This is a genomic window from Pontibacter sp. SGAir0037, assembly GCF_005491705.1.
GTDB lineage: Bacteria > Bacteroidota > Bacteroidia > Cytophagales > Hymenobacteraceae > Pontibacter.
In genome coordinates this window covers 3,804,759-3,862,429 of record NZ_CP028092.1, presented here as the reverse complement: position 1 = coordinate 3,862,429, position 57,671 = coordinate 3,804,759, and the positions used below count along the sequence as shown (strand labels likewise).

The following is a 57,671-nucleotide window of genomic DNA, read 5'->3' as shown; positions in this document are numbered from 1 at the left end:
ATAAGATAAAACAAAGGCTTGTAAAGTATATATGCCTTACAAGCCTTTGCCTTTAAATGAAAGAACTCTAAAATAAAGCTTCGGCCACTTTTCTAACAGAGCCAGAGCGCCCCATCGAATAGTAATGCAGGCAAGGCACACCAAACTCCATCAGCTCTTTCGATTGTTTGATAGCCCACTCAATACCTACCTGTGCTGCTGCTTTGTTATCGGCGCAGGCTTCTACCGCATCGGCTAAGTCGGCCGGAATATCGATGTGAAACACGCTCGGCAGAACGGTTAACTGGTTCTTGGTGGTTATTGGCTTCAGACCTGGTATAATGGGCACGTCAATCCCTTCCTCGCGGCACAGCTTCACAAAGTCTATGTATTTCTGGTTATCGAAAAACATTTGCGTAACAATGTAATTAGCGCCTAATTCTATTTTCTTTTTCAGCCAGCGTAAATCTGCTTTCAGGTTAGGTGCTTCGGAATGCTTTTCCGGATAACCGGCTACGCCAATGCAGAAGTTGGTGCCATTGGTATAAGCCTGCTCATCATCCAGGTAGCGGCCATTGTTCATGTCTACAACCTGCTCAATCAGTTGTGTTGCGTAATGATGGCCGCCTGGTTCCGGAACAAAACGGCTTTCGCTTTTCACGCAGTCTCCGCGCAGCACCAGCACATTGTCGATGCCCAGGAAGTGCAGATCTATCAATGCATTTTCTGTTTCTTCTTTATTAAAGCCCCCGCAGATAAGATGCGGCACTGTATCTACTTTATAGTAGTTCTGGATAGCCGCACATATACCCACTGTTCCTGGTCGTTTTCGTGTGGTAATCTTCTCCAGAAGGCCGTTTTCCCGCTGTTTATAAACATATTCTTCTCTGTGGTACGTCACATCTATAAACGGAGGGTTAAACTCCATTAGCGGATCAATGTGGTCGAACAGCGTTTTCATGTTTTCTCCTTTCAGAGGAGGCAGTATCTCAAAAGTGAAGAGGGTTTTGTCTCCGGCGTTCTTGAAATGATCAGTTACTTTCATCTGTTTTTTGGGTGAATGCTTCTTTTAGACTTTAGATGCTTTGGTTCGTCAGCGATTCTGTTGTTCATACATCAGTGAAATCTAAAATCTAACGTCTATTATCTAACATATAAAAATTAAACTGCCTGCTGTGCTACCAGCTTTGGCTCATAGTTAAGGTTTGGCGATAACCAACGTTCCAGGTCCGACTGTGCCATGCCTTTGCGCTGTGCAATATCGGCTACCTGGTCTTCGCCTATCTTTCCTAAGCCAAAGTAGCGGGACTCCGGGTGAGAGAAGTACAGACCACTTACCGAGGAGGCCGGGTACATGGCCAGGTTTTCAGTTAAGATAATGCCTGTCTGCTCTTCAGCCTTTAGCAGGTTAAACAGCGTAATTTTTTCGGTATGATCGGGGCAGCCGGGATAACCAGGCGCAGGACGAATACCTTGGTACTGCTCTTTTATCAGGTCCTCGTTGCGAAGCTGTTCATCTGGTGCATAGCCCCACAGTTCTCTGCGCACTTTGGCGTGCATCAGTTCTGCAAAGGCTTCTGCCAAACGGTCGGCCAGGGCTTTTACCATAATGGAGCGGTAGTCATCGTGGTCGGCTTCATACTGCTCTATCAGCTTTTCGATGCCGAAGCCTGCCGATACGGCAAAGCCTCCGATATAATCGGGAATGCCGGTTTCTTTAGGCGCTACAAAATCTGAGAAAGCCAGGTTCGGCACTTTATCGCCTTTCTTACCCTGCTGGCGCAGTGTATGGAACTCCGCCAGCACGCTTTCACGTGAATCGTCAGTATATACTTCTATGGTATCGTCTGCCTCCACATTGGCCGGATAGAAGCCAACTACGGCGCGTGCTTCCAATAGCTTCTCGTCTACGATCTGCTGCAGCATTTCCTGCGCATCGGCAAACAGCTTCCGTGCTTCCGTGCCATATTCCGGATCATCCAGAATTTTAGGGTACTGCCGCTTCAGCTCCCAGGTATGGAAAAAGGGCGTCCAGTCGATGTAAGGCACAATCTCAGACAGCGGGTAATTTTCGAAAACTTTGGTGCCGGTAAAATTTGGCCTGGTAACCTGCGTGGCCGCCCAGTCTACTTTATACTTGTTGGCACGGGCCTCTTCTATAGACGCAAAAGCACGGTCTTTGGCGCGTCCTAAATGGTCTTCGCGCAGTTGGGCATATTCTGCCTTTATCTCAGCTACATAGCTTGCGCTGTTGCTGCCGAGCAGGTTGCTCACAACCGTTACGCTTCGGGAGGCATCGTGCACGTGTACGACAGGTCCATTGTATTGCGGGGCAATTTTTACGGCCGTATGTACACGCGAGGTAGTAGCTCCACCAATGAGCAGCGGTACCTTCATGCCACGGCGCTCCATTTCCTGCGCTACATACACCATTTCATCCAGCGAAGGTGTAATCAGTCCGCTTAAACCAATCACATCTACCTGTTGTGCCTCTGCCTCTGCCAGAATCTTATCCAGCGGCACCATCACGCCCAGGTCTATAATCTCATAGTTGTTACAGGCCAGTACTACACCCACAATGTTTTTCCCGATGTCGTGCACATCACCCTTTACAGTAGCAAGTAAAATTTTGCCAGCCGACGACGATGTTCCCGCTTTCTCTGCTTCCATAAAAGGCATGAGGTAAGCCACGGCTTTTTTCATTACACGGGCACTTTTTACCACCTGTGGCAAAAACATTTTACCTGCGCCGAACAAGTCGCCTACCACCTGCATGCCAGCCATCAGAGGGCCCTCTATCACATCCAGGGTTTTAGAGGCCTGTTGCCGGGCTTCTTCGGTATCTTCGTCGATAAACTCTACAATGCCTTTTACCAAGGCATGCTTCAGTCGTTCTTCCACCGGAGCCTCGCGCCAGGCATTATCAGCCTGTGCTGCTCCTTTGCCTTTCCCTTTTATGGTATCAGCGTAGTTTACGAGACGTTCAGTAGAGTCTGGGCGTCGGTTAAAAATGACATCCTCAATCAGTTTGCGTAGTTCCAGCGGCACCTCTTCGTAAATACCCAGCATACCGGCATTCACAATACCCATGTCCATGCCTGCCTGCACGGCATAGTACAGGAACACAGTGTGCATCGCCTCGCGCACAGCATCGTTGCCTCGGAACGAGAAAGAAAGATTGCTTACCCCGCCGCTAATGAGGGCGTGCGGCAGGTTGGCTTTTATCCATTTTACCGTCTCGATATAGTCTACAGCATAGTTATTATGCTCTTCTATACCAGTGGCGATAGCTAATATATTCGGGTCGAAAATAATGTCCTGTGGCGGGAAACCTACCTCCTCTACCAGAATGCGGTAAGAGCGTTCGCAGATTTCAATTCTTCTGTCGAAGGTATCGGCCTGGCCTTGTTCATCAAAAGCCATCACCACCACCGCCGCACCATACTGGCGTACTTTGCGGGCCAGCTTCTTAAAGTTCTCTTCGCCTTCTTTTAAACTGATGGAATTCACGATAGACTTGCCCTGCACACATTTCAAGCCTGCCTCAATCACACTCCATTTAGAAGAGTCGATCATGATGGGGAGCTTGGCAATATCGGGTTCGGAAGCGATCAGGTTCAGGAAGTTGGTCATGGCCTGCTCTGAATCGAGCATCCCCTCATCCATGTTCACGTCGATAATCTGTGCACCTCCCTCTACCTGCTGCTGCGCTACCGACAGCGCCTCTTCGTACTTATCTTCTACTATAAGGCGGGCAAATTTGCGTGAACCAGTTACGTTGGTCCGCTCGCCCACATTAATGAACAACGTTTCCGGTGTAACAGTAAGTGGCTCTAAACCGCTGTAGCGTGGAAGAGGAGCTAAGTCTGTGGGTTTACGGGGCTTGTATTTTTTGGCCAGATCGGCAATTACCTTTACGTGCATAGGTGTTGTGCCGCAACAGCCACCCAATATGTTTACCAGCCCCTCCTTCAGGTATTCTTCTACGATCTCCCCCATTTGCTGGGCCGTTTCGTCGTACCCCCCGAAGGCATTCGGCAAACCGGCATTGGGATATGCACTAATGTACCTGTCAGAAATACGCGACAGTTCCTGAATGTGTGTTTTGAGCTGGCGGGCACCTAAGGCGCAGTTGAAACCAATGCTGATAATGGGCGCATGCGAAACAGAGTTCCAGAAAGCCTCTACCGTTTGCCCGGAGAGGGTGCGGCCACTGGCATCGGTAATGGTGCCGGAAATCATAATAGGCAGGTTTTTACCGCCATCGTCTACGAATTGCTGTATGGCATATAGCGCAGCTTTACAGTTTAAGGTGTCGAAAACTGTTTCTACCAGGAGCAGATCTGAGCCACCATCTACCAGGCCGCGCACCTGCTCGTAATACGCCTCTACCAGTTGGTCGAAGGTGATGGCACGGTATCCGGGATTGTTTACATCCGGTGAAAGAGAAGCTGTGCGGTTGGTTGGCCCAATGGCACCTGCCACAAAGCGTGGCTGCTTTGGCGTTCTGGCTGTAATCTGGTCTGCTGCCTCACGGGCTATTCGGGCCGATTCGTAGTTGAGCTCATATACAATGTGCTCCAGGTGGTAATCAGCCATCGCAATGGTGGTGCCGCTAAAGGTGTTGGTTTCTATAATGTCGGCACCAGCCTCCAGGTAATCTAAATGTATCTGTTTAATTACATCAGGGCGGGTGATCGATAACAAGTCATTGTTGCCTTTTAAGTCTCCCTGATGGTCTTTAAAGCGGTCGCCTCTGAAATCTTGCTCCTGCAGTTGATAGCGCTGAATCATGGTGCCCATGGCACCATCCAGCACAAGCACACGCTCTTTCAGCAGTTTATAAATAGGATGTGTCATGTTAGTGTCTTCTTCTCTTACGTCTTCGGCTTTCGCTTATCAAGAAGGACACCCAGGTGCAGAAGGGGATATCAATCTTATCTTCCCTGGATATGGTTACCAGGAGGGAGTTAGCACCAAGCTTTTATTCATGGTTGCTAAGACATCATCGGGCCCTGTCCCTCAGTCTTTCTTGATAAGAGATTGCAATTTAAGAAGATATAAGTAGTTTATGAAATTTTGTTATGTTTAATTATTATGCAGCCTGTTTATAAGCTGTAGGCGCGGGAGCCACCAGTTCGTTTGCATGCCCTGGCAGAGGTGTTTGCTGGGACAACAGCGGGTTAGCCGTCGGAAAAAGAAAAAGGGATGCAAGTGCATCCCTTTTTGATCTTACGCTGCCAGTGGCAGTTTATTTCTAATACTAAGCCTCAGCCTGTACTTTAGGAACTACAGAAACGAAAGAACGGTTCTTTTTTCCTTTTTTGAATTGTACAACACCGTCAGTTAAAGCGAACAGTGTATGGTCTTTGCCAATACCCACGTTCTGACCTGGGTGATGCGCAGTACCTCTTTGTCTTACAATGATGTTACCAGCGATGATATCCTGGCCACCATAAATCTTAACACCCAGTCGTTTAGAGTGCGACTCACGACCGTTGTTAGAACTACCAGCTCCTTTTTTGTGTGCCATTTTCTTACTATTTAATGCAGGCTGTTGCCAGACCTGAAAGTTTCAAACGATTAATTTCTTCTACTGCTTATCCAATGCTCTCGATCAGGATTTTTGTAAAATGCTGGCGGTGGCCATTCTTTTTACGGTATCCTTTTCTTCTCTTCTTTTTGAAAACAATTACTTTGTCACCTTTCACAGTGCTGGTCAGGATTTTACCTACCACCTTAACACCGCTCACGAAAGGAGCACCAACAGTAATAGTACCGTTGTCATCAGTAAGAAGAACATTGGCGAACTCAACGGCGTCACCTTCATTGCCGGAAAGCTTGTTAGCGTAGATGAACTTGCCGCTCTCTACCTTGGTCTGTTGACCTGCGATTTCTACAATTGCGTACATCAGCTTCAATGTATATTTTTAGATTTAGTCCGCAAAAGTACGGCGGTAATTCCAAAAATGCAAATCATTGTGCGTTAATTCTTTCTGTCGGCTCAGGCTTTAAAGCAGTGTGGTGTGGATAACTTTGTTGAAATCAATAGGGTAAAAATTTTAAGCCTTTAAAAAGTGGATTAATGAGTTATTTGCCAAGTGTTTGTGTGCTTGTTTTGTTTTCCACCTTATCCACATGTTTGTAAAGTCTATAGAAAAAGTATTGGGTGAGCAGGTCTAAAATTGTACTTAATGTCGTGCTTTATTGCCTGTAAATGTTTGTCGGCAGTCAGAATATTAAATTGCCTATATTAACTTGCAAAAACATAATTTTATTTAGATATGTTCATACGAATATATAGTTGTCCACAGATGTTGATAAAGCTGTTGATTTTGATATAATTATCAGTAAATCAATATGTTGAATATTTGTGTATAAATTGAACAACTTTAGGTCTCGATTTCAAGTTCATTTCCATATATTTGAACTCCTAATATTTTGCAGCACACCAAACAGGTGCAGCTTGGGCAATTATATAAGGAAGTTTTATAGCAAATTTTTGCTCTAATCCTTTAACAATTAATGCTTACGTACTTATGGAGCCAATACTGAAAGAGAATCCTAACCGCTTTGTTTTGTTCCCCATTCAAAACGATGAGGTGTGGCAGATGTACAAGAAAGCTGAAGCCAGCTTCTGGACAGCCGAAGAAATCGATCTTTCTCAGGACCTGAAAGATTGGGAAAACCTGAATGACGGCGAGCGTCATTTTATCAGTCATGTGCTTGCTTTCTTCGCTGCCTCTGATGGTATTGTGAACGAAAACCTGGCTGTTAACTTTATGAACGAGGTGCAGATACCGGAAGCCCGTTGCTTTTATGGTTTCCAGATCATGATGGAGAATATACATTCGGAAACCTATTCTCTGTTAATAGACACTTATGTGAAAAAGCAGTCTGAAAAAGACCACCTGTTTAATGCGCTGGAAACAGTGCCGGCTGTAGGCAGAAAAGGAGAGTGGGCGTTGCGTTGGATTGAAAGCGAAAACTTTGCAGAACGGCTGATTGCTTTTGCGGCGGTAGAAGGTATTTTCTTCTCAGGTTCTTTCTGCTCTATTTTCTGGCTGAAGAAACGTGGCCTGATGCCAGGCTTGACTTTCTCTAATGAGTTGATCAGCCGTGACGAAGGCTTACACTGCGACTTTGCCTGCCTATTGTATGGTATGCTGCAAAACAAGTTGCCGGAGGAGCGTGTGCAGGAGATCATTCGTGATGCGGTAAGTATTGAGCAGGAATTTGTAACAGACGCACTGCCTGTTGACCTGATTGGAATGAACGCGAAGTTAATGAGCCAGTATATTGAGTTTGTGGCTGACCGGCTGCTGGTAGCACTTGGCTGCCAGAAGATTTACAACTCTGCCAATCCGTTCGACTTCATGGAAATGATTTCCCTGCAAGGTAAAACCAACTTCTTTGAGAAGCGCGTGGGAGATTATCAGAAAGCCGGTGTAATGTCTGATAAAGACAAAAACGTTTTCTCCTTGGACGAAGACTTTTAGCCCTTCGCCATTTTAAGAATTTATAGCGGTAGACAAGGCAGCGGATGCCTTGTTTACCGCTCCATCTGAATAGCTGCCGGTGCTAAAGCTGTTGCTTTTACCACGTGCCGGCCAGAAACTATAGTGGCATAGATTGCCGGTCAGGGATGTTTCATTCCCACGCATGAAAACATGAAAGTATTTTGCTTTACCTATAAAGTTTAGTATTACAACGCTTTACGCCCTGTATTGCGTATTGTCGAGTGATACTTAAAGTACTCCCGAGTCAGCTTCTGCCCAGGCAGAGGTTTTTTAATACCTGTACCTATTTAATAACCCGGGGCCTTGAACCCCGCTAAATGTATACGTTATGTTAGTTGTAAAACGAGATGGCAGGCGCGAATCGGTTAAGTTCGATAAGATTACAGCACGCATCGAAAAGCTGTGCTATGGCCTGAATATGGATTTTGTGTCGCCTATAGAGGTGGCTAAAAAAGTAATAGATGGTATTTACGATGGTGTGACCACCGTAGAGTTGGACAACCTGGCTGCTGAAACGGCGGCATCGCTTACGACCAAACACCCTGACTATGCCGTTCTGGCTGCCCGTATAGCGATCTCCAACCTGCACAAGGTAACAAGCAAGTCGTTCTCAAATACCATGAAGCGCCTGTATACCTACCAGGATCCTAAAACAGGAGAGAATGCATCGCTTATCGCAAAAGATGTGTACGAGGTAATCCGCAAGCATGCTGCCACCCTCGATTCAACTATCATTTACGACCGCGACTATAACTATGATTACTTCGGCTATAAGACATTAGAGCGCTCTTACCTGCTTCGCCTCGACGGCAAGATTGTAGAGCGACCACAGCATATGTTGATGCGCGTGGCCGTGGGTATCCATAAGGACGACATCGAATCTGCCATCGAGACTTATAATCTCATGTCTGAGAAATGGTTTACACACGCCACCCCAACATTGTTTAATGCGGCTACACCTAAACCTCAGCTTTCTTCATGCTTCCTGCTGAGCATGCAGGATGATAGTATACCAGGCATTTACGATACGCTGAAGCAATGTGCGCAGATTTCACAAAGTGCCGGTGGTATTGGCCTGAGCATACACAACGTGCGTGCTACCGGTTCTTATATCAAAGGTACAAACGGTACTTCCAACGGTATCATTCCAATGCTGAAAGTGTTTAACGATACTGCCCGCTACGTAGACCAGGGTGGAGGCAAGCGTAAAGGTGCTTTTGCTATTTACCTGGAGCCGTGGCATGCCGATATCTTCGAATTCCTGGATCTGAAGAAGAACCACGGGAAAGAAGAAAACCGTGCCCGTGATTTATTCTATGCGCTTTGGACGCCAGACCTGTTTATGAAGCGTGTAGAAGAAAACGGGGAATGGAGCCTGTTCTGTCCGAACGAAGCACCTGGCCTGGGAGATTGCTGGGGAGCTGATTTTGAGCGCCTGTACGAGAAGTACGAGCGTGAAGGCCGTGCCCGTAAAACCATTAAAGCGCAGGACCTGTGGTTCCATATACTGGAGTCGCAGATAGAGACTGGTACGCCATACATGCTGTATAAAGATGCGGCTAACCGCAAGAGCAACCAGCAGAACCTAGGTACCATTAAAAGCTCTAACCTCTGCACCGAAATTATGGAGTATACCAGCAAAGACGAAGTTGCAGTGTGTAACTTGGCATCGCTGGCGCTGCCTCGCTATGTAAAAGAGGAGAATGGTACCAAAGTATTCGACCACCAGAAGCTGTTTGATGTAACTTACCATGTTACTAAAAACCTGAACAAGGTAATTGATATCAACTATTACCCTGTTCCGGAGGCTCGTAATTCTAACATGCGTCACCGTCCGATCGGATTAGGTGTGCAAGGCCTGGCCGATACTTTTATTGCGCTACGCATGCCGTTTGAGAGTGATGAAGCAAAAGGCTTGAACAAAGATATCTTCGAGACGATCTACTTTGCGGCTATGACAGCTTCTAAAGATCTGGCGAAGAAAGATGGTGCTTACGAAACGTTTAAAGGTTCTCCATTATCAGAAGGTAAGTTCCAGTTCGATCTGTGGAATATTACACCTGAGTCTGGTCGTTGGGATTGGGAAGAGCTGCGCCAGGAAGTGGTGAAGTATGGCGTGCGTAACTCACTTTTAGTTGCTCCTATGCCTACAGCTTCTACTGCCCAGATATTAGGTAATAACGAATCGTTTGAGCCTTATACTTCTAATATCTATGTGCGCCGTGTGCTTTCAGGTGAATTTATGGTGGTGAACAAGCACCTGCTGAAAGACCTGATCGGCCTGGGGATCTGGAACGATAAGATGAAGAACCAGATCATTGCGGCCAACGGCTCTGTTCAGGACATCCCGAATATCCCGCAGCACATCAAAGATCTGTATAAAACAGTGTGGGAAATCAGCCAGCGTACAGTTATCGATATGAGTGCCGACCGTGGTGCTTATATCTGCCAAAGCCAGTCGCTGAACCTGCATGTGATGAATGTGAATTTCGGTAAACTGACATCCATGCACTTCCACGCCTGGAAGAAAGGCTTGAAAACAGGCATGTACTACCTGCGCACCAAAGCAGCAGTAGATGCCATCAAGTTTACCGTAGAAAAACAGGCTGCCGAAACACTACAGCCTGTCTACAACAACCAGGACCAAAACCGCAGCGACATGGCGTGTAGCCTGGATAACCCGGACGCTTGCGAAGCTTGCGGATCGTAAGGCGGTTCTAATAAATATTAGTTTAGAGAAAGGGAGGGCTTAGGTCCTCCCTTTTTTGTTTCTTCCGCTGTTGTTTATGGCAAAGGCATAATAAAAAACCAGAAGCAAGCAAATAGACAATTACTATAGTAACGGCCTTATATTTAGCGCTACTGCCTTGCCTTACTCCATCTCCGGCATATAATCTACTACAAAAGCATCTTCCAGTACACCTAAGCGGCCCAATAGTTCGCCGAACTTCTGGTGCTCTGGGTGCGGGAGGTAAGCATCCCGGGAAGCAGCATCTTCGAAAGTGAGCATGTATACGTGGGTAAAACCGAGGTTCTTATTTTCAGGACTGTTGTTGATGCCGTGCTCGAAAGCTACAATGCCCGGGATTTTGTCTTTTAGCTCACCGAAAGCCTGAGTTACCTCAGCTATCTGTGTTGCAGTGGCATCAGGCTTATACTTGAAAACAACGATGTGGCGCATATGGTCTGTGTTAGAGGGTTGGCAGGCGGAGAACAATAGCGAGCAGCAAAGCATAAGGGCAAAGGCTCCCGAGGCTAGTATTTTCTTCATGATAGTAAGTTACTAAAGTATAACAACAACTACTAAATAATCTTCGGCCTATAAGGATTATCTATTTTGCTTAAACCAAACCCAAGAGCCACACAAAATTCTGTAAGTATACGGATGGATTTCCTTTTAAGTGCCTACGCAGTAAAATAGCTGCACTAACATGCTATTATAGTTAAAAATCATCGCCTCCGTCACCGCCTTGCTCACGTTCTTCTCTATTGTTCTTTTCATCGGTGTTCAGGCGGTAGGTAAAACCGAGAAATACGAAGCGTGTCTGGCGGTTATTGTGGCTGGTAAACTCAAAGCCAGGGCCATAGCTGCTGAAGTTAAACTGCCGGGTGTTAAAAACATCGGTTACACGAAGCGAGACAGTGCCTTTCTTCTGCAGTACATCCTTTTTCAGTCCTAAGTCTGCACTGTACATCTGCTCCATGCGCCCCTGTATGTCAGCCATGGGCGAACGGTAATTAGCCGAAACCTGTATAGCCAGATCGCTCCATACAGTTAAGGTAGAATTAAGCTTTGCGTTCCAGCTTAATTGGCTGTTGCTAACCTCTGTATCTCCTTGCGCATCGTTCAACTCTACTCTAAAACCTGAAACACTGCCATTTAAGCGCCACCACTTGTAAGGGTTGTGCGTGCCAATCAGTTCTATACCGTAAGACGAACTGCTGGCAAGGTTGATAAAGGTGGTGTAGGTAACACCCTCCTCAAAGGTACGGAAGCGCTGTACCTGGTCGTTGGTGCGTCGGTAGAATAAAGACGTATTAAACGACGAATTATCCCAGTAACGCAAATAGCCCAGCTCAAGGGAGTTGATGTACTCTGGCCGCAACAGCGGATTGCCAGAGCGTATGTTAGAAGGATCGGTATAGTCGATAAAAGGATTCAGGTTCCAGGCATTAGGCCGGTTGATGCGCCGGCTGTAGCTAAACTGCACCATGTTCTCCGGGTTAAACTCCTGTGTCAGGAACAAGCTGGGAAAGAGGCTGAAATAGCTGTTAGGAACCCGCTGCATTTGGGTACGCTGGTCGGAAACGGTATTGGTTTGCTCGGCTCGTACACCTACCTGAAAGCTAAGGCTGCTGATTTTATTGCTGTAGTTGGCATAAGCAGCATGAATGTGCTCGTCGTACACAAAATGATTGGAGGCATTCAGGTTGAGTTGAGGTGCCCTGGTTTCCGGATTAATGTTATAGAACATGTTATCGTTGTCGATGCGCTGGAAGCTGCTCCGGTAACCAGCCTCCAGGCGGCTGTTTTCGTTTATCGGGTGCACATAGTCTGTCTGTAGGAGCAGGCGGCTACGGCCATTAATAGCGGTTGTGTTCTGCAGCGTTGGGTCCAGGTCGATTGGCAGCCCATCGCGTATAGTGGTTTGTTGGGTAAAGTCGTCTATCTCATCTTCGTGGCGCGTAAAATAGGTAACATCGGCTGTCCATTCCTGTCCTTTCCGTTCGAAGGTGCGACGGTAGCCGAGGTTATACTCAAACACGTGGTCTACTTCTGTGCCAAAGGTATGGCGTGTGGTTAGGCTGTCAAGCTGCTGACCACTGTTAAGTGCTCTGTAGGTGATGCCGTTCAGGTTTTCTTCGTCGCCGGTGCGGTAAAGGGCAGAGGCAGAAACAGAATTGTGGGCATTGATAGCATATTCCGCCCCAAACCGGACATTGTGCGAGATGTCTTTTCCATTTCGGGTTGAAGATTGGTCCAGGTAGGAGGTGCGGTCGGTGCCAGGGTAATTGGTCCGGAAAGAGTTACTGTTACCCAGGCGGCTTCTTCTCCTGAAGTCGTAGCCAGCGTTAAAGTCCCATTTGTTGTAGTGGTAGTTCAGGTTAAGGGAAGTATTATAGTTCTCGTAGGTGCCTGCGTTTACAGAGGCCACACCGTTAAAGCCCGGAGCCCGGTCTTTTTTCAGAATAATATTGATGATGCCTGATGTGCCTTCCGGATCATATTTAGAAGAAGGGTTTGTGATAAGCTCTACACTTTCGATCATGCTGGCCGGAATCTGGTCGAGGCCTACTTCCGCAAGAGCCGTTCTTTTGCCATCCACTAGAACAGTAACGTTAGAACTTCCGCGCATACTTACATTGCCCTCGGTATCAACCGTAACAGAAGGTACATTTTGCAGCACTTCGGCTATACTGCCACTTTGAGCCGCTATGTCCTGCTGTACATTTACCACTTTTTTGTCGAGGTCAAACTCTACCAGTTGTCGCTCCGCCGTTACCACTACCTCGTTTAACCTGGTGTTCGCTCCCCGAAGCACGATAGAGCCCAGCGCCACCTGTAAGTTTTCAGCAGTAACAACAATGCCCGGAACAAAGCGCGTTGGGAAACCTACCATAGAGGCCCTTAAAATATACTGCCCCACCGGTACCCGTTGCAAGGTAAATTGTCCGTTTTCTTTAGAAGTTGCACCAGTTACTAAGCTGGAGTCGCGGGCTGAAAGCAATACTACATTGGCAAAGCCAACAGGGGCCGCTGATTCGCCATCCTGCAAAGTGCCGGTTACAGTACCGTTGCCGGCAGGTTGCTGGGCAAACAGGGCAAGCGGTAGCAGAAGAAAAAAAGAGGTAATGTGAAAAAACGTTTTGAATTTAATTTTCATAGTAAAAGTGTGTGCTATACTAGTTGTTGCTTTTATTCAGTAAAGGGCAAGGCAGTTGGAGGCGCTATGGTAAGCTGAAGCTACTGCGCAGGCCACGCTTTCCGCAGCACACACCCGTATAGCAATAAAAAGATGCAGCAGCGTGTGCTGTTTGTGAGAAGGCCTGTGCTCACCGGGATTTCCTGCAGGTGAAGAGGCCTGTGTAGTTTTGACCAGTAAATCCCTAAAAGGTTTAACGTGGGAGCTTTTATTTAGATATTAAATGGAGAGCCAGAGAGCGCAAAATATAAAACTTTAAAAGCGGCCGACCTGCCGTTGCCGGAATGATGGCTATAAATGGAGCTACACTACCTTCTAAAACTAATTTCCGGATTTTTAATTTAACAAAGTGAAGTCTTGTTATGCCTGTAGGCTTTTGCTCAGGAAATCCCATACCACTACCCCTGTAGCTACCGATATGTTAAGAGAATGCTTGGTGCCAAACTGTGGGATCTCCAGTACAAAGTCAGAAGCATTAATAACCTCCTGCTCTACGCCAAATACCTCGTTGCCCAATACAAAGGCATGCGGTTTGCCTGGTTCCGGCTTCAGGTCGTTAAGCATAACACTGTTTTCTGCCTGTTCAACAGAGGCAATGGTATACCCCTGCTCTTTCAGCCTCTTCACGAGCTCCAGAGTATCCGGTACATGCTCCCACTCAACCGATTCTGTGGCACCTAAAGCCGTTTTTTCAATGTCGCGGTGCGGAGGGGTGCCGGTAATGCCGCAGAGATAAACCTTTTCTACCATAAAGGCATCGGCGGTGCGGAATACCGAACCTACATTATTCAGGCTACGCACGTTGTCCAGTACCAAGACTAACGGTATTTTTTTCTTATTTTTGAAATCTTCAACCGAATCGCGGTTGAGTTCGTCCATCGAAAGTTTACGCATTTTAAAAAGATTAAAGACACAGGAAGCAAGACACAGGATCTTTTATCCGCCCATAAAAAAATATAGCTTTACCGGCGCACAAAGGTCAGGCAGATAAGTCAGAAATCAAACTTATTGTTGCGTGCTGTTTGTTTAACTCTTTCTGATGTGCAGGTTGATAGTATAGAGCAGGCAGTGGATTTATATCAGCTAACAAAAGCAATTAGCAAGCATAAGAATGACAAATAGCGGAGAAGGTGGCAAAATGGTGAAAATCCATTCATAATTAATAATTCAGAATTCATAATTACGCAGATAGTATGAAAGGAGAATCAGGCACAGTAACCCCACTTATGAAGCAGTACAACGCCATCAAGGCGAAGCATCCGGGGGCATTGCTGCTTTTCAGGGTAGGGGATTTTTACGAAACCTTTGGCGAGGATGCCATCAAGGCCAGTAAGATATTAGACATTGTACTGACAAAGCGTGGCAATGGTTCTGCCTCAGAAACAGCGCTGGCAGGCTTTCCGCATCACTCTTTAGATACGTATTTGCCTAAGTTAGTAAGGGCAGGAGAGCGTGTAGCCATCTGCGACCAACTCGAGGACCCCAAATCTGTTAAAGGCATTGTAAAGCGTGGGGTAACAGAGCTGGTAACGCCCGGAGTTTCCTTTAACGACCAGGTGCTGGAGAGGCGAAGCAATAATTACCTGGCTGCCGTGCATTTTGGGAAGCAGGAGGCAGGAATTTCTTTCCTCGATGTATCGACAGGTGAGTTTATAACCGCCCAAGGAGATCGTAACTATATCGGTAAGCTGCTGCAAAGTCTGGCGCCTGCGGAGGTGTTGTTTTGCAAGCGTGAGAAGGAAAACTTTTTTCAATACTACGGCCTCGACTATCGCTACTATGCTTTGGAAGAATGGGTTTTTAGCCTCGACTTTGCCTACGAATCGCTCACCCGCCACTTTGGTACCACCTCTTTAAAAGGCTTTGGGATAGAGGATATGAAGGAAAGTATCATCTCTGCCGGAGCCATTCTGCATTATCTTTCGGAAACTCACCATACCGAAATCAGCCATATAGCCAATATTGCGCGGCTGGAGGAAGATAAGTATGTTTGGCTCGACCGTTTTACGGTGCGTAATTTAGAGTTGCTTTACCCACAGCACCAGGAGGGAGTGCCGCTAATCAACGTACTGGACCAAACCATTACACCTATGGGGGCACGCCTGTTAAAAAAATGGGTAGTGTTGCCGCTCAAAGATGTGGCCCAGATCCGGCGTCGTTTAAACACAGTAGAAGCTCTTACACAACATCAGGAGCTCCTTAATGAGATTACACAGCACCTAAAGCAGATCAACGACCTGGAGCGCCTGATATCGAAAGTGGCAGTGCGCCGGGTAAATCCAAGAGAGTTGATACAACTGGCCAAAGCATTGGATGCTATCCAGCCTATCAAAGCCGTTTTAACAGCTAGCGGTATACCAGCGCTACAGAAGCTGTCAGATCAGCTGGCTTCCTGCGATGGCTTACGCGAAGAGATTAAGAATATACTGAAACCGGAGGCCCCGCTGCTGACCAACCAGGGCAACATGATTAACGATGGGGTGCATGAGGAGCTGGATGAATTGCGCAAAATTGCTTTCTCCGGTAAAGATTACCTGGCGCAATTGCAGCAGCGCGAGTCTCAAAATACAGGAATCAGCTCCCTGAAAATTGCTTACAACAAAGTATTTGGGTATTACCTGGAGGTAACGCATGCGCATAAAGACAAAGTGCCTGCTTCCTGGATTCGCAAGCAAACGCTGGTGAATGCCGAACGCTATATTACAGAAGAGCTCAAAACATATGAGGAAAAGATCCTGAATGCAGAAGATCGCATTTATGCTATTGAGCTAAGTCTTTTTAATGAGCTGGTAGTACATGCCTTAGATTATGTAGTGCAGGTGCAGCAAAATGCGAAAGTGGTGGGTATTATCGATTGCCTCAGCTCTTTTGCCACCATTGCTACAGCTAATAATTATGTGAAGCCGGAGGTAAGCGATGCACGGGTGCTGGACATTAAAAAGGGCCGCCATCCGGTTATTGAGAAGCAACTGCCGCTCGGAGAAAGTTATGTGCCGAACAATATCTTTTTAGATAATGAAGAGCAGCAGATCATCATTATTACGGGGCCGAACATGGCGGGTAAAAGTGCCTTGCTTCGGCAGACGGCTCTGATTGTACTGATGGCCCAGATTGGCTGCTTTGTACCTGCTGAGGCTGCCAGTATCGGCATCATCGATAAAATTTTTACCAGGGTTGGCGCTTCGGATAATCTTTCAAAAGGCGAATCTACATTTATGGTGGAGATGACAGAAACAGCCAGTATTCTGAACAACCTTTCTGACAGGAGCCTGGTGCTGATGGACGAAATCGGCCGTGGTACCAGTACCTACGATGGCATTTCAATTGCCTGGGCCATTGTAGAGCACCTGCACAACCACCCGAAGTGCAGGGCCAAAACTTTATTTGCCACCCACTACCACGAGCTGAACCAACTTGCCGAAGACTTGCCACGCGTGAGAAACTACAATGTGTCGGTGAAAGAAGCAGGAGGGAAAATCCTGTTTATGCGCAAGCTGGTTGAGGGGGGGAGTGAGCACAGCTTTGGTATACATGTGGCACAAATGGCGGGTATGCCTACTAGCGTAGTGCTGCGTGCAGATGAAATTATGCATCACCTGGAGAAGGAAAAGGTAAGTGAGCAGGCGCCACAGCAAAAAATGAAATCTGCTCCAAAGAATAATTTCCAGCTGAGTATGTTTGAGCCTGCTGATCCGCAGATGCAGCGGGCAAAGGACATGCTGGAAACTTTAGATATAAATACCTTAACGCCTGTAGAGGCTCTTTTAAAACTAAACGAGCTGAAATTGATGCTGAAAGACAAGAAACAGGAGGCGCTTTAACAGGCGCCTCTTTTGCTTTTATACTTTTGTGCAGAAGATTGTGCTGTAAATAGGCTTTTGATCGCTTAGGCAGCAATAGAAAACCATGCTGAAGTATGGCCCTATATAGCTTCTTTAAAAATTTTTGAAAATTTTCTCTCTGAAAATCAGTAGGAAAAGAAAAAGTAGTAGAAAATTTTTGGAGAGGGTATTGATATCTCAGATTTTGTCTATATCTTTGCATCACTAAATCACAACAACGGTTTAGGAAATGACTAAAAGCGGGAGTAGCTCAGTTGGTAGAGCGCGACCTTGCCAAGGTCGAGGTCGCGAGTTCGAACCTCGTCTCCCGCTCTGAGATTGCTGCAAAGACGTTGTGCTGAACAACGTCTTTGTTTTTTCAAATTACCCTTCGGAAAACGTTCCGATAGGCGCCGGGATGGTGGAACTGGTAGACACGCAAGACTTAAAATCTTGTGAGCGCAAGCTCGTGCGGGTTCGATTCCCGCTCCTGGTACAAGCAAAAAAGCCTCTTATAGTTCGTGAGAGGCTTTTTTTATGCTTAATACATATTAAAGTTCAAACCTTTATAGATTCCCAAAACCAGCTTGTGGAAGAAATGAACTTTTTATTCTCTTGCATATGCCAGGTTCTACTACCCATCGTTAAGCACTAGGTTTTTCTCTCGTACCACAACGATAAAATGTATATCTTCTGCTCCACTAAATTTGCTAGCTCTATTAAGTAAAAATTTAGGTAAACATAATCTAAATCATACAACTAAAAATGTACTACCTTGCGGCTAATTTATAATTGAAAAGTGTTTTGGCCACTCTTTGTAAAGCCTATTAGCTGCTTATATAATTCTTAAAATCTATAATAGCTTCAAGTTGAACTTGAGCAACAATACCTGGGCATGGTCTTTAGTAATCCCTTATTCTTATTTCTTTTTTTGCCGATTGTGCTAGCTATATATTATGTATCACCAGGCAAGGCAAAAAATGCGATTCTTTTTTTAGCTAGTTTGTTTTTTTACACTTGGGGAGAAGACAAAATTGTACTGGTAATGTTAGCATCAACCGTAATAAACTTTTTATGTGGTTTATTAATAGATAAAGGAAAGAGAGCAACAGGCTTAGCTATTTCAATAATTACTAGTTTACTTTTCTTATGGTTTTTCAAATACTTCAATTTTACATTTGATACCTTTAATTCACTGTTGATGCATGTAGGCGTTAAGAGTACCCTTTTTTATAACTTGCCTCATATTGCATTGCCCATTGGTATCAGCTTTTATACCTTCCAGACGCTTTCTTATACTATAGATGTTTATCGCAGAGATGTAGAAGCTAGTCATGATTTTATAGATTTTGCTACTTATGTTACCATGTTCCCTCAGCTCGTGGCAGGTCCAATTGTAAGATATGCCGATATCAACAGGCAGTTAAATGATAAAGATATTTCATTTGGTAACTTTTCTAGTGGGGTTGAACGGTTCATTATAGGCTTAGCGAAAAAGGTTCTTATTGCAAATACCTTCGCCTTAATAGCAGACAACACCTTCTCTCATGAAATATCAGATCTTTCCACAATACATGCCTGGGTAGGAATTATAGCCTATTCTTTTCAAATATTCTATGACTTTTCAGGTTACTCAGATATGGCTATAGGGTTAGGTAAAATGTTTGGGTTTGATTTTTTAGAGAATTTTAACTATCCCTACATTTCCTCCAGCATTCAGGAATTTTGGAGAAGATGGCATATTTCTCTATCAACATGGTTTAGAGACTACTTATATATTCCTTTAGGCGGTAATAGGGTGAGCAGGTATAGGGTATATTTTAATCTGCTTATTGTTTTCCTGACAACCGGCTTATGGCACGGAGCCAGTTGGAATTTTGTTATATGGGGCCTATTTCATGGAAGCTTTATTATCATTGAGAGGATTTGGTTTGGCGAAAAGCTAAAACTGCTATGGAAGCCATTTCAGCATCTGTATACTCTGTTGGTTGTGGTAGTAGGGTGGGTTTTCTTTAGAGCAGACAGTCTTGAAAGTGCTTTATCCTATCTTCAGAAAATGTTTCGTGTTAGCGACGGTGATATTGCATTAACTCACTACCTCAACTATCTTCATCTAAATTTTAACACAATATTCTTTACTATCCTGGCAATACTTTTTTCAATTCCGGTTCAAAGCTACATTCGCAGGATAATTCCCATTCAAAGCTTTGCGTTTCTTAAGCCTGTCTTCTTGCTAACGATCTTCATGCTGTCTGTTATTTATTTAGGTGCTAATACCTATAATCCATTTATTTATTTTAGATTCTAATAAATAATGAGTAAAGGTTTTATAACAACACTTATTTTCCTGATCATCATTTGCCTGCCTTTGATATTTCAAACTTTAGATTTTGAGATAAAGGGTACTGCTTCCGAAAACAGGCAATTGGCTCCCTTGCCAGCATTTGACTTAAAAGAAACTAAAAATGCTAAAAGTTTTATAAGTGCGGTAAAGGGAGTATATCATGATACAAAAAAGTTCAAAGATGAATACAACAAATATTATCAGGATAACTTTGTATTTAAGGATATCCTTTTCGATTTATATAACCAGATTCAGGCAAATCTTTTTATAAAGAATTCACTTCCTGATAAAGTAATTATAGGAAACGAAGGATGGTTTTTTTTAAGTAACGAACATTCAAACGTTCTTCTAGAGTCGCTAGGAATAGCCAACTTTTCTGATGAGGAGTTAGCCACTATAGAGGCTAATATTCTAAGTAATAAAGAGTGGCTAAGAAAAAAGAATATAGATTATTATGTAGCAATTGCTCCAAATAAACACAGTATTTATTCAGAATATTTACCTTTTCAAAAGACCTATAACAAAACCCCTTTAGATCAAATAAAGATTAAGCTCAGCGATAGGCAGGTTAATTTTTTAGATTTGTCTATAGCACATAAAAAATCCTCCAATGATCCACTATTTTTTAAAACGGACTCACATTGGAACGACCTTGGTGCTTTTTGGGGATATAAAATTTTAGCTGACAAGATAAAGGAGCATCATGCTCAAGTATTGAGTCTCAACATCAGTGATTTTGAACTCTACAAGGAGAGTTGGGATGGAGGAGATTTAGCTAAAATGTTAAATATCAGCAGTCAGGAAAGTTTCCCTGTGTTAAAGATCAAGAATAGCACTGCTAGTAAGCAACCCTCTGTTCTCCCTGTTCCGCCATATTTCAATATGTCTTCTGAATATGAGGAGCGATACAAAAGCAGTGTAAATAACCTGAAGGTGTTAATCTTTAGAGATTCTTTCTGTATTTCGATGAGGAAGTACTTAGCGGAGAGTTTTGGTGAAACTATTTTAATCTGGGATTATTCTTTTAACAAAGAAATTATTGAACAGGAGAAGCCAGACATAGTAGTACACCTTGTAGTTGAGCGAAACTTAGAGGCATTTTTATAATACAGATGAAGAAATTTTTTGTTTAAATAACTTTAGATTAGAACATCTGCCAAATTTTAAGGTTGTAGCAGAATAAAATGTTTGTTTCTGTCTTCTTGTTGTCAAACAGTATTTCCTTTTGTCCCTGTTAATCTATACCTTCATGCATATTATTATATATTCGCCTTATACTGCATGCGTAAAGAGCTTCAAAATACTTTCAACAGGAAATTCTACACAGTAGAATATAGAGAAGATCTGGATATCATTGATACGCTGTGGTATGGCTATGCATCGGCATCGGATTTAAAGAAAGCCTGCGAAATAGGACTTGAGGTGCTGGAGGCTACACATTGCCCTTTCAAGCTAAACGATAATACCCAGTTGAGCGGCCCCTGGAGTGAATCTGTGAAGTGGCTGGAGCACGAGTGGCTTCCCAAAGCAATGCAAGCAGGAGTCCGTTTTTTAGCGCATGTGGCTATGCCCGATTCTTTTGGTGAAGAAGCTGGAGAAGTAATGCGTATTAGTAAGATCGGGCAAGAACTGCAATACAAGGTCTTCTCATCCAGAGAAGATGCACTGGTTTGGCTGAAAGCATGCCAATATGACTATAAGGTAGTTATGGGGCGTATAGATTGAACGCAATGCCATTCTTCCGATTGATATAGCAAGCTAATCCCATCAACCATTTTTGCGAGAGCAGAATAAATATATAGTCTGATGCTCCTGTAAGGCAGCTTTCTTTATTTAATACCATTTTTTAGATACTGTAACAGCTGGATATACCTACCTTGATTTTCCGCTTTTAAATTGCCATTATATATAACATGCGGTAAATACATTGAAATATAATAGCAAATTACCATACTTGCTTCAATCAACTCTGTTGCTTGATTCAGGTTATTTATATTCTCTGAAGCTTGTGTTATTAGTCTGCTAATCAGTGTATTCCTGTTGTTTTATATATTTGATATAAATATTAATATATTCTTTTATTGCTTGTGAAATTGGATGTTTCTAATGTGTGAATCTTTAAGAGCAGTGAAACTATATCGGGTTATGTGTGTATAGGTAAATAATTTATGTGCTATATGCTGTATAAAGTCTATTTGTATGGCTTATGCCAAGGCACAATTTATAATTACTTTACCATTTTTTGTACAATATGGCTTCACTGAATACTTCTACTAGTAGTTCACCAGGCATAGAAGTTTCTTCTAAAAGAATAGAAGTAATCGATGCGTTGCGTGGCTTCTCTCTGCTTGGAATCATCCTTACTCATACTACTTACTCTTTTTTAGAAACAACTGGCCAACCAACCGATATATCTGATGCCGGTAGTTTAAGCACACTTGATAATCTTATCAAGATGGGTGTACAGGTGCTGGCAACAGGGAAATTCTATAGCATCTTCTCTTTCTTGTTCGGCTTAAGCTTTGCCATACAACTTAGAAGTGCCAGAAATAAAGGAGTACCGTTTGTCGGCCGCTTTGTATGGCGACTTGCCATTTTGTTAGTGATCGGCTATATCCATACCATGTTATACCCAAGAGATGTGCTGCAGATCTATGCGCTCTTAGGGCTTGTGCTAATTTTTTGTGTTGATTGGTCTAAAGTAAAGTTGCTTATTGGCAGTGCTGTGTTGCTGGTGATAAGTGTATTGGTAACTGTTTTTTCTGCCCAGGTGGAAGCAGTAGTATTCCCTCCTATAACTGCCGCTAACAATTATGCCATTAGTGATGTATTTGGGGTAGCAAAATTCGCCTTTCTGATACCGTCTGGTAGAATGTTTGTTACCATAGCCTTGTTTATGCTAGGGCTTTATGCAGGCAAAAGAAACATATTTAAACTAACTCCTGAAAATAATACACTCCACAACAGGTTGTTTTGGTGGGGCGGAATCTTTACTGTGTTAAGCACGGGTATTATTGGTTTGGTGGGTTTTGCCGGTTTTGGATCTGCTTCAGGAGCAGAAGTCGTTAAGATTATCTGCATGGCTGTTCAGAAGCTTGCCTTATCTGCCTTTTTTGTGGCAGCTATTGTAAAGCTCTTCCAGGGCGAAAACTTTATTAGTGCTGCGCTGCAGTGGCTGGTGCCGGTGGGCAGAATCGGGCTTACCGTTTATGTAACACAGTCATTGTTTATGGTTGGCTTTTATGAGCTTTTTCTTGAGCCGGAAACACTTAGTGCCGTTGGATTAGCGTTTTCGGTGGTTGTTACCCTGTTATTTTACGCTGGGCAAATGTTATTTGCGCATTGGTGGATGGTAAACTACAGGCTGGGCCCGCTGGAGTGGCTCTGGCGCTCATTAACCTATATGAAAATACAGCCTATCAGAAAAAGCAGAAACAGTATAATTGAAGCTGATACATTAGGAGGCACGGCTGTTCCTCTAAAGTAAAAGCTATAGGTGATACAATTAAAAAGCAGGATAATTTTATCCGGCTTTTTAATTACCTTACCAACTCCTGGGTTCTGTTAGCGTCTATTGCCAGTAGTATGAACAATAAAATTGTGAATGACCAAAGGGAGGACCCGCCATAGCTGAAGAAGGGCAGTGGTATGCCTACTACAGGTGCCAGACCAATCGTCATTCCTACGTTTACCAAGAAGTGGAAAAAGATGATAGAGGCTACGCAATAACCGTATGTGCGGCCAAAAACCGACTTCTGCCTTTCCGCTAAAGAAACAATTCTGTATAAGAGCAGCATAAACAATCCGATTAAGATAGTACTGCCCACCCAGCCGTGTTCTTCACCAATGGTACAGAAAATAAAGTCAGTGCTTTGTTCCGGCACAAAATCGAATTTAGTCTGTGTCCCTTCTAAAAACCCTTTACCAATAAGGCCTCCCGAACCTATCGCAATCTTGGATTGTGTAACGTTCCAGCCAAAGCCCAGTGGGTCTGCTTCCGGGTTGATAAGGGCTTTGATACGGTTCTGCTGGTGGGGCTGCAGAATGTCATTCACAAAGTAATCAACACTAAAGATCATGGCTACCACAACGCCAAAAAGCGCAATCATTAGCTTTAGGCGGCGCATCAGGCGGTAATCGAGCCATACGGCCAGGGCCATCAGTACGGCAACACCTATAATCAGGTACAGCTTTGGTACCAGCAATGTCAGGATAAAGATTGCAGCAGCTGAGCCTCCAATGATAAGAATCAGGGGCGACATCCCCTCTCTGAAGTAGGCCAGGATGAAAGCTCCGAACACAAGGGCCGATCCTGTTTCATTCTGTAATACAATAATAGCCGGAGGCAGAAAGGTGAGCACAAGCAGGATAGCCTGATCTTTCAGCTTCTGATGGCGCAGGTTAATGCTGCTCAAATATTTAGAAACGGCCAGCGCTGTAGCAAACTTGGCTAGCTCAGCAGGCTGCAGGCGCACACCACCGCCAAGGTCGAGCCATGAGCGGGAGCCGGCAATAGGAGAAGCTACTGCTAACGTAAACAGGAGGAGTAGTATAATAGCGCCATAGATGGGGTATGCCAGGTGCTCATAAATTTTATAATCCACTACCATTAACACAATAATAAGCACAACAGAGGCGCTTATCCATAGCAGCTGTTTACCTGAGTTAATATCCATGCTGAAAATATTAACCACATTGTCCGGGCTGTAAACGGCCGCATAAATATTCATCCAACCCAGTGTTAGCAGTACCACATAAAGCAGTACAGTTACCCAGTCCAGGTTCTGAAGTATTTTGTTGGAAGAGCGGTTGCTGCTACGCGGTGCGATTCTATGTTTTGATATCTTCTGCTCAACAGCCATGGCTTACTTTGATTTGATGTTCATATACTCTCTGCTCAGTACCCATTTCTCCTGTTCCTTTATTGTAACAGAATCTGTCAGGTACTTCTCAATCAGCAGGCCGGCTATAGGGGCAGCTGATTGTCCACCCCATTTACCATGCTCTACATACACAGCAATGGCAATTTTAGGATCATCTTTCGGGGCAAAGGCTATAAATACAGCATGGTCCGGACCTTGAGGGTTTTGTGCCGTACCGGTTTTCCCGCACACAGTGATGCCTACTTTCTCAAGGTTAGCTCTTCGGGCTGTGCCCGCGCGCACTACTTCTGCCATACCTTCGATAATTGGCTCGAAGTGTTGCGGTTTAATGGAAGTGTAGTGGCGCTTCTGATACTCTTCCAGAGGTTTGCCGTGCTCTCCTACAGATCGAATAATGTGGGGCGTAACATAATATCCCCTGTTAGCGATGACAGATGCAAAGTTTGCCATCTGAAGCGGCGTTACCCCAAGTTCCCCCTGCCCGATACTTAAAGAATATATGGTGGAGTATTTCCACCTGTTCTGGCCATATACGCGGTCATATAAATCAGGAGAAGCTATAATGCCTTTTTTCTCTCCCGGTAAGTCGATGCCTAATTTGCCGCCGAAACCAAAGCTTAGCACCTGCTCCCGCCAGTCTTTCAAGCCAATGGAGGTATCAATAAACGTATTTTTTGATTTACCCTGGTTGATGAGCGCTTTGTATGCCTGGAAGAAGTACGGGTTGCAGGAATGTTGTACAGCTCCGTACAGGTCGAGTGGTGAGGGGTGGTTGTGGCAATTCACCAGCGATTTAATGCAGGCAAACCGTGTATTGGGCGTAATAACACCTTCCTCCAGTGCGATAAGCGCCTGTGCCAGTTTAAAAATAGAACCAGGAGGGTTCCTATCGGCCATAACCGGGCGGTTAAACATGGTTTTATCTTTATCCTGGAGCAGCGACATGTAGTTCTTTCCGTAATCCTTGCCCGTAAGCACATTCGGATCGTAGAAAGGCGCGGAAACATAGGCCAGCACTTCTCCTGTGGATGGCTCTATGGCTACTATGCTACCTTTGGCACCGTCCATCAGGTACTCGCCATAAGCTTGCAGGTCCAGGTCTATGGTACTCACCAGGTTTTGCCCGGCAATAGCCAGTGTATCGTAGGCACCATCCTTAAAAGAGCCTTTCTCTACACCGCGCACATTCACCATTTTATACTTAACCCCACGCTTGCCCATCAGGTATTTTTCATACTCCAACTCTATACCACTTTTGCCGATATAATCGCCGGGTCTGTAGCCTTTGTAGGTGGTGTCTTCCAGCTGTTTCGGGCTGATTTCAGCAATATAGCCAAGTGCGTGCGCCAGGCTCTTGTGCGGATAGCCACGGGCAGTACGGGCATTGATATAAAATCCGGGGAAATCAATCAGGTTGTCCTGGATGTGGGCAAAATCCTGTGTACTTAATTTCTGAAAGAAGATAGAAGGCTTTACCCAGGAATAGGCTTTGGCTTTCTTGATGCGCTCACGTGCGTCTTCCAGCGGGATGTCCAGTAGCTGGCAAAGGCGCAGGGTATCAATCTGCTTGGCCTCTTTCGGAACAATCATCAAGTCGTATACAGGAGTGTTTTGTACCAGTAGCTTACCGTTCCGGTCATAAATGAGTCCCCGGAAAGGATACTGGATAATGGCCTTAATGGCGTTTGTTTCGGCAGCCTGTTTATAACTGCTGTCTACCACCTGAATGTAGAAGAGCCTGATGGCGTAGACAATGCCTACTACCAGAAATATGGCCTTGATAACGTACTTTCTGTTTTCCAAATAATTCATCTACTAGCTCTCTTTACAGAGAAGAACAGTAATTGCAGAATCACCATGACGGTACATGTAAAAATGGAACTGAGCAGGATTTTAGCCAGCATGTAAGCAGCATCCATAAAGTTCAGGCTTTCCAGAAAGAAGACCATCGCATGGTGTGTTACTATGAGTAAGGTAGCGTAAGCTAAGAACCAGCGGTATCCCATTATATGTATGTTCACGGAATCGTTGGTATCGTAACCATCGCGTGGCGTAAGAAGGTTCAAAATGTAGGGCCTTAAATAAGCCAGCAGCACACTTGCTCCTGCATGAATGCCCAGGGTATTATAAAAAATATCTACCGTACCACCGGCCAGAAAGCCCAGGAACAGGAGGAATACTTTATTTATATTGATTGGCAGAAACAGCAGGAAGGCCACATAAATATAGCAGAACCCTGTTTCGAAGAGCACCAGGTTGTCTATCAGCAGAATCTGCAAAGCGACAAACAGTACAAACTGTGCAATATGTTTTATTCCGAAGCTGCTATTCATGGGGAACTATGCCTGCGTCTTGTTCTAACTGTTCACGCTCTTCTTTATACCTGTCTTCTACTACATACACATAGGAGAGCTGTGCAAAGTCTACTGAAAGCGTAACATGGATGGTATAGAAACTCTTATCCGGCTCCTGCTCAATTTCGCTGATAGTGCCTACCATAATGCCTTCCGGGAAAACCGTATTATAGCCACTTGTCAATATCGTATCGCCTACCACAGGTTTCACATGAAGTGGTATGTAATCCAGCAGTGCGGTACGGTAATCGCCCCCGGCCCATTTAATAGAGCCAAACGTGTTGTCTTTTTTAATTTTGGCGGAGATAAGCAGCTGTGAGTGGAGAAGCGATGTAACAGTTGAATAATGTTCTGAAACGGTTTTGATACGGCCCACCACACCTTTAGATGAAATAACACCCATGCCCGGCTGTACACCGTCTTTGGTGCCGATAGAAAGCGTAAGGTAGTTATTGGTTCTGCGTATAGAGTTGCCTATTACACGACCGGAATGCAGTATATAAGGTTTGTTCTGTAAAGTATCCGTGGGAGCATACATAACGGTATCCAGCTGATCTGTACTATCGGCTTGTGCTTCCAGCTTATACTGTAGCAGCTCTTCTCGCAGGGCAGCGTTTTCCTGAGCCAGAATGCCATTAACAGCAGTCAGCCTGAAATAGTCGGTTACACCACTCTGAAATTCCAGTACACGGCCCACATACGTGTTGGCGGAGTTAAAAAAGGCTGCTCCCTGGTAGGTGTTAAATCGAACTACCAGGAAGACGCAGAGTGCCTCCAGAATCACGAATATGAGGAATGCACGGAACCGATATATAAATGCAAAAAGATTCCGCATGTGTGGCTGTTACGTCAGGAGCACGTTTCTAAAGCCTTCGATATCTTTTATAGCTGCACCAGTACCTCTTACAACTGCTCTCAATGGATCTTCTGCCACGTGTATAGGCAGTTTTGTTTTGGCAGCCAAACGCTTGTCCAAACCTCGCAGTAAAGCTCCACCACCTGTCAGGTGAATGCCGTTGTCATAGATGTCGGCAGAAAGTTCAGGAGGGGCAATCTCTAATGCTTTCAGAACGGCTTCTTCGATTTTTGAAACTGATTTATCCAGGGCAATGGCAATTTCCTGGAAAGTAACTTTAATGACCTTCGGAATACCTGTCATCAGGTCGCGGCCACGGATATCGTAGTCTGCCGGAGGGTTTTCAATCTCTGTTAAAGCAGCACCAACCTCGATTTTGATTTTCTCGGCCGAACGCTCTCCGATCAGCAGGTTGTGCTGGCGGCGCATATAGTCCAGAATGTCTTTTGTAAACACATCGCCTGCAATACGGATAGACTGATCGCAAACGATACCGGAAAGTGCTATAACGGCAATCTCTGTAGTACCACCACCAATGTCTACAATCATAGAGCCGATTGGCTGCTCTACATCAATGCCGATACCGATGGCAGCTGCCATCGGCTCCTGTATCATCCAAACTTCCTTGGCACCGGCATGCTGAGCCGAGTCACGTACGGCACGCTTCTCTACTTCCGTAATACCTGATGGAATGCAGATGACCATGCGGTGAGAAGGCTGGAACAAACGACGTCCTGTATCGATCATTTTGATCATACCACGGATCATCTCTTCCGCTGCGTGGAAGTCGGCAATTACACCGTCTTTCAGAGGGCGTATAGTGCGAATGTTCTCATGCGTTTTCTCGTGCATCTGCATAGCGTTACGCCCTACGGCAATCACCTTACCAGATGTGCGGTCAATAGCGATGATAGAAGGCTCATCGACTACAATTTTATCGTTATGGATGATAAGGGTATTAGCGGTACCCAAATCGATGGCTATATCACTTGTTAAAAAATTAAATAGTCCCATTCTGAATCGGTTAAGGCGTGCGGTGCCTTGTTATATTTTTAATATAGTATATTTCTAGTCAAAAACTTGCGGCAAAATTAGTGAATTTCAGCAGAATTAATAACGAAATAGCTTAACTGTGTAAAGATTTAAATTTTTTTCTCTTAAAATGATGGCTGCACCGTCTGTAGCTGCCTTAAAATTGTTTGGGGCTCCAAGCCTGGAAATTGGATTTTAGAGTTTTTGCAGGCTTTGTACGAGCCAATGCTGTAATGGTGTAAGCTTGCTTTTCTTCTATAAAAAAGCGGTCCCACTCCATATCCGGAAGTGGGACCGCTTGGTGTTGTGGTACTAATCAGGCTTTTACCGGATCAGGCTTACCTGGCCCTGCAGCAAGTGCATTGGGTTTAAGCTTTTTTATTAGTGTTTAAAGTGGCGGATACCTGTCATCACCATGGCCATATTATGGGCATCGCAGTACTCAATAGAGTCTTTGTCCTTAATGGAACCACCTGGTTGTACCACAGCCTTTATTCCTGCCTGGTCAGCAATTTCGACGCAGTCAGGGAAAGGAAAGAAGGCATCGGATGCCATTACTGTTTGGCTTACATCAAAGCCGAAGCTTTTTGCTTTTTCGATGGATTGACGAAGGGCATCTACACGGGATGTCTGGCCTACACCGCTCGAGAACATCATTTTGTCTGTTGCCAGCACAATAGTGTTCGATTTAGTGTGTTTACAAACTTTAGCTGCAAAAACTAACGCTTTCTTTTCTTCGGCAGTCGGCTCACGTTTGGTAACCGTGGTAAAGTCGGCTTCTGTTTCTGTTTTCAGGTCTTTATCCTGCTCAATTACACCGTTCAGCAGCGTTTTAAACAGCTTCTTGGGAAGTTCTACAGGCTTTTGCTTCAGTAGAATACGATTCTTTTTAGAGCGGAGCAACTCCAGTGCCTCTGCATCATACTCAGGTGCAATCAATACTTCGAAGAACAGCTTGTTCAGTTCTTCGGCGGTACCTAAATCAATGGTTCTGTTGGCAATAATTACACCGCCAAAGGCAGAAACAGGATCAGAAGAAAGTGCCAGCAGATAAGCTTCTTTTATGGTGTCGGCAGTGGCGCAACCACAGGCATTGGTATGTTTTAGTATAGCCACAGCCGGTTCTTCAAACTCAGCACCCAACATAACGGCAGCATCCACATCCACCAAATTATTATATGAAAGCTGTTTCCCGTTTAGCTGCTCAAACAAGTCTTCTAACTTGCCATAGAATGTGCCTTGCTGGTGCGGGTTTTCACCGTAGCGTAACGGAGTAGCTTCTCTCACACTTTGCTTGAATACCTGCTCTTCGCTGTTCAGGTAGTTGAAAATGTGTGTGTCGTAATGCGAAGAAACATCGAAGGCTTTGGCTGCAAAGCGCTTGCGGTCTTCCAGATCGGTGGATCCGTCTTTTGCCTGTAGCAATTCCACCACCTCATCGTACTGCTCGCGCGAAGATACAATCAGCACATCCTTAAAGTTTTTGGCAGCGGCTCTGATAAGTGAGATGCCGCCAATGTCAATCTTCTCAATTACATCTGCTTCTGAGGCTCCCGATGCTACTGTTTCCTCGAACGGATACAGGTCTACAATCACTAAATCTATTGCTGGTATTTCATACTGCTCACGCTCCGATAAATCAGATGTATTATCGCGGCGGTGCAGAATGCCTCCGAATACTTTCGGGTGCAGCGTTTTTACTCGCCCGCCAAAAATAGACGGGTAGCTGGTTAAATCTTCTACAGCCACAACTTCAGCACCTTGCTCTTCTAAGAAAGCCTGGGTGCCGCCTGTAGAGTAGATAGTTACATTATGTTGTTTCAGAAGCTCCACCAGTGGCTCCAGGCGGTCTTTATAGTATACCGAAATAAGTGCAGATTTAATTTTAACAGATTGCATAGAAAATGTGCTAATTTATGTATGTGCTGAATTTAAGGACTTTAGTATAAAAGCATTAGATGATACGTTTCATTTACAGCTGTTTATCAATACCTTTCGATGGTATAGTAATTATAGTAACCTAAGACTGTTCCATTACCAGTTTCTCCACAATGCGTGGTAAATGCTTGTGCTCCAGCTTTAGGATACGGGCTGCCAGGTCTTCGGGTGTATCGGTGGGGAGTACAGGGCAGCGCTCCTGCAGAATAAACGCTCCCTTGTCGTATTCTTCGTTCACATGATGAATGGTAATACCAGATTCCTGATCACCTGCCTGAACCACAGCTGTATGCACATGTAACCCGTGCATACCTTTGCCGCCATACTGGGGCAGCAGAGCAGGGTGAATATTGATAATGCGGTTCGGAAATGCCTGTAGCAGGTTTAGCGGAACCAGCCATAAGAAGCCAGCCAGTACAATAAGATCAGGTTTAAACTCCTGTATCTGCTGTACTACTTTGTCGGAGTGATAGAACTCATCGCGTGAAAACAAAAGAGCCGGGACGTGGAAGGTCTCGGCTCTTTTTAGGGCATAAGCTTTCGGATTGTTGGAGAACAGGGCTGCTACACGTATGTGAGCATGGTGCTCGAAGTACTCCATCAGGCGCTGCGCATTGCTGCCTGATCCGGAGGCTAAAATAACTATGTTCTTTTTGTCAGATCGTGTCAAACCAATAGTGCGTATTGAAGCCGCAAATATAAGGGGTTTGGCTGTAGGTTCAGCAACCGAAGTGAATTTTTACTGAAGGAGGTGATGCAGGAATACAGAATGAACATTACCATGATTTTTCAGCCACCCTTAGCTTTGAATGACCAGGTGAAGCTGAACGCTGCTACCACATCGCCCTTTTCGTCGGTGCCAGTACTTCTGGCAGTAACAGTTTGCGGTTCTCCTGCTGCTTTAGCCTGTTCTATGGCGTGCAAAATTTTATCTCCGTCTGTACAGGTAAAGGTAATTTTACCCACAGCTTTTTTCGTGAAGTCAGCCTCCATGTGCACCACCAGCATAGATACAGCAGGTTCAGACCGGTAAACATGCATCATGCACAGTATGCCGGTAGAGAGTTCTGCAGCCATGCTCAGGCAGGCAAAATAAATAGAGCGAAAAGGGTTTTTGTTCAGGTATTTATAGGGTATAGTTACAGCGGCTGTTTTTTCACTCACAAAGCTGACTTTTAACCCTGCCATATAGGCCATGGGTAATTTTGAAAGCATAAACAGGCGCAGCTTCAAAGGAGAAGTAGCTATTTGCCGGAACGCTGCCGATGACGATGGTTTCACTGCTTTTTCTTTTGTATAAGAGATCAGTTGGAAACGGTGCTAACCGTGCAAAAGCTGTAGCTTTACACCAGAAGGATGAAATTCCCCGAAGCTATTCTATAACTAAGAGCGTATTAGGCAGTGGTTGCAGAACATGCTTTGCAAACACCCTGGGCCGAAAAGTGCAGGCTGCTTACTTTGTAGCCTTCAGGCAATTTGAGTTCCGGAATAAGTAGTTCGTTAATACACACTGTCTGGTTGCAGTTGGTGCAACTGAAGTGTATATGATTATCTTGATGGTGATGCTCGTTGCAAGGCTGCTCGCATAGGGCGTATTTAACAGCGCCATTCACATCATTTATACTATGTACAAGACCTTTTTCTTCAAATGTATGCAGCGTTCTGTAGAGAGTAACTCTATCATAACGGTCTCCTAGCATCTGCTCTAAATCGGCATGAGCCAAAGCATGCGTATGATTTAAAAAAACAGCTAATATATCCTGGCGGCAGTTTGTTTTCCGTAAACCGTTTTCTACCAAAATCTTTTGAACCTTCTCCATTCCCTTGTCTTATAACTTCAACAGGTATTACAAATATACTGTTTCTATCCTATAATATAGATACCTTTTAAAGTAGCATAACATCATACAACATTATTTTGCTCAATAAATCAAATCAATTTTCTGAATAACGTATACTTTCTGCACTTAATCCAGTAGAAAAAGAGAATAGTGAATTTAATTTCTTATAAATATAAATCCTTTGCTATATATATACGTAATCAACCGTACTGCCTTTAAAAGGGAGGTAATTTCAAGTAAAAAGTAATCTATTTATAATCATTTACGCAGACCAATGAAAACACTTTTATCTACACTCTTTGTTCTTGTGATTACATGGAGCTTAGGCTTACAAGCTTTCGCACAAGCACCAACCATTACAAGTACCTTAAGCCAGACAGAAAATGTTAAAGCCGGAGAGCTGGTAACATTTACCGTTTCCCTGACTCAAGGTAATATTGCCAATAATACAGCAGTAAAAGGAAGAATCTCTCTTTTAGGTGATAATGTTGCTACACGCCGGCAGTTAGTGAACCTTCAGTATCAGCAGGCAGAAGGGGAAGAATGGCAGTCGCTCTCTTTAAATGAAGCGGGCGTAGTAGAGTTTGGCGCTGAAAACGGATTTCCTCTTGAGGCAAGAACGTTTAATTTCAGGGCAAGATTTAACCTTGAAGGCAGTTATAACCTGCAAATGGCGGTAGTGCCTGCTGCCGGAGGAGATGCTCTTGCTTCTGTAAATCAGAGTATTACTATTTCACAGATGCTTGAACCAACTATAAACAGCACATTAGATGTCATCAGTGCCGGAGAGAGTAAAATCAGAAGCGGCGAAGACGTGCTGTTCCGCGTTTTTGTAGAAGCGCATGATCGTGCAGGTGATGCTGTAAATGTGAGATTCAGATTTACGAATGCTAATCAACATGATAATGTCAGCCTGGTATCTTATAACTTTACTTCTGATACAGAATTTGAGAAAGAGGAGTTAACTGCTTTAGGAGGTGGTGTATGGTTATACGGACCTGAAGGAGGATCTGAGCTGGAAGATTTTAATCAGTTATTTTCTATCAATCTGTCGGAGGCGGGCACTTACAATTATGTGGTTGAACTCCTGAGAACTGATGGAAATGTGCTTGCAGCTGTTAATGAATCGATAGAGGTATTAGCGGGAGCAACTATTGCGAGTACGCTTAATAACCGCCAGAATACAATGCCAGATACAGAAACCGATTTTAGTGTTACTACCACAATGGGAGCCTGGGCAGCCTCTACTAATGTGAGGTATAAGTTTTCGTTTGATCCTGCCCAGGCAGAAAATGTTTCGCTTCAGTATGCGCAAGGAACTGAGTTTGTGGCTCTGACGCTGGATGAGAATGGGGTGGCCTATATTGGAGAAGCAGCCGGAATGCCTTTTACAGCTTCAACTACCAACATGAAAGTTACCTTTGCGGAAGCAGGTGTTTATAACTATACCATCGAACTTATTAATCCTGCCAACAACAACCTGGCTGTAGCCCGGTCTGCTGAACGGGTATTGGTTGGAGTATCGGATGCAGAGCCAACTATCGCCAGCACATTGCATAACAAAGCTGATGTTGTGAAAGATACAGAGGTAGAGTTTATGGTAAACACAACACGTGGTGCAATAGCCGAAAATACACCTGTTCGCCTGCAGTTCACACTTGCCACTCCAGATCAGGCAGAAAATATTGCTTTAATGGCCGACCAGGACGGTAACGGAGAATTTGAAGCTTTAGCGTTTGAAAATGGTGTAGCATATTTTGGAGCAGCCGAAGGTTTTATGTTAGCTGATGCTTCTATGAACTTTAAAGTTACTTTTAATGCGCCGGGTACTTACAACTATACGTTGGCATTGGTTCCTGCTGCTGGCGGAGAAGCGCTGGCCACAGCTACAGAATCTGTTGTAGTGGGAGGTGTTGCAGGTATTAAAGACAAGTTTGTGCAAAATGTTATCCTGGTATATCCTACGGTATCTAATGGTGCTGTATCGGTAGAACTGGGAAGGCTTCGTAATGCTCAGATTGTTATACAGGATATGCTTGGAAGAACAGTAGCGTCTGTTGATAATGCCAATGTAACTGCACGTATCGAAACAGATAAGCTTTCGAAAGGTACTTACTTTGTAAGAGTAGTTTCCGGCTCCGAAATGGCTATGAGCAGGTTCATTGTTAAATAAAGGGCTCTCAGAAGCAAATAAAAAGCCCTGTGCTGCTATAGCAGCACAGGGCTTTTTTATTTGCTTCTATAGCTAAACCTATCCGATCAGCAGCATCGAAAGGATTCCTGTGAGCATAATTACTTTTCCTAAGTTGCTCAAATAAGTGAAATCGCGCTTGCGGTCTGCCCTTGCCAGCTTTACAACCATCCAGATACTAGGGCCAAGCACGGCGATCAGCATGTAGATGTCGAACAGTAAATTTGTTCTTTCATGAAACACTACAATAAAAACGAACAGCTGAAAAATAGCTATGATCGGGTAAAGAAAAAGTTTGGTTTTATGTAAGCCGACAACAATAGGTAAAGTGCGGCAGTCGAAGGAAGCATCGCCTTTTATGTCTTCTGTGTCTTTGATTATTTCTCTGATTAGGGAGATGATACCGGCAAAAATGGCGTAACCTATAGTTATATTATTCAGCACATGAGCATACACAGCCACAACCAATAACATAGAAGAAGATAGGAGGGCTATAACCACATTTCCGATCAGCAGCATTTTCTTAAAGCGGGCCGAATAGCCCCACAACAGTAACGCGGCTCCCATGTTGATAAGCCCTATCGGTATGTACAGCAGTACGCCTATAGCTACGCCAACAAAAGAAAGGATGACGTGAGCAAACATGGCCGGGCGGCGCCGAATGGTTTTGCCCACCACCACACGTTCGGGCTTATTAATGGCATCAATCTTAATGTCATAATAATCGTTGATGATGTAGCCCGCTGCAGCCACTAAAACAGTAGAGAGGGTAAGGCCAAGAAAGCCGGGCTCTAACACTTTGCCGAATTCTATACCGGGCACCAATAGGCAAGCCTGCGCCAGCGCCTGACTTAAAACAATAAGTATAAGGTTTGGAAACCGGATAAGGTTAAGAAATTCTTTCACGTTTATTTAAAAGTAGATGTACAAAGTTACATCTTCAGTAATTGAGCTACAATTGTGGCAGGTGTATAAAAAAAGCCCCTAAGGAATAGGAGCTTTCTGCAACAGTACAGTATATCTTATATCAGATTCGTTGTACGTTAACAGCGTTGATTCCCTTCTTCCCTTCCTGAGTGTCAAATGTAACACGGTCGTGTTGCTGAATCTGCAGACCATTTAAGCCGGTAACATGAACAAAAAAATCCTCATTAGTTCCGTCCTCAGTAATAAAGCCAAAACCTTTAGACTCAATAAAAAACTTTACTTTTCCTGTTTTCATAAAAACCAATAATTAAAATAAATAATTTAAATGTAAAGATAAAATTTAATAATATATATGCAAATTTCTATTTAGAACATTTTTTAAATAGAATAAAATTTAGTATAAATACCTAATTTGTTGTAAGTACTTACCAAGTATCCTGTTCTTTCATAATTTTTTCGATCAATTCGCGTGCTGCCCCTTTGCCGCCGCCTTTGGTCGAGATAAAAGTGCTGATTTCTCTTATATCGTCTGCAGCGTCTGCCGGACAGGCCCGCACACCACATCGTTGCATAACCTCCAGGTCGGGCATGTCATCTCCCATGTAAGCCACTGTGGCAGGATGTATTCCTTGCAAGTAAATATAATCTTCAAAGACATCTACTTTGTCTTCGGCTCCTAAGTAGATATCTTCTATTCCCAGTTCTTCCAGCCTTACTCTTACTCCTGGCTCATTTTTACCTGAGATAATAGCTACTCTGTACCCTTGCCTTAAGGCATGTTTCATGGCAAAGCCATCTTTTATATTAAAGGCGCGTACCTTTTCTCCATCGGCAAAAACATACAACGCCCCGTCGGTTAGCACGCCATCAACATCAAAAATAAAAGTGTTAATCCTGGTTAAATCTGGTTGTGTAATAGACATAGCCTGACTGCCTTAAAATGAAAGAGGCTCTTTCATGCGAAAGAACCTCTAAAAATATATATTATTTTAAATATTTGGCTCGTTTAAAACAGAATTTTGGAATTAATCCTGATTATCACGCCATTCGTACACCCATGCCGCCTGTATCTGCTCCAGATGGCCTTCGTTGGATTCTTCTTTTGTGCCCTCGAAATTCGGAAGGGATAATACCCACTCCAGCAGCTCTGTAAAGCGGATACGGTAAATTTTAGACTCTGTGAATTCATCACCGAACTTTTCATAAAGTGCCATCGCTATGTCTTCATAGTCGCCCCAATGCATAGGAGGTTCGTAATTCTTGCTCATATTCTTTTCTTTACAATTTTAATGGCCTAAGAAATCTTGTTCTGGTATGGTTACTACAATGTCTTCGTTCCCCTGAACAACGCACTGGCAGCCTAACCTCGAGTTGATTCGTGGATCTACCGCGCGATCAATATAGTCTTCTTCCTTATCAGTGATTTCAGGCAGATCGTCCATTCCTGCTTCTATGTATACATGGCAGGTGCTGCAACCGCACACACCACCACAGTTATGCTGAAGTTTAATGTTGTTGTTTAGTGCCACATCCAGTACCGATTCTCCCTCTACGGCAGGTAGCGTCTGGTCGGGCTGACCATCAACAAACTTAAATGTTATATTTACAACTTTCATGTATCAAATTATTTTAAGCTGCAATTTATAAAACCTGGCCTCCTAATCAAAACCCCTCTTTCTTTCTGATCTTAAGAAAGTATAACTTTCAGCCGAATCACAGGATTTTACTGCTGTTTGCAGCAGAATGTTTAGCCTGTATGCTTTGGGTTAATTTCAGGTATAGCTCTTTATACGCCGGGTGGTGGTGCAGCATGGCGAGGTGTTCTTCTATTACATTCTGGTCGTGGCGAACTGCAGGGCCCGTCTGTACCTGAAAAGGATCTTGCTGCATAGCTTTGGCAATAGTTTCCTGGATGAGTGGGTGCAATAGCTCAATTGGTAAGTTCGCTTCTGAAAGCAATTCTCTGCTGATGCCCAACAGGTGGTTGGTAAAATTACAGGCAAAGACAGCTGACAGGTGCAGGTGCTTTCTTAACAGGGAAGATACCTGGTGCACAATGGGGGAAAGGGTTTTTGCCAGTTGCTGCAGTTGCTGTAAAGTTGCTTCGTCTTCAGCCTCTATCAGGATAGGGGTTTGTGAAAAATCAACTGCTTTGCTTCTGGAGAAGGTTTGCAATGGGTATAAAACCCCCGTGCGAGCTCCTGCTACAGCTGCTAGTATAGCTAAAGGTTGTGAGCCTGATGTATGACAGACAATGGTTCCGGGTTTTACCTCCAGCTGTTTAGCAACACTGGCAATTGCTGTATCAGATACGGCAATTACAGCTAGGTCCAGATCGTAGGATAAAAAGTTTAAGCTCTCCGTAGCAGTGGCGTTGGCAAGCTGGTGCGCCAGATCTTCGCTATGGGATCGGGTGCGGCTGTATACCGCCGCCACCTCATGGCCCATCTTCTCAAGTGCTTTCGCAAGGTGGCCGGCCACATTACCAGCACCAACTAAGGCAATTTTCATGTAGTGTAAGGTTTATATGTAGCTATTGCGTTCTCATATACACGCAGTAAGCGAGGAATAACGGCCTGTTTAGAAAACCTGGCCAGAAAATCCTTTCTGATTATACTTGGATCATAATCATCTATGTGCCGCATCATGTATTGCATGGCATCTGCCAGTTGTAGTGGATTGTTTTTATCTACCAGTATTCCATTTTGTGCTGTTACGATACTTTCAGGCCCTCCGCATCTGGTAGAGATGATAGGTTTACCGCAGGCTATTGCCTCTGCATACACTATTCCCATCGATTCATGCTGGCTTGGGAGCACAAATACATCGCATTGTTGGTATTCTGCCAAAGCAGCTTTTCTTGAAATTTCTCCCAGCCAATGCACCTTGTCGCTTATACCAAGTTGAGATGTCAGAGTTTTGTACGTTTGCAGATGGGTGCCTGTACCTCCGATCCTGAACAGTGCCTTGCTTTCTTTGGGTAAGGCCTGTACTGCATAAAGCAGTTGGTCTATTCCCTTTTCAGGTTCTATGGAACCAAGCGTGAAAAAAGTAAAAGCACGATCAGTATGTTTAATAGCTGCATGGGGTTTAAAAAATGTTTCCTCTACAAAATTAGGAAGTACCTGTATGTGAGGTATGCCCAAGCTATGTATAGTAGCCGCAAGTGTCTGACCTACAGCTATAACAGTAGCTGCTTCTGAGTAAGCCTGTTTAAAAAAAGCCTGTAGCTGTCCCTGCTTGTTTACATAGTATGGGCTTGGGAAAGGCTCCATATGCTCGGTAAGTACATAAGGAATATGAAGCCTGCGTGAGAGTTCCAGGGCTATATAACCACCAGGATAACCAATATGTGCTTGTATAAGGTCTACAGCACCGAAATCACTTTTGAATGCCTCTATGTTGTATAGATTTGCTTGAATTATTGCCTTTATATTGCCTTTCGCTACCTTTCTGGTCCAGGTAAAAGCAGGTTTTGTATACTCGACCAGGTTAGGGAGCAGGGCGTGTTTGCCTGGTTTGAGTGGAGAGGTACCTAATTTTTTAACAGACGTAAGCGGTTCACCTGCCCAGAGCAGGTACCGTTTATCCTTCTGCCCCCACAGGCTTATACCTATATTTATAGAAGCATTTGAAGCACATATTCCTATAGCCTGTTCTTTGATAAAAACTCCGTTTAGCGGGTAATCATACGAAGGATACCAGGAAGGTATGACAAATATATTCATGCAGGAGTAATAATCGCTTCTTGCGGTGAAGGGCATATTACAAATAAGGCAGGCTTTATGCAAGCCTGCCTTATTTCAGATAGAAAGTAGTGCTGGTTAGGCTACCTGAACTTCTTTTTCTTTTTTAGATTTTGCCTTTGCTTTGCCTTCACCGGAATTCCCTTCCTGGTTACGACGCACAATAGCCATTACAAAGCCGATAGACATAACAATGGTGCCGATCCAGAGGATGTTCACGAAAGGCTTTTCCATTGCTTTCAGAATAATGTAGTCTTTCTGTGTCACATTTACTCCGATCTTGAACTGGTTCTTTTCAGTGTCGATGTTCATGAAGATAAGGCGGATGCCGAGGTCTTCCACCACTTCCGGGATGCGCCCCATCATCTGGTCTTTGATCATCAGGACTGGGTGCGCGTGGTAATTTTTACGCTCGCCCATAATCTTGAAGTCGGCTTGCACTGCTACATCTTCTCCTGCTAACTGCACGCCTGGCACCTGCTGGATACGTTCAATGCCATTGAATACAGCCACATAATCATTAATGATCAGCGTGTCGCCGGCTTTAACATCATACTCTTTCAGCTCTCCCCAATCTTTCTCTTCGCTAGGATCAGGAATGGTAGAGATGTGCGTGTAAAGGTCTTTTGAAGCAAAATGCTTAATGTCCGGAGACGCTAATAAGCCCATATTCGGGTTAGCCTGTGCCCTCGGATACAGCACGAACTCCTCTTCATCATTTTTATACGCTACTTCATAAAATGTATTTTCCGGAGAAAGCAGGTTTAATGTGTCACCTGTCTTGAAATAAAGTTTATCTTTTACCTTGATGTCTCCGCGAGCAATAGCTTTATATTCATCGGCTGTCGGGAAAAGTAATTCTTTGTTTACATAGCCTGGCACACCAATTACTTCCTGAAACTGGCCTCTGAAGCTAACCTGGTACTTATCCATCTGTACAGGTGTATTTCTCCAAAGCAACACATTATCACGGTTGATTTCATCGGAAAACTCTCTTGAATAAAGCAGACCTGAAGCGTTTTGCGAAATAATGTTAGAATAACCAGAAGAGAACAGAATACCGATCAGCATCATGGCAATGCCTATATGTGATACAGCACCACCAGATAAAGTGATTTTTTTCTGCAACAGTCCCAGTATAATGCTCAGGTTTGCAAATACAGCAAAAAGAGAAGTTACAAACAGGGTTATGTATACCGGGTTATCCAGTTTAAATGGCAGTATGTCGAACTTATTAGAAAGGATAATAACCAATGCCGAAAATAACAGCGTTAGCATCAGCGGCATAGTAATCGCATCTTTAAAGCTGTTCTTGTTCGCCTTTTTCCACCAAAGCAACTGGCCTACGCCTGTTAAGATGGCTATCAGCACACCTGCCCATAATTGGAATTTAGTATAATGCGCAATCTGATCGGCTGGTAAGGCTGCGTTGGTTTCTATTCCGATAAAGCCCAGAAAAGAGTTATATACCGGAATAGAGGTTGTGAATAATACCTGGAACGCAGCCAGGCAGAGTACTACAGCCCCAATAAATACCCAGAATTCGGCACTGTACGTCGAAAGCTCTTTTTCTGTAGAAGGGATTTCTTTCCAGCGGTATACCAGCAGCCCTATAGCAAGTACTGTAAAGGCTGCCAGGTAAGTGAACAACTGACCTGATAGGCCTAAATCTGTGAAAGAGTGAACAGAAGCATTTCCTAAAATACCACTACGTGTTAAGAAAGTGGCGTACAGTATCAGCAGAAAAGAGGTAATTACTAGGATAAAGGAAGCTGTGAGGCCTTGTTTGCTTCTGCGGTAGGCGATCATAACGTGAATTGCGCCAACCAGCACGAGCCACGGAATGTATACGGCGTTTTCCACCGGGTCCCAGTTCCAGTAGCCACCAAAGTTCAATGTTTCATAGGCCCAGTAAGCACCCATCATAATACCTACACCCAGCACCACCGCTGCAAAATGAGACCAGGGTAAAGCCGGACGAATCCATTCGGTAAACTTACCTTTCCAGAGCCCGGCAATGGCGAAGGCAAACGGTACTAAAGTAGCGGCAAAACCCAGGAAAAGAGTAGGAGGGTGAATCACCATCCAATAGTTTTGTAAGAGCGGGTTCAGGCCGGTGCCATCCTGTGGTACAAAGTTAGGATCCATGGCAAATACAGGTGCATCTGTCATGAAGTCGCGCATCAGGATAAAGGGTGATGAGCCAAGCTTGAAGTTGCCGATTACCACACCCAGAATCATGGAGGTAAGGAAGATCTGTACAAAAGAGAAAGTCGCCATCACAGGTGCTTCCCAAACTTTGTTTTTCTTCCCGAAGTTAATCAGAGTTATTCCCAAGGCTACATGCCAGAATATCCACAACAGGAACGATCCTTCCTGGCCTTCCCAGAAGCAGGAAATCATGTAATAAACAGGCAGGTGATTTGAAGAGTGGCTCCAGGCGTAGTAGTACTCGTAGCGGTGCTCGTAAATAATATTGAAAAGAATAAACACTACGGCTATAACAGCCACACCATGCACATAAAAAGCACCGCGAGCCATGGTGCGCCAGGAGGTGTCGCCGCTTTCCTGCACAGATTGGCGCGATGCCATAAAATAAGCATAGGAGGCCACAATGGCTGCTACAAAGGCTACAATCACACTCAGATGCCCCAGGTCTCCGATCAGCGTATTAATCATTTTTTGATAGTTAAGAGTTAAGAGTTAAAAGTTAAGAGAGCATTTAATATGTAACTCTTAACTTTTAACTAAAAATTAAAGGCTTGCTGTTACTTCTTTCTCCACATACTTGGATGGGCACTTCAGCAAGATTTTGTCGGCCACAAACACGTTGTTTTGCATGTTGCCCGTTATAACCACCTGCTCCGAACGCTCAAAGTCCTGTGGTTTTGGGTTATAATACACCACCTGCTGCTCAAAACGGTTGGTATCTACAAGCGTAAAAGCAAAATAGTTAGGGTCTATCAATGGGTCGTACTGCATACCTACAATATGGCCTTTTGCATCTTTCTTCAGGCGGCCCACCACGTGCACCTTCGTAGAGTTGCCGTCCTGGGCACGTTCAATAGCCTCTCCGAAAGAAACATAAGTACTGGCGTCGCCGGCAGTTGTCATAATAATCATGATAGCTACTGCGATAACAACTATCCCGATAATGTGTGACTTTTTCATCTGTATAAAAAGTAGTTTATTTCTGGTAGCCTAACACTCTGGTACAGGTTTTAAATCCATTGTGCAGAGCCATTTTTGCTATACTTTGATATAGTAGTGATTAGCTGCTGTTTAGCGATTTACCAACTCTTCTTTAAGCTGCTTTTCCAGCTTGCCCACTTTCCTGTCAATAGAGATCAGGTAAAAAATAAGGCCGGCCAGTACGGTCAGTATCACGGCTATTACTACATAAATTTTACCGTCCTGGCGTAGAAGGTCAGCCATTTCCACTTCGGGAGCAACAGCAGTTGTTTGAGATTGAGGTGTTTGTGCCTGAGCGGTTTGTAAGCCCATGGCAGCCGTTAACATAAAGCAGCACAGGGCAAGAATTCTAATTACTTTCATATAAGCGTTGTCTCAGTATTTCTAATCTTGATTTCACATTTACAATCCAGATACCCAGCAGTGTCCAGCCTATCACAGCAGGATAAAACACCAGGCGCAGGCGGTTGTCGAGGTCGTATGCGTTAAAGCCGGGATTGCCTCCATTGCCAGGGTGCAACGAATCTGTTAAGCGGGGAAGTATGAACAGCAATGGGATAAGCGCTGCAAAGGCAAATATATTATATACTGCACTAATGCGTGCCCGCTGCTGTTGCTCTGCAAACGAACTGCGCAGCACCATGTAAGCAAAGTAAATGAGAAGGCCTATTGCTGCTCCGTTCTGCTTCGGATCGTTGCTCCAGAACTCCCCCCAGGTAAAGCGAGCCCATTCCATGCCCGTTACAATACCTAATACGCCAAACAATATGCCCACTTTTGCAGCTTCAAAAGCAATCACATCGTTTTGGATGGTTGGGTTGCGCAGGTATTTAATTGAGTACACCACCGAAATAAGCAGGATCAGGATCATGCCAAACCACATCGGTACGTGGAAGAAAAGATTGCGAACAGTTTCGTTTAGGATAGGTAGTCGTGGAACATCTGCTAACATACCTGCCACTACTGTGAATAACAGCAGGAGTACCGTTAGTATTTTCCACCAGTTATTTTTCATGCTATTTTAGATTGTAGATTTTATATGCTAGCGTTTTGCCACATCAAATTAACACTACTAACAGAATTGAAGTTTGATAAATTACATTCCCTAACTTTCTAAACCCTTTTTACATTCATTTAATTCGATTCTTCTCCATTTTATCTGTGTGATTCTTGTCATTTTTAGCTGCAACTGCTTTTAAACCATCATTTCTGCAAGTGTATCACCTAAAATCCAGCGACTCAAATTTTATGAGTTATGTTCGCCAAAGGTACGGGAATAAGATATAAGATACAGTGACAACGATCATGTTTATGGCAAGCAGGGTAAGTAGTTCGTCGAAACTTGCGCTACGGTCTAATCCGTCTATGGCGTTTTTAGACATTTTTATTAGCATGAGCAGCATAGGCGTGATTACCGGAAAGCTAAGTACTGCCATGAGTGTGCTGCTGTTAGCAGCTTTGGAGGCGATGCCTGCAATCATGGTTAAAGAGGTAGCAAAGCCTATGGCACCTAGCAGAATGCTGAGCAGGAACATGGGGATATCCTGTACCAGGTTTCCCAGCACCAGCGCATACACCACAAAACAAATGAGTGCAAGCACCAGCATCAGGCAGGCATTGTACAGAATCTTGGCCAGAATAATGCCCTGTGGGCTGGCAATTGAGTAGAAGTAAAGCAGCCTGCCCCGGTTCTCCTGCATAAAGCTTTTGGCAATGGCATTTACAGAGGTAAAAAGCAGGATAATCCAGAACAGCGCATTCCAGACGGGCACATCAGTTCTGGGATTGAACTGGCGTAGTCCAAAACTCAGAAAGCAGACAAAAACAGTGCTGCTCACATACAGCAGCATACCGTTAAAAGCATACTTCTGCCGCCACTCCAGCACAAAATCCTTCTGCATTAAATATAAAACTTCTTTAAAAAGCACCTCTTTTCAATTTTGTTGCAAAGGTACAACACAAACTGCTGGAATGGTAGTTTTATTTGGTCTGCCGGTTTCAGGCTGCGCTAAAGCAAAAGAGGGTATCGCTTTAAGCCATACCCTCTTTCATCTACTCGTCTTTATCTTTCTTCTTTTTCTTCTTTTTGTGCTTCACCACTTTGGCATCGCGGTAAAAAATAATTTCTTCAGCGATATTGGTGGCTTGGTCGCCGATGCGCTCAATCTTTTTGATGATGGAAAGCAGAACCAGGCCCTCCTGTATTTTATCAGGATTGTCTTTTATATACTTTGCAATCAGGCTATCCGATTTGTGATAAATTTTGTTGAGGGCTTTATCTCGTTTGATGACCTGCTTTGCCAGTTCTGTATCTCCATTTAAATAAGCAGTGCGGCATTCTGCCAGCATGGCGACGGCTGCCTGAAACATTTCTCCTGTTTTGGTAGCAGTTAGCAAATGCTGGTTAATGGGCGCTGATAACTTTTTAACGTAATACCCGATGCCTTCCGAAGAATCGCCAATGCGCTCCAGATTAGCATTTATCTTGAGAGTAGCCAGCAGTGTACGCAGATCAACTGCTACGGGTGTAAACAGGGCAAATACGTTTTCGCAAAGGCGGTCTACTTTTATATCGTATTTATTTACCTTTTTGCCCAGGTTTATGATCTTCTCGGCCAGTTCATGATTAATGGTGGCCAGTGCTTCCTGGCTGCTCTGTACCTGGTAGTCAACCAGGTCCCACATCTCCATCAGCTTCGATTTTATTTTCTCTAATTCTATATCTATATGAGACATGCTTGTTGTTAGTGTTATGGGTGAGTGTACCTAGTATTTACGAAAAAGAACAGGGTTGTAGCTATTACCCGAAACGGCCTGTAATGTAGTTCTGAGTCCGCTCGTTTTTCGGGCTTGTAAACAGCGTTTTGGTTTTAGCATATTCCACTAACTCGCCCATGTAGAAAAAAGCCGTATGATCGCTAACACGACCCGCCTGCTGCATGTTGTGAGTAACAATAACAATAGTGTAGTCCTTTTTGAGATCGTAGATAAGCTCCTCAATTTTAGAAGTAGAGATCGGGTCGAGGGCAGAAGCTGGTTCGTCCATCAATAGCACTGTTGGCTGAATGGCCAGGGCACGTGCAATGCAAAGCCGCTGTTGCTGCCCCCCTGAAAGAGCCAGGGCAGATTTATCCAGCTTGTCCTTTACCTCATCCCAGAGAGCCGCCTGCCGCAGCGACTTTTCACAAACGTCGTTCAGAACGGCTTTGTTTTTAATGCCTTGTATTTTAAGGCCATATATCACATTCTCAAAAATGCTTTTCGGGAAAGGGTTCGGCTTCTGAAAAACCATCCCTACCTCTTTGCGAAGTTCATCTACCCGTACTTTCTTATCGTAGATGTCCCGTCCATCGAGCAGAATGTCGCCTTCTACTCTAAAGCCGTCCACGTAGTCGTTCATACGGTTGAGCGTGCGCAGGAAAGTAGATTTACCACAGCCTGAGGGACCAATAAAGGCTGTAACAGCCTTTTCTTCCATTGCCAGGTTTATATTTTTAAGTGCATGGAAGTTGCCATAGTAGGCATTTAAATCTTTTGCTTCCAGCTTATATGTTTTCTCTTTCATGAATTCTTTACCACTTTACTTTTTTCTGCTGCCTGTTGCGAAGGTATACGGCAATGCCGTTTAGCACAAATGTGATGGCTAATAATATAATAATGGCTGCCGCTGCATTTACCAGGAAATCAGCCTGTGGGCGAGACGTCCAGTTAAAGATCTGGATAGGCAATACTGTAAACTCATCCATAGGTGTGCCCGGAACAAATGGCACATAGGCCAGTGCACCTATCACAATAAGCGGAGCAGCTTCTCCCACAGCCCTGGAAAGTGCCAGAATGATGCCTGTAAGTATACCGCCAAAGGAGGCAGGCAGTACCTGGTGCCACGTGGTTTGCCATTTAGAAGCTCCCAGGGCAAAAGAACCATCGCGGATGCTTCTGGGTACTGCTTTTATCGCTTCGCGGGTAGTTACTATAATAATAGGCAGTATCAGCAGCGATAAGGTAAGTGCACCTGCCAGTAGGCTGCCACCCAGGCGCATTTGCCTTACAAACAGCTCCAGGCCAAGCAAACCATAAATAATGGAAGGTACACCTGCCAGGTTTGCTATGTTAATTTCCAGAATATTAGCCAGTCGCCCTTTTTTACTGTATTCTTCCAGGTAAACGCCTGTAGCTATACCTATCGGAAAGGCAATAACAGCTGTTAATACCAGTATCCAGAGTGTGCCTGCCCAGGCGGTAAGTATACCTGCCCTGCTGGCCCTTCTGGAGGGTAGGCTGGTTAAGAAGTCCCAGTCAATTCTTTTGGCACCTTCTATAATAATATCAACCAGGAAAACACCTAATACAACAATGCCTATAAAGGTGCAAAAAATGCCAAAGACTTGAAAAGCCTTGTCTTTCAGCCTGTTTTTATCTGAATTAGTCATACTTCTCCTGATATTTCTTTTTAATCCAGAAACTGATATTGTTTAGTGCAAACGTGAACACAAACAGCGTAATACCAGCTGCAAATATGGTTCTGTATTCCAGCGAGCCGTGCGGCACATCGCCTAAGCTTACCTGCACAATATAAGTCGTAATTGTTTCGATAGGAACCAGTGGGTTTAAGGTTAGCCTTGGTTGCTGTCCGGCTGCGATAGCCACAATCATAGTTTCGCCTACAGCCCGCGAAATAGCCAGTATAACCGATACCACTATGCCTGACGAAGCGGCAGGAACCATCACGCCAAATGCGGTTTGTAACCGGGTAGAACCCATGCCGTAAGCTGCTTCCCGTAAGGAGCGGGGTACAGCACTAATGGCATCTTCGCTTAAGGAAGATATCATCGGGATAATCATGATGCCCATTACAATACCAGCAGATAAAGCATTGAAACCAGCTAAGCCTGGAATAATTTTTTGCAGGAAAGGAGTAACTACCGTTAAGGCAAAGAAGCCATAGACCACTGTTGGAATTGTTGCCAGCACCTCCAGCATAGGCTTTACAACCTGTTTTAAGCGGGCGTGGGCGTATTCGTTCAGGTACACAGCAATGGTTAGCCCTAACGGGAGCGCTACTGCAATAGCAATAGCGGTAGTCAGAAAGGTGCCTGCCACCAGGGGCAATATGCCAAATCTCTTGTCGGCAAACAGCGGTGTCCATTCTTTCTCCGTCAGGAATTCCACTATAGAAACCTCTCTGAAGAAAGCAACCGATTCCGACAGCAGTACCCAGATAATACCAATGGTGATGAGTACGGTGATAACTGCGGACATACGCAGCAAACCTTCAATAATTTTCTCTTGTACTCTCAAGGTGCTTAAGAATTAAGTGCGGTTAAGGCATGTAAATTACTATGTCTTTAACCGCACTATATATAAGATAATTAAATTATTGCTTTGCTACGCCAGATGTGAACTGCTGGAACTTCTGCTTCTGCTCTTTGTAGTTTTCGGCAGGCATTGGAATATACCCTACTTCTTCGCTAAGAGTAGCGGCATTATCCAGGTAAAAGTTCACAAACTCTACTACTTCCGGTCTTGCAGCTGCCTTCGAGTTCACATAAATGAACAGCGGGCGCGAAAGCGGAGCATAGGTGCCATCTTTTACAGTTTCCAGAGAAGGCATAATAGCGCCTGCACCGTTGCTGTCGTTGCCATCGTTTACAGGCACTGCTTTCAGCTTATTTTGGTTTTCTTCGTAGTATGCATAGCCGAAGAAGCCCAGTGCATATTTATCTGTTGAAACGCCTTGTACCAACACATTGTCGTCTTCGCTGGCTGTATAGTCGCCACGGCTGGAGTGGCTTTTTCCTACAATAGCTTCTGTAAAGTAATCGTAAGTTCCCGATTCTACTCCGGCCCCATATAAATGGATCTCCTGGTTAGGCCATTCCGGCCTGATCTGATTCCAGCGGGTGATTGTTCCTTGTGCAGCTGGCTCCCAGATTTTTTTAAGTTCTGCTACTGTAATATCTTTCACCCAGTCGTTTTCAGGGTTCACAACAATTGTAAGGCCGTCGTATGCAACAGGGAGTTCTAAATATGAAATGTTGTTGGAGTTGGCTGTTGCGGCTTCTTCGGCGTTCATGGTGCGGGAAGCATCTACGATATCTATTTCGCCGCGCGTAAACTTTTTCATGCCGCCGCCTGTACCCGAAATACCGACAGTTACTTTTACACCGGATGCCTCGGCTCTAAAATCTTCTGCAACTGCCTCGGTAATAGGGTAAACGGTAGATGAACCGTCGATCTGAATACTGCCTTCTAAATTAGAGGCAGTAGTTGAACCTTCATTTTGATTGCCACCGCAAGCGCTTAGCAAAAGAGTGCCGCCTAAAACAAGTGCAGCATATAGCTTAAATTTTAACATAAGCCAGATTGGTTTTGTGTTGTTGTTTGATTTTGTGAGATTAAACTGTAATTGAAGGTTGGAGGTTACTGTTGAGCTACAAGCTGTAGATCAGTCAGTTGGTTGGTTTGCGCTGTATGCCGTTTAGTCCCTTTAAGTTTATGTAATCGACTGCAAATTTGGTATATTACCAAGCAATCCCTTTCTTAAGTAATGTTATGTTATTGTTAAGTTTTAACAGTAGCTGCATGGTTCCTTCCTGTTGTATAGAAGTTGTAAACCGCATTAGAAGCTAAACTGTGCCTGTAGCCTGAGCCTGTTGCCAGACTGCCTGTTGTTCTGTACTCTTGCATTGCTTGTAGTTCTGTCGCCGATGCTATAGTCGGCTACCAGTTCAAAATTTTTAAAAGGCTGCCATTCTGCACCTATCTCTGTTTCATAAACCCGATGGCTGGTAGCATCCAACTCGTGCTTTTTGCCGCCTTCATAATATTGCATTTTCAGGAAGGGAAGCAGGAACTGTTCTCCTATTTTTAATTGATAAATGGCTTGAGCATAGCCTCCTTTCAGAGATTTTGTCTGAATAGAGTTTGTAGCGATGTCATATTCAGGGCCTCTTCCTACGTTGTATTCGGCTTGAAAACCCAGCGGTTGCGGGTAAACAACAACGGTGGCAGCTATACGCTGATCTTTAAAATTCGGGGCCAAGGGTTCAGAGGTTGGGGCAGTAGCTTCGTTGTTCGGGTTAATAGTAACGCCAGTAGTCAGCTGATCGGCAGTTAAGGTATAGATGCCTGTATAAGCCTGAATGCCTGGTTCTATAAACTGACCGTTAGGAAGCTTTATAGGATATGTGAAACGAGCTACAATATGTTGTGTATTGTTGGCTTCAGGTCTGTTGGCCGTTTGGCCGTTGTAGATGCCTAAGCCGAACATGCCATAGTCTCCGGAGCCTTTCAGAACTGAGTTGGTCAATTCTTCGAAGCGCTCGCGCACTACCGTAGGTGCCCAGTAAAAGAAAATACCTATGTCTCGTTCGTTAGCCACTGCACTGTTCAGGGCATCGTTACGGTCCAGCACGATACGGTTGCTGCTCGACTGCATGTTTTCAAACCCATAGGGCACCTTGCTTTGCCCGAAACGCAGTCTGAATTCCTTGTCTTTGTCCAGGGCCAGATCGAAATAAGCATCTCGTAACTGCAGGAAATTAAGAGAACCTCCGCCCGGAGAAGAGGCAAGATCGGGCTGGATATACACAAACACCCTTTCATGCACATTGCCGCTGAAGATTAGTCGGGCCCGGCGTATAAAAAAGCCTCCGTTTTCTCCTAAAGACCTGTCGCACTGGTCGCACTTAAGCAGTGGGTTTGTCTCGAGCAGGCGGTTGTAGCGTATTTGGGTATAGCTTCTTAGCGAGATTCTCTCATACCACTTTTTTGTAGGAGATGCGACAGGGGGAACTTGCTGTGTCGCGGATGGTGCTGCAACGGTTATGCTGGTGCTATCCGTTTGTTCCTGTGCTTTTACTTGATGGGCAAAGCTAAACCATAAAGACAGTCCTGTTGCCAGAACAGCTTTTACTGTTGTTTTTGTCATTGTGGGTGAGAATTTAATGCATGTTGCTTTATTTCTCTCTGGGGCGGGGTCCAGCCGTTCCAGAAAGGCAACTGCTCAGCTCGTACCAGTTAGTCAGGCTGTACTTGCTTTTGCACCACAAAGTTCTTACTTGGATGTTAGTTGTGTGTTATGGTAATGTTAAGTTATTGTTATGAGATTTTATGGGTTTCCCTTATTGATAACTTAGGAATGGGAAATTGCATTAATATAGTAGCTGCGCGTTCTGTGTCTGCCTAGGTTTAAGTTAAAATAAACAGTATATGTTGTTTTTAACTGATGGAGTCCTTTATAAAACAGGGCATGTTTTGGATTTTGTATAGTTCATTGTGGTGGGTTAAACTAGGGTAAGATGGAGATATTAACAGTACTTTACATGTGGTTAACAAATAGTTTAATTACAGGTAACATTAAGATAAATTTCTCTTAACACGGAAGAGCAATGATTAACATTAACATAATTAGTGGTTAATATTAGCTTAAAATGACTGATCTACTTTTGCAGCGAGACTAAAAACAAAGTAGATCAATGAAATTTTTATTTACATTTCTCACCATTCTTTCCACTACATTTTATGGCTTTGCCCAACAGGCTACACTTAAAGGCAAAGTTACTGATAAGAATTCCGGGGAGGAAATTATCGGAGCAGTGGTGTTTGTAAAGGGTACTTCCAAGGGAACTACTACTAACTACGAAGGAAATTTTACATTGCCGTTAGACCCAGGTACATATACTGTGTCAGTTACATTTCTTTCTTATAAGTCTTTTGAAAGTGCTGCAGTAAAAGTTAGTGCAGGCCAAGCAGCTGTGTTAAACGTGCAGCTTGAATCAATGGCTACCGAAATTCAAGGGGTAGAAATAGTTGGAGCCCGCCAAACAAATACGGAAATGGCTGTATTGCAAACAATGCGGCAAAGCGAAGTGGTTGTAAGCGGCGTTGGTGGCGAGCAGATAGCTAAGTCTATGGACCGTGATGCAGCAGAAACCGTTAAGCGTATTCCGGGAGTTACGATTCTGAATGACCGTTATATAGTTATCAGAGGTATGAATCAGCGTTATAATACAGTTATGCTGAACGATGCCTTAACACCAAGTACAGAACCAGATCAAAAAGCTTTTTCGTTCGATATTCTTCCAACAAGTGTGATAGATCGCATCATGATCTACAAGAATGGATCCCCTGAACTACCTGGTGAGTTTGGCGGAGGTGTTATAAAAATATATACAAAAAATGTAGTTGCTGATAATTCAACCAACATTGGAATTTCAGGTGCTTACAGGGTAGGCACTACCTTTAACACATTTCTAAACGATAGTAAGAGTACTACCGATTTTTTAGGGTTCGATAATGGGAAACGCGCTATTCCAGAAGGTGTGCCTGCAAATGTTAATACTTTATCAGGCAGACAGGATCAACTGCAACAAGTTGGGCGCTTATTCCCTAATAACTGGGCTCCTCAGTCTACTACAGCTGCTCCTGACCTGCGTTTGTCCTTGGGCTTAAATCGTATTTTCGATCTGGGTCCTTTGCAAATGAGTGGTATGAATGCCGTTTCTTATAGTAATACCAAAACAATAACTGAGGGTACAAGAGATACTTACGGCGCATATGATCCCTCGCTGGGCAGTAGTATGAGGCAGCAGAGTTATAGAGATGAAGTTTTTACCAATAATGTCCGTCTTGGAGTTATCAGTAACTGGTCTGCTCGTTTAAACAATAATAATAAGATTGAATTTAGAAATTTATTTAATCAGTTAGGTAGCAGCGAAGTATTGGCTCGTGAAGGTGTTGATTTTACAAATAGTAACCAATTGCAGCGTAATTATGCACTGCGTTACGAAAGCAGAACAATATATTCTGGGCAGCTACAAGGCACTCATGATTTTAATGATAATAAATCATCCTTAACCTGGACTGGAGGCTACAACTATACTAATCGTAATGAGCCAGATTACAGAAGAGTAAGAACTGTGGATGATGAAGGCAACGGAACTTATAAAGTGCTGCTACAGCCGAGTTCTAATCCTAGCCTTCAGGATGCTGGGCGTTTTTACTCTGATCTTAACGAACATGTGATTATGGCAAGCAGCCAGTATGAGCATCGATTTAGTACAGCTGACTCTACGGCGGAAAATGCTCCTAAAATTCGACTTGGTTTTTATGCTGAAAGAAAAGATAGAGACTATTTCTCACGTTTTCTGTCTTTTGCCTATGGCAATAATTTCGAGGAATCAATAGCTTATAAGCCGCTGAACGAAGTTTTTGCACCAGAAAATATCAATAGTACCAACGGCTTGATTTTAGTTGAAAACTATAATCCACAGAACAGCTATGAAGCTGCTAACACTAATATTGCTGGATATATAAGTGGTTCTACACCAATTACAACAAAGCTTTCTGTATCAGGTGGTGTGCGTGTGGAGTATAATAACCAAGAGTTGCGTTCCTCAAATTTTGATAATTCTCCAATCAATCGTAAGAATCCAGTAGTGAGCGTGTTACCATCTGCCAACTTTACTTACAACCTTGCCTCAAGAGCAATGTTGCGTGCAGGAGGTAGTATAAGTGTTAACAGACCTGAATTCAGAGAAATTGCGCCTGCCCCATACTTCGATTTTGTTAACCTGCTCGAAGTGATAGGTAACCCTACTTTAGAAAATGCTACAATTTATAATGGAGATGTTCGCTACGAATTTTATCCTAATCCTACCGAATTAATATCTGCTGGGGTGTTTTACAAGCACTTTGAGAAACCAATTGAAGCAGTTTTCAGAAATACTAGTGGTGCAAATACGATATCATTTGAAAATGCTAAAAGTGCCTTCAATTATGGCTTAGAGGCTGAAATTAGAAAATCTTTGCTTGATGTTTCTGAAAGTAGGTTTATACAGAACTTAACTGTAGTTCTAAATGCAGCCTTAATCAAAAGCGAAGTTGAGCTGTCTCAAAAGTCCTCAGGTTATCAGCCAGGGAAACGTGCCATGGTAGGGCAATCTCCTTATGCCCTGAACACAGGATTATATTACCAAGATAATGAGCGCCAGTTGCAGTTTAATGTACTATACAATGTTATTGGGCGACGCATTTTTGCTGCAGGAAGTAACCTGCGACAGGCTGTGTATGAAATGCCTCGAAATCTAATAGATATTTCGCTAACAAAAGGTATAGGAGAACATATTGAAATTAAAGCAGGCATTCAAGATCTGTTAAATCAGAAAACACGCTTGATCCAGGATTCTGACGACGATCAAAAAATAACATCAGTAGATGAACCTTTCAGGGTTTTCCGCAAAGGACAATATTCTACTTTGGGTATCACATACAAATTCTAAAAACAACTAAACCTTTTATTAATCAATTCAATTATGAAAAAGTTATTTAACCTATTGTTGGTGGCTTTTCTTGCAGTCTCATTTGTTGCCTGTGATGACGATGATTCTCCTGGGGTGACAACAGGTGAGCAGTTTACTGTAGAGCAATCAAACGGTATGACTGTTATCTCTGGTTCTACAGAAGAGAACTTTACATTAAGAGCGAATACAAAATATCTGTTAAAAGGATTTGTATATGTAAAAGAGGGGGCAACTTTAACTATTGAGCCAGGAACTGTTATCATGGGTTATATCGATGCTAATGGAGTAAACTCAAAAGGTACGCTAGTTATTGAACGTGGAGCGAAAATTATGGCAGAAGGTACGGCTTCTAAGCCTATTGTCTTCACGTCAGCTAAACCAGCTGGCTCTCGTGCTGCCGGTGACTGGGGAGGCTTGATTATACTAGGTAAAGCTCCTGTTAACCTTGGATCTGGTGCAATGATTGAAGGTGGTGTAGACAGAGAGTACGGTGGATCTGAAGCTACTGATAATTCCGGTGTACTTAAATATGTACGTATAGAATTCCCTGGTATTGCTTTTCAGCCTGATAATGAAATAAATGGCCTTACAATGGGTGGTGTAGGTTCTGGTACAACAATAGATTACGTACAGGTATCTTATTGTGGTGACGACTCTTTTGAGTGGTTTGGAGGTACTGTAAACGCAAAACATCTTATTGCTTTCAGAAATGTAGACGACATGTTTGATACTGATAATGGTTATAGCGGTAAGCTGCAGTACTTATTAGGTATTTCAGGCTCTGCTTCTGATGTGTCAGGATCAAATGGTTTTGAGTCTGACAACAACTCACAAGGCACTACTGCTACTCCAATTACGGCACCGACATACTCTAACGTAACTTTATTCGGGCCGCTACAAACTAATCCAGCCGCTCAAGTGAATTCCAACTTCAAGCGTGGTCTGCACCTTCGTCGTAACAACCGTACTAAGCTGCACAACTCTATTGTGATGGGCTGGCCTGTAGGTTTATTATTAGATGGTACTGCTACTGAAACAAACGCAACAAATGGCGAATTCAAGATTCAGAATACTGTTATAGCTGGTAGCCCAACTGGTAAAGCGCTTACAGTAGTAGACGGTAGCTCTTTTGATGTAGCAGGATGGTTTACTGCTACCAGTAGAGGAAATGCTGTTGTGGCAGATGCAACAACCCTGAACATTGCTGGTGCTTATACGGCTACCCCAACATTCACAAAAGCAGTTACAACTGTGCAGCCAAGCTTCACAGGCTTAGACAGCTTCTTTGACCAAGTTGACTTTGTTGGTGCTTTCGGTGCCACCAACTGGACTTCTGGCTGGGCTAACTTCGACCCACAAAATACAGCTTACTAATAATTGTAAAAATTGATTGCACATGTATGGGTGAGAAACATTTGTTGCAATCATAGGTAGAGTGGCTTAGTCTCCCATTCTGCATGACCCGCCTCCGCAAGAGGCGGGTTTTCTTTTATTATTAAAAATCGACGCCACTTGTTCCACTGCCCAGGTACTGGTACAGGAGGTAAGCAAGCACTATTAAAATAATTAAGCCGATACAGCCAATACCTCCGCAGCCTCCTTTGCCTCTGCCATCACCGCCTCTGCCGCCGAACAACTTGCTTAATAACCAGAATTTAAATAAACCTCTGAACATAACTCTCTCTTTTAGTGAAACATGAAAGCACCTGCACTACCTGTAGGTGAGGGTAGGGTAAGTGTTTAGGCTTTACGGTTGTACTAAAAAGAGTGTTGTAAATAGTATAGTTCTTAAAATAGCTGCAGCAAAAGAAGATTAGCTGATAGGCACCTTACTCAGAATGCTTTCAATAAAATCTTTGGTTTTAATACCGTCTGCCTCTGCTTCATAGTTAAGAATAATGCGATGGTTCATCACATCATGGGCTACTTCTTTGATATCCTCAGGAAGCACATAATCCCGCTCATCAAAATAAGCAACAGCTTTTGCAGCTCTGTTTAAGGCGATGCTGGCACGTGGCGATACACCAAACTGGATATAGTCGGCAAACTCGTTCAGGTTGTATTCGGCAGGGCGGCGGGTGGCAAACACAAGCTCTATAATATACTTCTCCAGCGTTTCCGAAATCTGCACCTGGTTTATTTCATTTCTGATAGAGAAAATATCTTCTTTAGATAGCACTGTTGCTACAGAATCCTGAAACGACATGTTGGCCATACGGCGCATAATCTCCAGTTCGTCTGCCTTTTTAGGATAGTCCACATATACCTTCATCATAAAGCGGTCTACCTGTGCCTCTGGAAGGGGGTAAGTACCTTCGTGCTCTACAGGGTTCTGCGTAGCCAGCACCAGAAAGGGCAGATCCAGGTTAAAAGTAGTTTCGCCAATAGTTACCTGCTTCTCCTGCATCGCCTCCAGCAGTGCCGATTGTACTTTGGCAGGAGATCGGTTTACTTCGTCTGCCAAAATCAGGTTAGCAAAGATAGGACCTTTCTTAACTTCAAATGCCGAAGCATTCTGGTTATAAATCATGGTTCCGATCAGGTCGGAAGGCAGCAGGTCAGGTGTAAACTGTATACGCTGAAAATCCAGGCGCAAGGCTTTGGAAAGGGAGTTGATCGTAAGCGTTTTTGCAAGTCCAGGCACGCCTTCCAGCAAAATGTGGCCACCGGTAAACAAGCCTATCAGCAGACGGTTAACCATATAGGACTGCCCCACTACCACTTTGCCAACTTCCTGGAAAACCTGCTTTATTTTTCGCTGGTTTTCAATAATCCTGTCCTGAAAAATTAATTCTTCTGCTGCCATACTAACGTAACATGCTTTAAAAACTCTTAAATATAAGTATTCTGGAACAGACTTGCCAACGTTAATACCAGTACCTAAAGCAATAGAGCCTGGTTTGCTTTGCAAACCAGGCTCTATTAAACGTTCGTAGGGGTTTATTATTTTGAGAGATAAAGCTCTCCTTCATGGCCGTGGGCACGCTGGTTCTTAAAGCGGGCAATATCTGCCTGAAGGTTTTCGTAAATCTCCTCTATCTCTTCTGATTCCTCAGTTAATGGTTTAATGTGCTCGCTCAGGAGCTTTGCTGCCAACGGGTAAAACTTGGCATCGTCGGTATTTTTAGCATTCACTTTAAACGAGCTTAGCGAAGACTCCAGCTTTTTAAGCACAGGATACTGGGTTTTAAACTCCTGCACCGTATCACGTAGTTTTTCCCGTATCATCAGGTATAAGTCTTCTTCAAACGTCATCCCGAAGTCATCATCGTCTTCGTCGTCATCGAAGTTATAGTCTAGGTTGTCGTCATCGTAATCGAAATCGTCTCTCATGGCTGATAATATGGTTAATTTAATTTGTTAGTACGGGCCCAGTTCCTGTTTGTGTCGCTACAAAAGCACTTTTTTTAGATAAGTTAGTTTAGTGCAATTTCAAATATTTTAGATAACACTACAGCTTAAAGTAAATGCATAATTAGTGTTTAGACTTTTTATTTGCAATAGTTTACAGGCTACATTTGCCTGAAAATTACTATAATTTTTGGTTCCTGCTGTTGCTCCGGCTCCTATCTGCTCCGGCTCCGGGCAAGATACTTCCTATACAGAAAAGGCCATTACTGTTTGTAAAGGCCTTTTCTGTATAGGATATGCTTCTGCCTGTTATTAAGAGAATTTGCGATCAACCAGTTTAAGCAGCTTCTGCACATGCTCCTGCTTTTTGCTCCAGTTATACTTGCTGTTCAGATCTTCTATAACATATTGCTTGGCGGCATCCGAGCTGTTAAACTCGTCCAGGGTTTTGATAACCTGGTAATAGGCC

Annotated in this window: 48 protein-coding genes, 2 tRNA genes and 1 riboswitch (1 of these 51 only partly in view); of the genes, 12 read left to right on the top strand and 38 right to left on the bottom strand. The window is 43.9% G+C overall.

Annotated elements, in window-relative coordinates; translation table 11 throughout:
* Nucleotides 1-67 precede the first annotated feature (67 nt).
* From metF to rplU, 4 genes are all read right to left on the bottom strand, one after another.
* Complete coding sequence (gene metF / locus C1N53_RS15820; protein ID WP_137760236.1) at nucleotides 68-1,024, bottom strand: methylenetetrahydrofolate reductase [NAD(P)H]; 957 nt, start codon at nucleotides 1,022-1,024, stop codon at nucleotides 68-70.
* A 116-nt stretch (nucleotides 1,025-1,140) separates the two neighbouring features.
* Nucleotides 1,141-4,839, bottom strand: coding sequence for a methionine synthase (gene metH, locus C1N53_RS15815; RefSeq protein ID WP_137760235.1), 3,699 nt, complete (start codon nucleotides 4,837-4,839; stop codon nucleotides 1,141-1,143).
* 74 nt (nucleotides 4,840-4,913) lie between these two features.
* A riboswitch (SAM riboswitch) is annotated at nucleotides 4,914-5,021 on the bottom strand.
* Between the two features lie 221 nt (nucleotides 5,022-5,242).
* Nucleotides 5,243-5,512, bottom strand: a complete 270-nt coding sequence (gene rpmA / locus C1N53_RS15810) for a 50S ribosomal protein L27 (protein ID WP_137760234.1) — start codon at nucleotides 5,510-5,512, stop codon at nucleotides 5,243-5,245.
* A gap of 67 nt (nucleotides 5,513-5,579) precedes the next feature.
* Nucleotides 5,580-5,891 carry a 50S ribosomal protein L21 gene (rplU, locus tag C1N53_RS15805; protein WP_137760233.1) on the bottom strand — a complete coding sequence of 104 codons (312 nt, stop codon included), beginning with the start codon at nucleotides 5,889-5,891 and terminating at the stop codon, nucleotides 5,580-5,582.
* Between the two features lie 627 nt (nucleotides 5,892-6,518).
* Here rplU and C1N53_RS15800 point away from each other — a divergent pair.
* Together C1N53_RS15800 and C1N53_RS15795 are read left to right on the top strand one after the other, a co-directional pair.
* Complete coding sequence (locus tag C1N53_RS15800) at nucleotides 6,519-7,478, top strand: ribonucleoside-diphosphate reductase small subunit (protein ID WP_137760232.1); 960 nt, start codon at nucleotides 6,519-6,521, stop codon at nucleotides 7,476-7,478.
* Nucleotides 7,479-7,827: 349 nt separating this feature from the next.
* The gene (locus C1N53_RS15795) at nucleotides 7,828-10,209 is read left to right on the top strand and encodes a ribonucleoside-diphosphate reductase subunit alpha (protein WP_137760231.1); all 2,382 of its coding nucleotides are present in this window, start codon (nucleotides 7,828-7,830) and stop codon (nucleotides 10,207-10,209) included.
* A gap of 162 nt (nucleotides 10,210-10,371) precedes the next feature.
* On the opposite strand, the gene C1N53_RS15790 is transcribed toward C1N53_RS15795, so the two are convergent.
* From C1N53_RS15790 to C1N53_RS15780, 3 genes are all read right to left on the bottom strand, one after another.
* Entirely contained in the window at nucleotides 10,372-10,770 is a 399-nt protein-coding gene (locus C1N53_RS15790; RefSeq protein WP_137760230.1) for a Dabb family protein, read from the bottom strand.
* 172 nt (nucleotides 10,771-10,942) lie between these two features.
* Complete coding sequence (locus C1N53_RS15785; protein ID WP_137760229.1) at nucleotides 10,943-13,384, bottom strand: TonB-dependent receptor domain-containing protein; 2,442 nt, start codon at nucleotides 13,382-13,384, stop codon at nucleotides 10,943-10,945.
* A gap of 399 nt (nucleotides 13,385-13,783) precedes the next feature.
* A complete protein-coding gene (locus tag C1N53_RS15780) occupies nucleotides 13,784-14,317 on the bottom strand; it encodes an RNA methyltransferase (protein ID WP_137760228.1) in 534 nt (177 codons plus the stop codon).
* 299 nt (nucleotides 14,318-14,616) lie between these two features.
* On the opposite strand from C1N53_RS15780, the gene mutS reads away from it, so the two are divergent.
* From mutS to C1N53_RS15745, 7 genes are all read left to right on the top strand, one after another.
* Complete coding sequence (gene mutS / locus C1N53_RS15775) at nucleotides 14,617-17,244, top strand: DNA mismatch repair protein MutS (RefSeq protein WP_137760227.1); 2,628 nt, start codon at nucleotides 14,617-14,619, stop codon at nucleotides 17,242-17,244.
* A gap of 260 nt (nucleotides 17,245-17,504) precedes the next feature.
* Nucleotides 17,505-17,577 (top strand) — tRNA-Gly (locus C1N53_RS15770).
* A 79-nt stretch (nucleotides 17,578-17,656) separates the two neighbouring features.
* Nucleotides 17,657-17,740: transfer RNA gene (locus C1N53_RS15765), tRNA-Leu, on the top strand.
* A gap of 399 nt (nucleotides 17,741-18,139) precedes the next feature.
* Nucleotides 18,140-19,552: an MBOAT family protein gene (locus tag C1N53_RS15760; RefSeq protein ID WP_137760226.1), complete on the top strand. Its 1,413-nt coding sequence runs from the start codon at nucleotides 18,140-18,142 to the stop codon at nucleotides 19,550-19,552.
* 6 nt (nucleotides 19,553-19,558) lie between these two features.
* Entirely contained in the window at nucleotides 19,559-20,695 is a 1,137-nt protein-coding gene (locus C1N53_RS15755) for a hypothetical protein (RefSeq protein WP_137760225.1), read from the top strand.
* Nucleotides 20,696-20,869: 174 nt separating this feature from the next.
* Nucleotides 20,870-21,313, top strand: coding sequence for a hypothetical protein (locus C1N53_RS15750; protein WP_137760224.1), 444 nt, complete (start codon nucleotides 20,870-20,872; stop codon nucleotides 21,311-21,313).
* Nucleotides 21,314-21,839: 526 nt separating this feature from the next.
* Complete coding sequence (locus C1N53_RS15745) at nucleotides 21,840-23,075, top strand: DUF418 domain-containing protein (RefSeq protein WP_137760223.1); 1,236 nt, start codon at nucleotides 21,840-21,842, stop codon at nucleotides 23,073-23,075.
* A 52-nt stretch (nucleotides 23,076-23,127) separates the two neighbouring features.
* Here C1N53_RS15745 and rodA read toward each other — a convergent pair whose 3' ends face one another.
* From rodA to C1N53_RS15700, 9 genes are all read right to left on the bottom strand, one after another.
* The gene (gene rodA / locus C1N53_RS15740) at nucleotides 23,128-24,450 is read right to left on the bottom strand and encodes a rod shape-determining protein RodA (protein ID WP_137760222.1); all 1,323 of its coding nucleotides are present in this window, start codon (nucleotides 24,448-24,450) and stop codon (nucleotides 23,128-23,130) included.
* Nucleotides 24,451-24,453: 3 nt separating this feature from the next.
* Entirely contained in the window at nucleotides 24,454-26,283 is a 1,830-nt protein-coding gene (mrdA, locus tag C1N53_RS15735) for a penicillin-binding protein 2 (protein WP_137760221.1), read from the bottom strand.
* Nucleotides 26,280-26,804: a hypothetical protein gene (locus C1N53_RS15730; RefSeq protein WP_137760220.1), complete on the bottom strand. Its 525-nt coding sequence runs from the start codon at nucleotides 26,802-26,804 to the stop codon at nucleotides 26,280-26,282. The genes mrdA and C1N53_RS15730 overlap by 4 nt, the downstream gene beginning before the upstream one ends.
* Nucleotides 26,797-27,660, bottom strand: a complete 864-nt coding sequence (gene mreC, locus C1N53_RS15725; protein WP_137760219.1) for a rod shape-determining protein MreC — start codon at nucleotides 27,658-27,660, stop codon at nucleotides 26,797-26,799. Before mreC ends, C1N53_RS15730 begins: the two co-directional genes overlap by 8 nt.
* Nucleotides 27,661-27,669: 9 nt before the next feature.
* Entirely contained in the window at nucleotides 27,670-28,695 is a 1,026-nt protein-coding gene (locus C1N53_RS15720; RefSeq protein ID WP_137760218.1) for a rod shape-determining protein, read from the bottom strand.
* Nucleotides 28,696-29,094: 399 nt separating this feature from the next.
* Nucleotides 29,095-30,612, bottom strand: coding sequence for a bifunctional phosphoribosylaminoimidazolecarboxamide formyltransferase/IMP cyclohydrolase (purH, locus tag C1N53_RS15715; RefSeq protein ID WP_137760217.1), 1,518 nt, complete (start codon nucleotides 30,610-30,612; stop codon nucleotides 29,095-29,097).
* Nucleotides 30,613-30,733: 121 nt separating this feature from the next.
* Nucleotides 30,734-31,321, bottom strand: a complete 588-nt coding sequence (gene purN / locus C1N53_RS15710; RefSeq protein ID WP_137760216.1) for a phosphoribosylglycinamide formyltransferase — start codon at nucleotides 31,319-31,321, stop codon at nucleotides 30,734-30,736.
* A gap of 119 nt (nucleotides 31,322-31,440) precedes the next feature.
* Nucleotides 31,441-31,932 carry a PaaI family thioesterase gene (locus C1N53_RS15705; RefSeq protein WP_240773242.1) on the bottom strand — a complete coding sequence of 164 codons (492 nt, stop codon included), beginning with the start codon at nucleotides 31,930-31,932 and terminating at the stop codon, nucleotides 31,441-31,443.
* Nucleotides 31,933-32,045: 113 nt separating this feature from the next.
* Complete coding sequence (locus C1N53_RS15700) at nucleotides 32,046-32,471, bottom strand: Fur family transcriptional regulator (protein ID WP_137760215.1); 426 nt, start codon at nucleotides 32,469-32,471, stop codon at nucleotides 32,046-32,048.
* A gap of 295 nt (nucleotides 32,472-32,766) precedes the next feature.
* On the opposite strand from C1N53_RS15700, the gene C1N53_RS15695 reads away from it, so the two are divergent.
* Nucleotides 32,767-34,665: a T9SS type A sorting domain-containing protein gene (locus tag C1N53_RS15695; RefSeq protein WP_137760214.1), complete on the top strand. Its 1,899-nt coding sequence runs from the start codon at nucleotides 32,767-32,769 to the stop codon at nucleotides 34,663-34,665.
* A 78-nt stretch (nucleotides 34,666-34,743) separates the two neighbouring features.
* Here C1N53_RS15695 and C1N53_RS15690 read toward each other — a convergent pair whose 3' ends face one another.
* The 18 genes from C1N53_RS15690 to C1N53_RS15605 all read right to left on the bottom strand — a co-directional run bounded on the left by C1N53_RS15690 (nucleotide 34,744) and on the right by C1N53_RS15605 (nucleotide 50,478).
* Entirely contained in the window at nucleotides 34,744-35,589 is an 846-nt protein-coding gene (locus tag C1N53_RS15690; RefSeq protein WP_137760213.1) for a geranylgeranylglycerol-phosphate geranylgeranyltransferase, read from the bottom strand.
* Nucleotides 35,590-35,710: 121 nt separating this feature from the next.
* The gene (locus C1N53_RS15685) at nucleotides 35,711-35,905 is read right to left on the bottom strand and encodes a cold-shock protein (protein WP_137760212.1); all 195 of its coding nucleotides are present in this window, start codon (nucleotides 35,903-35,905) and stop codon (nucleotides 35,711-35,713) included.
* Nucleotides 35,906-36,035: 130 nt separating this feature from the next.
* Nucleotides 36,036-36,533 (bottom strand): HAD family hydrolase, encoded by a 498-nt coding sequence (locus tag C1N53_RS15680; RefSeq protein WP_137760211.1) that lies wholly within the window; start codon nucleotides 36,531-36,533, stop codon nucleotides 36,036-36,038.
* A gap of 102 nt (nucleotides 36,534-36,635) precedes the next feature.
* The gene (gene iscX / locus C1N53_RS15675) at nucleotides 36,636-36,878 is read right to left on the bottom strand and encodes a Fe-S cluster assembly protein IscX (RefSeq protein ID WP_137760210.1); all 243 of its coding nucleotides are present in this window, start codon (nucleotides 36,876-36,878) and stop codon (nucleotides 36,636-36,638) included.
* A gap of 18 nt (nucleotides 36,879-36,896) precedes the next feature.
* Complete coding sequence (locus tag C1N53_RS15670) at nucleotides 36,897-37,226, bottom strand: 2Fe-2S iron-sulfur cluster-binding protein (RefSeq protein WP_137760209.1); 330 nt, start codon at nucleotides 37,224-37,226, stop codon at nucleotides 36,897-36,899.
* A gap of 97 nt (nucleotides 37,227-37,323) precedes the next feature.
* Nucleotides 37,324-38,121 carry a Rossmann-like and DUF2520 domain-containing protein gene (locus C1N53_RS15665; protein ID WP_137760208.1) on the bottom strand — a complete coding sequence of 266 codons (798 nt, stop codon included), beginning with the start codon at nucleotides 38,119-38,121 and terminating at the stop codon, nucleotides 37,324-37,326.
* Nucleotides 38,118-39,338 (bottom strand): glycosyltransferase, encoded by a 1,221-nt coding sequence (locus C1N53_RS15660; RefSeq protein ID WP_168194044.1) that lies wholly within the window; start codon nucleotides 39,336-39,338, stop codon nucleotides 38,118-38,120. The genes C1N53_RS15665 and C1N53_RS15660 overlap by 4 nt, the downstream gene beginning before the upstream one ends.
* Before the next feature lie 96 nt (nucleotides 39,339-39,434).
* Nucleotides 39,435-42,035, bottom strand: coding sequence for a cytochrome c biogenesis protein CcsA (ccsA, locus tag C1N53_RS15655; protein ID WP_137760206.1), 2,601 nt, complete (start codon nucleotides 42,033-42,035; stop codon nucleotides 39,435-39,437).
* 75 nt (nucleotides 42,036-42,110) lie between these two features.
* The gene (locus tag C1N53_RS15650) at nucleotides 42,111-42,527 is read right to left on the bottom strand and encodes a cytochrome c maturation protein CcmE (protein WP_137760205.1); all 417 of its coding nucleotides are present in this window, start codon (nucleotides 42,525-42,527) and stop codon (nucleotides 42,111-42,113) included.
* 111 nt (nucleotides 42,528-42,638) lie between these two features.
* Nucleotides 42,639-42,911: a CcmD family protein gene (locus tag C1N53_RS15645; protein WP_137760204.1), complete on the bottom strand. Its 273-nt coding sequence runs from the start codon at nucleotides 42,909-42,911 to the stop codon at nucleotides 42,639-42,641.
* A complete protein-coding gene (ccsA, locus tag C1N53_RS15640) occupies nucleotides 42,898-43,563 on the bottom strand; it encodes a cytochrome c biogenesis protein CcsA (RefSeq protein WP_137760203.1) in 666 nt (221 codons plus the stop codon). The genes C1N53_RS15645 and ccsA (C1N53_RS15640) overlap by 14 nt, the downstream gene beginning before the upstream one ends.
* Nucleotides 43,564-43,801: 238 nt before the next feature.
* Nucleotides 43,802-44,449 (bottom strand): heme exporter protein CcmB, encoded by a 648-nt coding sequence (locus tag C1N53_RS15635; protein WP_137760202.1) that lies wholly within the window; start codon nucleotides 44,447-44,449, stop codon nucleotides 43,802-43,804.
* Nucleotides 44,450-44,600: 151 nt separating this feature from the next.
* A complete protein-coding gene (phoU, locus tag C1N53_RS15630) occupies nucleotides 44,601-45,284 on the bottom strand; it encodes a phosphate signaling complex protein PhoU (RefSeq protein WP_137760201.1) in 684 nt (227 codons plus the stop codon).
* A 64-nt stretch (nucleotides 45,285-45,348) separates the two neighbouring features.
* The gene (gene pstB, locus C1N53_RS15625; protein ID WP_137760200.1) at nucleotides 45,349-46,113 is read right to left on the bottom strand and encodes a phosphate ABC transporter ATP-binding protein PstB; all 765 of its coding nucleotides are present in this window, start codon (nucleotides 46,111-46,113) and stop codon (nucleotides 45,349-45,351) included.
* A 7-nt stretch (nucleotides 46,114-46,120) separates the two neighbouring features.
* Complete coding sequence (gene pstA / locus C1N53_RS15620) at nucleotides 46,121-46,978, bottom strand: phosphate ABC transporter permease PstA (protein WP_137760199.1); 858 nt, start codon at nucleotides 46,976-46,978, stop codon at nucleotides 46,121-46,123.
* Entirely contained in the window at nucleotides 46,971-47,807 is an 837-nt protein-coding gene (gene pstC / locus C1N53_RS15615) for a phosphate ABC transporter permease subunit PstC (protein ID WP_240773241.1), read from the bottom strand. The genes pstA and pstC overlap by 8 nt, the downstream gene beginning before the upstream one ends.
* 115 nt (nucleotides 47,808-47,922) lie before the next feature.
* Nucleotides 47,923-48,903 carry a PstS family phosphate ABC transporter substrate-binding protein gene (locus C1N53_RS15610; RefSeq protein WP_137760197.1) on the bottom strand — a complete coding sequence of 327 codons (981 nt, stop codon included), beginning with the start codon at nucleotides 48,901-48,903 and terminating at the stop codon, nucleotides 47,923-47,925.
* 264 nt (nucleotides 48,904-49,167) lie between these two features.
* Nucleotides 49,168-50,478, bottom strand: a complete 1,311-nt coding sequence (locus tag C1N53_RS15605) for a porin (RefSeq protein ID WP_137760196.1) — start codon at nucleotides 50,476-50,478, stop codon at nucleotides 49,168-49,170.
* A gap of 547 nt (nucleotides 50,479-51,025) precedes the next feature.
* Here C1N53_RS15605 and C1N53_RS15600 point away from each other — a divergent pair.
* On the top strand, nucleotides 51,026-53,830 hold the full coding sequence (locus tag C1N53_RS15600) for a TonB-dependent receptor (RefSeq protein WP_137760195.1): 2,805 nt from the start codon (nucleotides 51,026-51,028) through the stop codon (nucleotides 53,828-53,830).
* A 33-nt stretch (nucleotides 53,831-53,863) separates the two neighbouring features.
* Nucleotides 53,864-55,225, top strand: coding sequence for a T9SS C-terminal target domain-containing protein (locus C1N53_RS15595; protein ID WP_137760194.1), 1,362 nt, complete (start codon nucleotides 53,864-53,866; stop codon nucleotides 55,223-55,225).
* 121 nt (nucleotides 55,226-55,346) lie between these two features.
* Here the strand turns inward: C1N53_RS15595 and C1N53_RS15590 are convergent, their stop codons facing one another.
* The 4 genes from C1N53_RS15590 to C1N53_RS15575 all read right to left on the bottom strand — a co-directional run.
* Complete coding sequence (locus C1N53_RS15590) at nucleotides 55,347-55,526, bottom strand: hypothetical protein (RefSeq protein WP_137760193.1); 180 nt, start codon at nucleotides 55,524-55,526, stop codon at nucleotides 55,347-55,349.
* A 138-nt stretch (nucleotides 55,527-55,664) separates the two neighbouring features.
* A complete protein-coding gene (locus tag C1N53_RS15585; RefSeq protein ID WP_137760192.1) occupies nucleotides 55,665-56,657 on the bottom strand; it encodes a MoxR family ATPase in 993 nt (330 codons plus the stop codon).
* Nucleotides 56,658-56,794: 137 nt separating this feature from the next.
* Nucleotides 56,795-57,184: a hypothetical protein gene (locus C1N53_RS15580; protein WP_137760191.1), complete on the bottom strand. Its 390-nt coding sequence runs from the start codon at nucleotides 57,182-57,184 to the stop codon at nucleotides 56,795-56,797.
* Nucleotides 57,185-57,514: 330 nt separating this feature from the next.
* A protein-coding gene (locus tag C1N53_RS15575; RefSeq protein WP_137760190.1) for a hypothetical protein crosses the window boundary here: on the bottom strand, nucleotides 57,515-57,671 show its 3' portion. Its footprint extends 944 nt past the window's final position; only the last 157 of its 1,101 coding nucleotides appear in the window; its start codon lies beyond the right edge, outside the window — the gene reads right to left on this strand; the stop codon is at nucleotides 57,515-57,517.

Coding starts and splice junctions, on each gene's coding strand:
- C1N53_RS15795 (WP_137760231.1), top strand. CDS start 7,828: ATGTTAGTTGTAAAACGAGATGGCAGGCGCGAATCGGTTAAGTTCGAT.
- metF (WP_137760236.1), bottom strand. CDS start 1,024: ATGAAAGTAACTGATCATTTCAAGAACGCCGGAGACAAAACCCTCTTC.
- C1N53_RS15730 (WP_137760220.1), bottom strand. CDS start 26,804: ATGAATAGCAGCTTCGGAATAAAACATATTGCACAGTTTGTACTGTTT.
- pstC (WP_240773241.1), bottom strand. CDS start 47,807: ATGTCCGCAGTTATCACCGTACTCATCACCATTGGTATTATCTGGGTA.
- C1N53_RS15685 (WP_137760212.1), bottom strand. CDS start 35,905: ATGAAAACAGGAAAAGTAAAGTTTTTTATTGAGTCTAAAGGTTTTGGC.
- C1N53_RS15645 (WP_137760204.1), bottom strand. CDS start 42,911: ATGAAAGTAATTAGAATTCTTGCCCTGTGCTGCTTTATGTTAACGGCT.
- C1N53_RS15670 (WP_137760209.1), bottom strand. CDS start 37,226: ATGAAAGTTGTAAATATAACATTTAAGTTTGTTGATGGTCAGCCCGAC.
- C1N53_RS15700 (WP_137760215.1), bottom strand. CDS start 32,471: ATGGAGAAGGTTCAAAAGATTTTGGTAGAAAACGGTTTACGGAAAACA.
- C1N53_RS15785 (WP_137760229.1), bottom strand. CDS start 13,384: ATGAAAATTAAATTCAAAACGTTTTTTCACATTACCTCTTTTTTTCTT.
- pstA (WP_137760199.1), bottom strand. CDS start 46,978: ATGACTAATTCAGATAAAAACAGGCTGAAAGACAAGGCTTTTCAAGTC.
- C1N53_RS15680 (WP_137760211.1), bottom strand. CDS start 36,533: ATGTCTATTACACAACCAGATTTAACCAGGATTAACACTTTTATTTTT.
- C1N53_RS15585 (WP_137760192.1), bottom strand. CDS start 56,657: ATGGCAGCAGAAGAATTAATTTTTCAGGACAGGATTATTGAAAACCAG.
- C1N53_RS15595 (WP_137760194.1), top strand. CDS start 53,864: ATGAAAAAGTTATTTAACCTATTGTTGGTGGCTTTTCTTGCAGTCTCA.
- rpmA (WP_137760234.1), bottom strand. CDS start 5,512: ATGGCACACAAAAAAGGAGCTGGTAGTTCTAACAACGGTCGTGAGTCG.
- phoU (WP_137760201.1), bottom strand. CDS start 45,284: ATGTCTCATATAGATATAGAATTAGAGAAAATAAAATCGAAGCTGATG.
- rodA (WP_137760222.1), bottom strand. CDS start 24,450: ATGGCTGTTGAGCAGAAGATATCAAAACATAGAATCGCACCGCGTAGC.
- C1N53_RS15695 (WP_137760214.1), top strand. CDS start 32,767: ATGAAAACACTTTTATCTACACTCTTTGTTCTTGTGATTACATGGAGC.
- C1N53_RS15750 (WP_137760224.1), top strand. CDS start 20,870: ATGCGTAAAGAGCTTCAAAATACTTTCAACAGGAAATTCTACACAGTA.
- C1N53_RS15745 (WP_137760223.1), top strand. CDS start 21,840: ATGGCTTCACTGAATACTTCTACTAGTAGTTCACCAGGCATAGAAGTT.
- C1N53_RS15780 (WP_137760228.1), bottom strand. CDS start 14,317: ATGCGTAAACTTTCGATGGACGAACTCAACCGCGATTCGGTTGAAGAT.
- C1N53_RS15605 (WP_137760196.1), bottom strand. CDS start 50,478: ATGACAAAAACAACAGTAAAAGCTGTTCTGGCAACAGGACTGTCTTTA.
- C1N53_RS15720 (WP_137760218.1), bottom strand. CDS start 28,695: ATGGGACTATTTAATTTTTTAACAAGTGATATAGCCATCGATTTGGGT.
- C1N53_RS15590 (WP_137760193.1), bottom strand. CDS start 55,526: ATGTTCAGAGGTTTATTTAAATTCTGGTTATTAAGCAAGTTGTTCGGC.
- metH (WP_137760235.1), bottom strand. CDS start 4,839: ATGACACATCCTATTTATAAACTGCTGAAAGAGCGTGTGCTTGTGCTG.
- ccsA (WP_137760206.1), bottom strand. CDS start 42,035: ATGATTAATACGCTGATCGGAGACCTGGGGCATCTGAGTGTGATTGTA.
- C1N53_RS15610 (WP_137760197.1), bottom strand. CDS start 48,903: ATGTTAAAATTTAAGCTATATGCTGCACTTGTTTTAGGCGGCACTCTT.
- C1N53_RS15635 (WP_137760202.1), bottom strand. CDS start 44,449: ATGCAGAAGGATTTTGTGCTGGAGTGGCGGCAGAAGTATGCTTTTAAC.
- C1N53_RS15665 (WP_137760208.1), bottom strand. CDS start 38,121: ATGAAAATTGCCTTAGTTGGTGCTGGTAATGTGGCCGGCCACCTTGCG.
- mreC (WP_137760219.1), bottom strand. CDS start 27,660: ATGCGGAATCTTTTTGCATTTATATATCGGTTCCGTGCATTCCTCATA.
- pstB (WP_137760200.1), bottom strand. CDS start 46,113: ATGAAAGAGAAAACATATAAGCTGGAAGCAAAAGATTTAAATGCCTAC.
- ccsA (WP_137760203.1), bottom strand. CDS start 43,563: ATGAAAAATAACTGGTGGAAAATACTAACGGTACTCCTGCTGTTATTC.
- C1N53_RS15755 (WP_137760225.1), top strand. CDS start 19,559: ATGAGTAAAGGTTTTATAACAACACTTATTTTCCTGATCATCATTTGC.
- C1N53_RS15580 (WP_137760191.1), bottom strand. CDS start 57,184: ATGAGAGACGATTTCGATTACGATGACGACAACCTAGACTATAACTTC.
- C1N53_RS15790 (WP_137760230.1), bottom strand. CDS start 10,770: ATGAAGAAAATACTAGCCTCGGGAGCCTTTGCCCTTATGCTTTGCTGC.
- C1N53_RS15660 (WP_168194044.1), bottom strand. CDS start 39,338: ATGAATATATTTGTCATACCTTCCTGGTATCCTTCGTATGATTACCCG.
- rplU (WP_137760233.1), bottom strand. CDS start 5,891: ATGTACGCAATTGTAGAAATCGCAGGTCAACAGACCAAGGTAGAGAGC.
- C1N53_RS15800 (WP_137760232.1), top strand. CDS start 6,519: ATGGAGCCAATACTGAAAGAGAATCCTAACCGCTTTGTTTTGTTCCCC.
- C1N53_RS15600 (WP_137760195.1), top strand. CDS start 51,026: ATGAAATTTTTATTTACATTTCTCACCATTCTTTCCACTACATTTTAT.
- purH (WP_137760217.1), bottom strand. CDS start 30,612: ATGCAATCTGTTAAAATTAAATCTGCACTTATTTCGGTATACTATAAA.
- mrdA (WP_137760221.1), bottom strand. CDS start 26,283: ATGAATTATTTGGAAAACAGAAAGTACGTTATCAAGGCCATATTTCTG.
- C1N53_RS15760 (WP_137760226.1), top strand. CDS start 18,140: ATGGTCTTTAGTAATCCCTTATTCTTATTTCTTTTTTTGCCGATTGTG.
- iscX (WP_137760210.1), bottom strand. CDS start 36,878: ATGAGCAAGAATTACGAACCTCCTATGCATTGGGGCGACTATGAAGAC.
- mutS (WP_137760227.1), top strand. CDS start 14,617: ATGAAAGGAGAATCAGGCACAGTAACCCCACTTATGAAGCAGTACAAC.
- C1N53_RS15650 (WP_137760205.1), bottom strand. CDS start 42,527: ATGAAAAAGTCACACATTATCGGGATAGTTGTTATCGCAGTAGCTATC.